The sequence below is a fragment of the Klebsiella sp. X1-16S-Nf21 genome (genome assembly GCF_002837615.1).
Taxonomy (GTDB): domain Bacteria; phylum Pseudomonadota; class Gammaproteobacteria; order Enterobacterales; family Enterobacteriaceae; genus Klebsiella; species Klebsiella variicola.
The window spans coordinates 1-56126 of sequence record NZ_PJDK01000008.1 but is presented as its reverse complement, the minus strand read 5'-3'; the positions used below and the strand labels follow the sequence as shown (position 1 = coordinate 56126).

The 56126-nt window shown below is 59.2% G+C and carries 57 protein-coding genes, 3 tRNA genes and 1 pseudogene (1 of these 61 running past the window's edge); 34 read left to right on the top strand and 27 right to left on the bottom strand.

Annotation, left to right across the window (positions count from 1 at the left end; genetic code table 11):
• From CW267_RS06025 to CW267_RS06005, 5 genes are all read right to left on the bottom strand, one after another.
• A protein-coding gene (locus CW267_RS06025; RefSeq protein WP_032731116.1) for a fumarylacetoacetate hydrolase family protein crosses the window boundary here: on the bottom strand, positions 1–157 show its 5' end (the start). The gene continues 827 nt to the left of window position 1, outside the view; 157 of the gene's 984 nt are visible here — the first part of the coding sequence; its start codon is at positions 155–157; its stop codon lies off the left edge, out of view.
• Entirely contained in the window at positions 135–494 is a 360-nt protein-coding gene (locus CW267_RS06020; protein ID WP_012967397.1) for a Rieske (2Fe-2S) protein, read from the bottom strand. The genes CW267_RS06025 and CW267_RS06020 overlap by 23 nt, the downstream gene beginning before the upstream one ends.
• Positions 494–1414, bottom strand: a complete 921-nt coding sequence (locus CW267_RS06015; protein WP_012967396.1) for a VOC family protein — start codon at positions 1412–1414, stop codon at positions 494–496. The genes CW267_RS06020 and CW267_RS06015 overlap by 1 nt, the downstream gene beginning before the upstream one ends.
• Positions 1415–1436: 22 nt before the next feature.
• Positions 1437–2594, bottom strand: a complete 1158-nt coding sequence (locus tag CW267_RS06010) for an alpha/beta hydrolase family protein (protein WP_012967395.1) — start codon at positions 2592–2594, stop codon at positions 1437–1439.
• Positions 2595–2714: 120 nt separating this feature from the next.
• Positions 2715–3614 (bottom strand): LysR family transcriptional regulator, encoded by a 900-nt coding sequence (locus tag CW267_RS06005; protein WP_023298096.1) that lies wholly within the window; start codon positions 3612–3614, stop codon positions 2715–2717.
• A gap of 185 nt (positions 3615–3799) precedes the next feature.
• Here CW267_RS06005 and CW267_RS06000 point away from each other — a divergent pair, with 185 nt between their 5' ends.
• Both CW267_RS06000 and CW267_RS05995 read left to right on the top strand, forming a co-directional pair.
• Positions 3800–4921: an FAD-dependent oxidoreductase gene (locus CW267_RS06000; protein WP_023298097.1), complete on the top strand. Its 1122-nt coding sequence runs from the start codon at positions 3800–3802 to the stop codon at positions 4919–4921.
• 177 nt (positions 4922–5098) lie between these two features.
• Positions 5099–5722 (top strand): hypothetical protein, encoded by a 624-nt coding sequence (locus CW267_RS05995; RefSeq protein ID WP_012967392.1) that lies wholly within the window; start codon positions 5099–5101, stop codon positions 5720–5722.
• Between the two features lie 195 nt (positions 5723–5917).
• Here CW267_RS05995 and CW267_RS05990 read toward each other — a convergent pair whose 3' ends face one another.
• Positions 5918–6829 (bottom strand): LysR family transcriptional regulator, encoded by a 912-nt coding sequence (locus CW267_RS05990; protein ID WP_002914199.1) that lies wholly within the window; start codon positions 6827–6829, stop codon positions 5918–5920.
• A 115-nt stretch (positions 6830–6944) separates the two neighbouring features.
• Between CW267_RS05990 and speB the strand changes: the two genes are divergently transcribed.
• From speB to CW267_RS05945, 9 genes are all read left to right on the top strand, one after another.
• Positions 6945–7895, top strand: coding sequence for an agmatinase (speB, locus tag CW267_RS05985; protein WP_004145693.1), 951 nt, complete (start codon positions 6945–6947; stop codon positions 7893–7895).
• A gap of 10 nt (positions 7896–7905) precedes the next feature.
• On the top strand, positions 7906–8769 hold the full coding sequence (locus CW267_RS05980) for a sugar phosphate isomerase/epimerase family protein (RefSeq protein ID WP_012540818.1): 864 nt from the start codon (positions 7906–7908) through the stop codon (positions 8767–8769).
• Positions 8766–9833 carry an isopenicillin N synthase family dioxygenase gene (locus CW267_RS05975; RefSeq protein WP_004145695.1) on the top strand — a complete coding sequence of 356 codons (1068 nt, stop codon included), beginning with the start codon at positions 8766–8768 and terminating at the stop codon, positions 9831–9833. The genes CW267_RS05980 and CW267_RS05975 overlap by 4 nt, the downstream gene beginning before the upstream one ends.
• A gap of 19 nt (positions 9834–9852) precedes the next feature.
• Positions 9853–10656 (top strand): ABC transporter substrate-binding protein, encoded by an 804-nt coding sequence (locus CW267_RS05970; RefSeq protein WP_004899993.1) that lies wholly within the window; start codon positions 9853–9855, stop codon positions 10654–10656.
• Positions 10657–10686: 30 nt separating this feature from the next.
• The gene (locus CW267_RS05965; protein WP_100781488.1) at positions 10687–12207 is read left to right on the top strand and encodes an amino acid ABC transporter permease/ATP-binding protein; all 1521 of its coding nucleotides are present in this window, start codon (positions 10687–10689) and stop codon (positions 12205–12207) included.
• Positions 12208–12936, top strand: a complete 729-nt coding sequence (locus tag CW267_RS05960; protein ID WP_004899997.1) for a class II aldolase/adducin family protein — start codon at positions 12208–12210, stop codon at positions 12934–12936.
• 5 nt (positions 12937–12941) lie between these two features.
• The gene (locus CW267_RS05955; RefSeq protein ID WP_008806113.1) at positions 12942–13874 is read left to right on the top strand and encodes a 2-hydroxyacid dehydrogenase; all 933 of its coding nucleotides are present in this window, start codon (positions 12942–12944) and stop codon (positions 13872–13874) included.
• Positions 13875–13934: 60 nt separating this feature from the next.
• Positions 13935–14729: an SDR family NAD(P)-dependent oxidoreductase gene (locus tag CW267_RS05950; RefSeq protein WP_100781489.1), complete on the top strand. Its 795-nt coding sequence runs from the start codon at positions 13935–13937 to the stop codon at positions 14727–14729.
• Positions 14730–14886: 157 nt separating this feature from the next.
• The gene (locus CW267_RS05945; protein WP_032740862.1) at positions 14887–15507 is read left to right on the top strand and encodes a hypothetical protein; all 621 of its coding nucleotides are present in this window, start codon (positions 14887–14889) and stop codon (positions 15505–15507) included.
• 54 nt (positions 15508–15561) lie between these two features.
• On the opposite strand, the gene CW267_RS05940 is transcribed toward CW267_RS05945, so the two are convergent.
• Complete coding sequence (locus CW267_RS05940; protein WP_016161665.1) at positions 15562–16398, bottom strand: transporter substrate-binding domain-containing protein; 837 nt, start codon at positions 16396–16398, stop codon at positions 15562–15564.
• 467 nt (positions 16399–16865) lie between these two features.
• Between CW267_RS05940 and CW267_RS05930 the strand changes: the two genes are divergently transcribed.
• Positions 16866–17417, top strand: coding sequence for a fimbrial protein (locus CW267_RS05930; protein WP_012540815.1), 552 nt, complete (start codon positions 16866–16868; stop codon positions 17415–17417).
• A 36-nt stretch (positions 17418–17453) separates the two neighbouring features.
• A complete protein-coding gene (locus CW267_RS05925; protein ID WP_100781490.1) occupies positions 17454–18143 on the top strand; it encodes a molecular chaperone in 690 nt (229 codons plus the stop codon).
• Here the strand turns inward: CW267_RS05925 and CW267_RS05920 are convergent.
• The 5 genes from CW267_RS05920 to CW267_RS05900 form a co-directional block, all read right to left on the bottom strand.
• Positions 18140–19234, bottom strand: a complete 1095-nt coding sequence (locus CW267_RS05920) for a fimbrial protein (protein ID WP_008806119.1) — start codon at positions 19232–19234, stop codon at positions 18140–18142. The two genes, CW267_RS05925 and CW267_RS05920, sit on opposite strands and share 4 nt — an antisense overlap.
• A gap of 7 nt (positions 19235–19241) precedes the next feature.
• Positions 19242–21755, bottom strand: coding sequence for a fimbria/pilus outer membrane usher protein (locus CW267_RS05915; RefSeq protein ID WP_100781491.1), 2514 nt, complete (start codon positions 21753–21755; stop codon positions 19242–19244).
• Positions 21756–21833: 78 nt separating this feature from the next.
• Positions 21834–22496, bottom strand: a complete 663-nt coding sequence (locus CW267_RS05910) for a molecular chaperone (protein WP_008806121.1) — start codon at positions 22494–22496, stop codon at positions 21834–21836.
• Positions 22497–22690: 194 nt separating this feature from the next.
• Positions 22691–23284 (bottom strand): fimbrial protein, encoded by a 594-nt coding sequence (locus CW267_RS05905; protein WP_008806122.1) that lies wholly within the window; start codon positions 23282–23284, stop codon positions 22691–22693.
• Between the two features lie 701 nt (positions 23285–23985).
• A complete protein-coding gene (locus tag CW267_RS05900; protein ID WP_008806123.1) occupies positions 23986–25506 on the bottom strand; it encodes an aldehyde dehydrogenase family protein in 1521 nt (506 codons plus the stop codon).
• A 263-nt stretch (positions 25507–25769) separates the two neighbouring features.
• Between CW267_RS05900 and CW267_RS05890 the strand changes: the two genes are divergently transcribed.
• Entirely contained in the window at positions 25770–27557 is a 1788-nt protein-coding gene (locus CW267_RS05890) for a sigma-54-dependent Fis family transcriptional regulator (RefSeq protein ID WP_016161670.1), read from the top strand.
• Positions 27558–27559: 2 nt separating this feature from the next.
• Here CW267_RS05890 and CW267_RS05885 read toward each other — a convergent pair whose 3' ends face one another.
• The gene (locus tag CW267_RS05885) at positions 27560–28156 is read right to left on the bottom strand and encodes an undecaprenyl-diphosphatase (protein ID WP_008806125.1); all 597 of its coding nucleotides are present in this window, start codon (positions 28154–28156) and stop codon (positions 27560–27562) included.
• Between the two features lie 59 nt (positions 28157–28215).
• Entirely contained in the window at positions 28216–29133 is a 918-nt protein-coding gene (locus CW267_RS05880) for a LysR family transcriptional regulator (protein ID WP_100781492.1), read from the bottom strand.
• Between the two features lie 103 nt (positions 29134–29236).
• Here CW267_RS05880 and CW267_RS05875 point away from each other — a divergent pair, with 103 nt between their 5' ends.
• From CW267_RS05875 to CW267_RS05865, 3 genes and pseudogenes are all read left to right on the top strand, one after another.
• Positions 29237–29842: an FMN-dependent NADH-azoreductase gene (locus tag CW267_RS05875; protein ID WP_100781493.1), complete on the top strand. Its 606-nt coding sequence runs from the start codon at positions 29237–29239 to the stop codon at positions 29840–29842.
• 75 nt (positions 29843–29917) lie between these two features.
• Complete coding sequence (locus CW267_RS05870) at positions 29918–30217, top strand: ArsR/SmtB family transcription factor (protein ID WP_012540804.1); 300 nt, start codon at positions 29918–29920, stop codon at positions 30215–30217.
• 7 nt (positions 30218–30224) lie between these two features.
• Positions 30225–30771, top strand: a pseudogene (locus CW267_RS05865) (rhodanese family protein).
• Here CW267_RS05865 and lpxO read toward each other — a convergent pair.
• Positions 30752–31654 (bottom strand): lipid A hydroxylase LpxO, encoded by a 903-nt coding sequence (gene lpxO, locus CW267_RS05860; RefSeq protein ID WP_012540802.1) that lies wholly within the window; start codon positions 31652–31654, stop codon positions 30752–30754. The pseudogene CW267_RS05865 and the gene lpxO sit on opposite strands and share 20 nt — an antisense overlap.
• A 205-nt stretch (positions 31655–31859) precedes the next feature.
• Between lpxO and CW267_RS05855 the strand changes: the two genes are divergently transcribed.
• Positions 31860–32039: a hypothetical protein gene (locus CW267_RS05855; protein WP_012540801.1), complete on the top strand. Its 180-nt coding sequence runs from the start codon at positions 31860–31862 to the stop codon at positions 32037–32039.
• A 78-nt stretch (positions 32040–32117) separates the two neighbouring features.
• On the opposite strand, the gene stpA is transcribed toward CW267_RS05855, so the two are convergent.
• Positions 32118–32519: a DNA-binding protein StpA gene (gene stpA, locus CW267_RS05850; protein ID WP_012967380.1), complete on the bottom strand. Its 402-nt coding sequence runs from the start codon at positions 32517–32519 to the stop codon at positions 32118–32120.
• Positions 32520–33247: 728 nt separating this feature from the next.
• Here stpA and alaE point away from each other — a divergent pair.
• A complete protein-coding gene (gene alaE / locus CW267_RS05840) occupies positions 33248–33697 on the top strand; it encodes an L-alanine exporter AlaE (protein WP_008806131.1) in 450 nt (149 codons plus the stop codon).
• A gap of 75 nt (positions 33698–33772) precedes the next feature.
• On the opposite strand, the gene CW267_RS05835 is transcribed toward alaE, so the two are convergent.
• On the bottom strand, positions 33773–34135 hold the full coding sequence (locus CW267_RS05835; protein ID WP_008806132.1) for a DUF2002 family protein: 363 nt from the start codon (positions 34133–34135) through the stop codon (positions 33773–33775).
• Between the two features lie 149 nt (positions 34136–34284).
• Between CW267_RS05835 and CW267_RS05830 the strand changes: the two genes are divergently transcribed.
• On the top strand, positions 34285–34632 hold the full coding sequence (locus tag CW267_RS05830; RefSeq protein WP_002914293.1) for a DUF883 domain-containing protein: 348 nt from the start codon (positions 34285–34287) through the stop codon (positions 34630–34632).
• A 118-nt stretch (positions 34633–34750) separates the two neighbouring features.
• Here the strand turns inward: CW267_RS05830 and CW267_RS05825 are convergent, their stop codons facing one another.
• Positions 34751–36112: a PLP-dependent aminotransferase family protein gene (locus CW267_RS05825; RefSeq protein WP_012967379.1), complete on the bottom strand. Its 1362-nt coding sequence runs from the start codon at positions 36110–36112 to the stop codon at positions 34751–34753.
• An 88-nt stretch (positions 36113–36200) separates the two neighbouring features.
• Between CW267_RS05825 and CW267_RS05820 the strand changes: the two genes are divergently transcribed.
• The 14 genes from CW267_RS05820 (at position 36201) to leuA (ending at position 50793) form a co-directional block, all read left to right on the top strand.
• Positions 36201–36632, top strand: coding sequence for a carboxymuconolactone decarboxylase family protein (locus CW267_RS05820; RefSeq protein ID WP_012540797.1), 432 nt, complete (start codon positions 36201–36203; stop codon positions 36630–36632).
• 183 nt (positions 36633–36815) lie between these two features.
• Positions 36816–37061: a glutaredoxin-like protein NrdH gene (nrdH, locus tag CW267_RS05815; protein WP_012540796.1), complete on the top strand. Its 246-nt coding sequence runs from the start codon at positions 36816–36818 to the stop codon at positions 37059–37061.
• Positions 37058–37468, top strand: coding sequence for a class Ib ribonucleoside-diphosphate reductase assembly flavoprotein NrdI (nrdI, locus tag CW267_RS05810; RefSeq protein WP_008806136.1), 411 nt, complete (start codon positions 37058–37060; stop codon positions 37466–37468). The genes nrdH and nrdI overlap by 4 nt, the downstream gene beginning before the upstream one ends.
• On the top strand, positions 37441–39582 hold the full coding sequence (gene nrdE / locus CW267_RS05805) for a class 1b ribonucleoside-diphosphate reductase subunit alpha (RefSeq protein ID WP_008806137.1): 2142 nt from the start codon (positions 37441–37443) through the stop codon (positions 39580–39582). Before nrdI ends, nrdE begins: the two co-directional genes overlap by 28 nt.
• Before the next feature lie 10 nt (positions 39583–39592).
• Complete coding sequence (nrdF, locus tag CW267_RS05800; RefSeq protein WP_008806138.1) at positions 39593–40555, top strand: class 1b ribonucleoside-diphosphate reductase subunit beta; 963 nt, start codon at positions 39593–39595, stop codon at positions 40553–40555.
• Between the two features lie 357 nt (positions 40556–40912).
• Positions 40913–42115, top strand: coding sequence for a glycine betaine/L-proline ABC transporter ATP-binding protein ProV (gene proV, locus CW267_RS05795; protein ID WP_008806139.1), 1203 nt, complete (start codon positions 40913–40915; stop codon positions 42113–42115).
• Positions 42108–43175 (top strand): glycine betaine/L-proline ABC transporter permease ProW, encoded by a 1068-nt coding sequence (gene proW, locus CW267_RS05790; RefSeq protein WP_008806140.1) that lies wholly within the window; start codon positions 42108–42110, stop codon positions 43173–43175. Before proV ends, proW begins: the two co-directional genes overlap by 8 nt.
• A gap of 78 nt (positions 43176–43253) precedes the next feature.
• Positions 43254–44252 carry a glycine betaine/L-proline ABC transporter substrate-binding protein ProX gene (gene proX / locus CW267_RS05785; RefSeq protein ID WP_008806141.1) on the top strand — a complete coding sequence of 333 codons (999 nt, stop codon included), beginning with the start codon at positions 43254–43256 and terminating at the stop codon, positions 44250–44252.
• 183 nt (positions 44253–44435) lie between these two features.
• The gene (locus CW267_RS05780) at positions 44436–45182 is read left to right on the top strand and encodes an AzlC family ABC transporter permease (RefSeq protein WP_022065776.1); all 747 of its coding nucleotides are present in this window, start codon (positions 44436–44438) and stop codon (positions 45180–45182) included.
• Positions 45172–45507 carry an L-valine transporter subunit YgaH gene (ygaH, locus tag CW267_RS05775; protein ID WP_008806143.1) on the top strand — a complete coding sequence of 112 codons (336 nt, stop codon included), beginning with the start codon at positions 45172–45174 and terminating at the stop codon, positions 45505–45507. The genes CW267_RS05780 and ygaH overlap by 11 nt, the downstream gene beginning before the upstream one ends.
• Before the next feature lie 90 nt (positions 45508–45597).
• Entirely contained in the window at positions 45598–46128 is a 531-nt protein-coding gene (mprA, locus tag CW267_RS05770; RefSeq protein ID WP_002914337.1) for a transcriptional repressor MprA, read from the top strand.
• A gap of 125 nt (positions 46129–46253) precedes the next feature.
• Positions 46254–47426: a multidrug efflux MFS transporter periplasmic adaptor subunit EmrA gene (gene emrA, locus CW267_RS05765; RefSeq protein ID WP_008806144.1), complete on the top strand. Its 1173-nt coding sequence runs from the start codon at positions 46254–46256 to the stop codon at positions 47424–47426.
• A 15-nt stretch (positions 47427–47441) separates the two neighbouring features.
• Positions 47442–48980, top strand: coding sequence for a multidrug efflux MFS transporter permease subunit EmrB (emrB, locus tag CW267_RS05760; RefSeq protein WP_008806145.1), 1539 nt, complete (start codon positions 47442–47444; stop codon positions 48978–48980).
• Positions 48981–49116: 136 nt separating this feature from the next.
• Positions 49117–50793 carry a 2-isopropylmalate synthase gene (gene leuA / locus CW267_RS05755; RefSeq protein WP_008806146.1) on the top strand — a complete coding sequence of 559 codons (1677 nt, stop codon included), beginning with the start codon at positions 49117–49119 and terminating at the stop codon, positions 50791–50793.
• On the opposite strand, the gene CW267_RS05750 is transcribed toward leuA, so the two are convergent.
• The 9 genes from CW267_RS05750 to CW267_RS05710 form a co-directional block, all read right to left on the bottom strand.
• Positions 50772–51539: an AraC family transcriptional regulator gene (locus CW267_RS05750; protein WP_032740865.1), complete on the bottom strand. Its 768-nt coding sequence runs from the start codon at positions 51537–51539 to the stop codon at positions 50772–50774. The two genes, leuA and CW267_RS05750, sit on opposite strands and share 22 nt — an antisense overlap.
• Before the next feature lie 52 nt (positions 51540–51591).
• Positions 51592–52107: an S-ribosylhomocysteine lyase gene (luxS, locus tag CW267_RS05745; protein WP_002914351.1), complete on the bottom strand. Its 516-nt coding sequence runs from the start codon at positions 52105–52107 to the stop codon at positions 51592–51594.
• 163 nt (positions 52108–52270) lie between these two features.
• Entirely contained in the window at positions 52271–53827 is a 1557-nt protein-coding gene (gshA, locus tag CW267_RS05740; protein ID WP_008806148.1) for a glutamate--cysteine ligase, read from the bottom strand.
• A 66-nt stretch (positions 53828–53893) separates the two neighbouring features.
• Positions 53894–54322: a YqaA family protein gene (locus tag CW267_RS05735; protein ID WP_008806149.1), complete on the bottom strand. Its 429-nt coding sequence runs from the start codon at positions 54320–54322 to the stop codon at positions 53894–53896.
• Positions 54319–54885 carry a fructose-1-phosphate/6-phosphogluconate phosphatase gene (yqaB, locus tag CW267_RS05730; protein ID WP_004174701.1) on the bottom strand — a complete coding sequence of 189 codons (567 nt, stop codon included), beginning with the start codon at positions 54883–54885 and terminating at the stop codon, positions 54319–54321. The genes CW267_RS05735 and yqaB overlap by 4 nt, the downstream gene beginning before the upstream one ends.
• Positions 54886–55010: 125 nt before the next feature.
• Positions 55011–55325: a BON domain-containing protein gene (locus tag CW267_RS05725; RefSeq protein ID WP_008806150.1), complete on the bottom strand. Its 315-nt coding sequence runs from the start codon at positions 55323–55325 to the stop codon at positions 55011–55013.
• Between the two features lie 288 nt (positions 55326–55613).
• Positions 55614–55690, bottom strand: a tRNA-Arg gene (locus tag CW267_RS05720).
• Positions 55691–55786: 96 nt separating this feature from the next.
• A tRNA-Arg gene (locus CW267_RS05715) sits at positions 55787–55863 on the bottom strand.
• Between the two features lie 56 nt (positions 55864–55919).
• Positions 55920–55996: transfer RNA gene (locus CW267_RS05710), tRNA-Arg, on the bottom strand.
• Positions 55997–56126: the final 130 nt, after the last annotated feature.

Genomic DNA, 56126 nt, shown 5'->3' with positions numbered 1-56126 from the left:
AGCGCGCCTGCAGCGCAGGCCAGACGCGCGGGGCCAGCTCCAGCGCCTGCTGGAGCGTCGGAGCGATATCCGCCGCATCGGCCATCAGCGTCAAATCACGCGAGACCACCACCAGGCAGCCGTCGCGTTCACCGTTATCTCGTGTTGCCAGTTTCATGATCTGCCTCCTCCTGCAGACAGAGCCAGCCGTCGGCGTCCACGTCGCCAGCCAGCGGACTCAGACGTTGGCCGGCGCAGGCGCCCTGCACGCAAAGGCCGCTGTCCGGCATAAAAATCGCCCCGTGGGCGAAGCAGACCAGCCGGTCGCCCCGGGCGTTGAGAAAAGCGTCCTGCCGCCAGTTCATCGGGGTATCCAGATGCGGACAGCGGTTGCGCCACAGATAGAGTGTCCCCTGATAGCGGCAGGCAATCACCGTCGCCTGCCCGCTGCCCGTAGGGTCAAATCCCCGCGCCTGGCCCTCGGCCAGGCTGTCGGCACGGCACAGACGAACCATCAGCGGGCGTTATCCGGACCGGGGGCCCACTTCTCACGATACCCCAGCAGGAAATATTGCGAGTTATCGGCCCCCGGCAGCGCTTCGCGCGGCTGCCAGTGGTCGTCGTGCTGATCCATATCGGCGTCATATTCGATATGACACCCGAGCGGGCTGTTGAAGTACCAGAACCAGTTCGATCCCAGCTGATGGCGCCCCGGCCCCCAGAAGGTCTGATACCCCTTCTGCTGAAAGCGGCTACCGGCCATCATCAGCTCGGTTGGGCCGCCGAGATGGAAGGTAAAGTGTTCAATACCGGTCATAAACGGCGGAGCCTGGATCAGAAACAGGGTATGGTGATCCTGGGTGCCGGCGGGCCGCAGGAAGGGGCCGACGTGGGTGAAGCGATCGGTACAGACAAAGCCCAGCCGTTGATAGAAGGCTTCAGCGCGCGCGGCGTCCGGCACAAAATAGACCACATGGGAAAGCGAACGCGGCTCTGCCGCCATGTCTGCGCTGGCCCCGGTCTGGTTGACCGGCCGCCCGGCGTGATCCCCCGGGGCATTGATTTTCTCCCCTTCCCGCTGCAGCGGCTGGCGCTGGCTGACGCGAAAACCAAGGGCAAAGCCGGCATCATCGACGCAGCGCAGTACGCCGTCGGCGCCAAGCTTCACCTCACGATCGCGGCGCAGCGTCTCGGCAATCGCCTCCAGCGTGGCGCTATCCGCCACGCCATAGACGGTTTCCCGCAACTGACTGCCGCTGGGCAGCGCCGCGGGCAGCGACGGATCGTCACGCTCCCGCAGCAGCACCCCGGTACCATCCAGCGCGCTAAAAAAACCGTTCTCCTGCTCGCGTAAACCGTAGTCGAGAAGAAATTGCCGGCAACCCGCCAGGTCATCGACGCCAAATACCAGATAATCCGGACCAAGAATATTCATCGCGGTTGTTCCTTATGCGTGTTCAGGCCACCCGGCCGCCGAGGGTTTCCGCCACCCAGTCAGCGATGTAGTGCCCGGCGTTAATCGAGTTGTCGAAGCTGGAGTGCTGCACACCGCCCTCGCGGTCAGTGAAAATTTTCAGCTCGCGGCGCGGGCTGTTCACCAGTTGGTCGTAGGTGCGCTGCGCCCATTTCACCGGGATCTGCGAGTCCTTTTCACCATGGGTGACGAGGAAAGGCACCCGTATGCGGTCGAGTACGCCGTCGAGATGGACGTTCTCCGCAAGGCGCATAAAAGCGTCGATATCCTCGCCGCCCCAGACCCAGCGCACGTGCTGCCAGTAGTGCGGTACCGGAAAATCCCCTTCGCGTTCGCGGCGGCGCTGCTGCACCTCACGCCAGTCGTGATTCGCCCCCCACACCACGCCGCAGGCGAAGCGCGGCTCAAACGCCACCGCCCGCGGGCAGTAATAGCCGCCCAGCGAGACGCCTTCCATGCCGATGCGCCCGGCATCCACCTCCGGGTGCTGCTCCAGCCAGTCAACGATCCGGCTGGCCCAGTGCTCGCTGTCATAGCGGGCCTTCATGTCGTGAAGACGCAGCGCTTCGCCGGTTCCCGGCTGGTCGACCACCAGCGAGGAGACCCCGCGCTGCGCCAGCCACTGCGGTAATCCCACCAGATATTTCATCTCTTTGGTGGAGTCGAGACCGTTGACCTGCACCAGCAGCGGCGCGCGGCCGGTCACCCCTTCGGCGCGGACGTAGAGTGCCGACAGGGTTTTGCCCTCGTAGGGGATGGTTACCCGCTGACAGTTGGCATGGGTATGGTGCAGCCCGGCGGCAAAGACATCGAGAAAGCGGCGGTACAGCGCATCGCGGTCCGGTGCGCCATGCGCCTGCAGACGTTCGCAGGTCAGGTAATAGTTGGCCGCCCGGAGATACTTCTCTCCCGCCGACAGCCGCCGTCCTCGCGCTTCATCTTCGCCCGCCAGCGCGCATAATTTATCGGCCATGCGGGACCAGGTTTCCCGGAACGCGCGGGTGCCTTCGGCGTCGGGATGCTCGGACGCAGCCAGCAGCGGCGCGCACATCTCTTCGATCTCACCGATGCGGGCGCCCATCTCGATGGAGAGATCCACCGACAGGTTCCAGACATAGTTTTTAGGGAAATAGCGAAACATAGGGTCATCCTTCAACATTCAGTCGCAGTCGCTTTAGCGCAGGCACTGTCACATAAAGCACCTGCGGGCGACCAATCATGTCTCAGGATGTCAGGTATCGACGGGAGCAATACCCGTGGGTTAGCGTGCGCTGGCGACGATTTTTGCCTTCAGCCAGCCGAAGATAGGATCGTTATCCAGCGAGCGGTGCCAGCCGATAAATTCGCGCATCATCGGCAGGGTCACCGGGACCGGGAAAAGACGCAGCGGCAGCATCGCCGCGTACTGCTCCGCCAACCGCCGGTGCAGCGTGGCGATCCGCGAAGTGCCGATCAGCAGCTGCGGAACGCAATGGTAGCTGTGAGTCACCACCTCGATACGACGACTTAGCCCCGACTCGGCAAACAGATTGCCCTCCAGCCCCGGCTGCCGCTCACGGCCAAAGACCACCGACACATGCCCCAGCTGTTGCCAGGCGTCGAGGGTCAGCATCTCGCCGGTGTGGGGATTGTCCGCCCAGGCCAGGCAGACAAACTCTTCGTCAAACAGCGCTTCGGCAGGATGGTCGGCGGCCATAAAACGTTCCGGCGCCACGATGATATCCAGCTCGCCGCGGTTGAGCATGCCGGTGGACTGGGCGTCAGGCGAGAAAAACTCAAAGGTCATACTCGGCGCTTCCTGATGTACCGCCTGCAGCGCATCCTTCAACATCACGTTGATCACGTAATCCGAGGCCATAATGCGAAAATGGCGCTTGCTGGTTGCCGGCTCATCCACCGGCCGGCGGGCAATAGAGGTCTGAATTTTCATCAGCACGTCGCGAACCGGCTCCCGCAGCTCTTCCGCCAGCGGCGTGGGCCGCATCTTTCTGCCCACCTGGGTGAGCAGGTCGTCCTCAAAGTAGGTGCGCAGCCGGTTGAGTACCCCGCTGGTGGCAGACTGGGTCATATGCAACCGGCCCGCCGCGCGCGTAATGTTCTGTTCATCCAGTAACACATCCAGTGCCACCAGTAAGTTCAGGTCAAGATGTTGATAACGCATGGGTCCCCCGGCGAGAAATGGCGTGCTTATCCTGTGGCTTAATTTAACTTTTCTGCAACTTTTTGTTTTCAATTTCCACGGCGATATTGTTTTTTGCGATAGCGATCATTCTTTATCGCGATTAGTCAGCGTGCCGCTCCGTTGGTTAACGTCCTGCTCTCTGTCCCCTTGAGAAAACACCTACGATGAATATCCATAACGCATTAATCGTTGGCGGCGGCATCGGCGGATTATGCACCGCCATCGCTCTCCGCCAGGCCGGTGTCGCCGTCGATGTGGTGGAGATCCAGCCGCAGTGGCGGGTCTACGGCGTCGGTATCATTCAGCAGAACAATGTTGTGCGCGAAATGCAGCGGCTTGGCGTGCTGGAACGCTATCTGGACGCCGCCTGGCCGTTTGACAGCGTCTCGGTGCATACCCTGAGCGGCCAGCAGTTAGCCAGCTTTCCCGGCGAGCGGCTGGCGGGCGAACAGTTCCCGGCCAACGTCGGTATCTCCCGCCTGGCCCTGCACCACGTACTCTGCTCCACCGCGCAGGAGCTGGGGGCCAGGCTGACCACTGGCGAGAGCATTGACGCCTTCCGTCAGCATGATGATGCCGTGGAGGTGAGCTTCAGCCGCGGCGGCGAGGGGCGCTACGATCTGCTGGTCGGCGCCGACGGGATCTACTCCCGGGTGCGCGGCATGCTCTACGGCGAGCGCTATCAACCTCGCTTTACCGGCCAGGGCGTGTGGCGCTACAACTTTCCGCGGCCGCCGGAGGTGGATCATCTGATGTGCTTTATGGGCGAGGGCTGCAATTGTGGGCTGGTGCCGCTGGGGGAAGATCTGATGTATCTGTTTATCACCTCCCATGAAGCGGATAACCCCCGCTACACCCGCGACCAGCTGGCGGCGGAGATGCGCCGCCGTCTGCCGCCCGGCGCGGGGTTACCGGGCAGCCTGCGCGAGCATATCGTTAACAACGACGAGGTCGTCTATAAGCCGCTGGAGGAGCTGTTCGTCGACGATCCCTGGTATCAGGGGCGGGTCGTGCTGGTGGGCGACGCGGTTCACGCTACCACTCCGCATCTCGGTCAGGGGGCGGGCATGGCGATTGAGGATGCCATCGTGCTGCGCGAAGCGCTGCAGCAGACCGACAGCGTAGCAGCCGCGCTGGCGCACTTTGACGCCCGCCGCCGGCCGCGCTGTCAGCAGATCTGGGCCGCCTCGCTGCAGGTGGGCGAGAGTGAGATCCACCGCGATCGCCATTTTAACCGCCAGCAGGCGATCAGCGATATGATGGCCCTGACGGCGAGGCCGATATAAGCCCTGCCCGGCCCCCTCCGCCGGCCACGCTGGCGGATTTTTCCCCCTTTCCCCAGACGCTAATCTCTTATCACCGAAGATATTCTTCCCGCGCAGCGTGATATTTGACACCTCTCCGCTCACATGGCTAAGGTATATTTCAGTTTTCCCCTTCATCATGGAAAGGAATATACGGATATGAATATTCTCTCGGCAGAGTTTTTCAAATATGCGATAGCGATTATCACGTTGATTATTCAGATTGTCGCCGTGCGTTCAGGTTGGGTATTTCCCAAAGATAAAATATTCACCTCGCGCAAAAATATCAGTGAATTCGCCGCCGCACTGCACAAAAATAGTGACGACCCCGATCTGCAACGGATCGCATACGAATATGGTATCGCCGCGCTGACCAAAGATAAAAACCTGACCATGGCGCAAAGAAAGATATTGTTGAAATGCAAAAATCCGGTCAGCGATATTGATAACTACAGTAAATGCCAGCATCTGATTTCGGTCAATGATGAGAAACGCATATTCAAATGGAAAAAATGGGGTTACCGCTTCTGGTTATACCGTAAGGCTGTCGAAGTCATCAGTCTGGTGCTCTATTTTATTGGCGGCTTCTTAACGGCGCTGCCTTTCCTGTATGAAGGCCTCGCCAGCCCGGCGGTGATTGACAGAATTAATCATTTATCGCGTCTGCAAAAATTGAGTATGGCGAGTTATCTGTTTGCCTGCGGGATTTGTCTGGCGCTGATCTGCCTGCACAAACTCTCCACCATCGCGATTGCGGAAAAAACCATTAAAGCGAATCGCTAACGACTGCGCTGCCCGGCGACCTGTCCACACCAGCGGCGCCTAACCCTGTGGATAACCTGGAGGCAGTTGCCTGGCAGCCGCAGCCCGGGCGGGCTACCGGCTACTGTTCGTTTTTTAAACAGGAGAAATGCCACCGCCGGGCTGCGCGCTGAGCGCCAGAGCCACCACCGCGACGGAGGGAAGCCCCTACCCCACTCAGTAATTCCACTTCGGCCGCGCCACCGTGTTTTTCTTCAACAGGTCGCGGAACGCTTTCAGGTAGGGCTCATTGCTGCGCCCGCGCTTACAGATAGCCGAGAACGGCGACTGAAAGCCAAACTCGTTGGGCAGCAGCACCCGCAGGCGGTTCTCTTTGATCCACGGCCAGGCGTAATGCTCCGGCAGATAGCCAATATATTTCCCCGAGAGGATCAGCAGCAGCTGGGCGTCGACGGTCTCGACGGTGGCGCTGCCTTTGCTGAAGCCCCGGCGGCGCAAATCGCTGGTGTTCCAGTAGCTGCGGGTCACCAGCGGGCACTGGCTGATCTGCTCTTTATCCAGCTGACGGCTGAAGAACATCGGGTGCAGATCGCTGCAGTAGAGCCAGTGCTGTTCGCGGTACAGCGGCTCGCTGATGATGTTATGCACCTGCGAGTTGTAGCTGCCGATGGCCAGGTCGATATGGTTGTTCAGCACGCCGTTCAGTTGCTCCGCCGGGGTGCGAATAATCAGTTTGATATGCACATGGGGAAATTTGTCGCTGAAGCTGCGCAGAACCACCGGCAGCGAGAGCGCCGTTTCGGTCTCGATGGAGTCGAGCGTCGAGATGCACAAGGTGCCGCTGTGCTCCCCTTTGAGCAGCGCCGACTGCCGCTCCAGCTCATTGAGTTCGCTCAGCACGCGGATCGCCTGCTGTAAAAACTGCTGGCCTTTCTCGGTCAGGGAAAAGCCGCCGCGCCCGCGCTGGCAGAGGGTGAAGCCAAGCTGTCCCTCCAGCTGCGACATGGCATTGCTGATGGCGGAGACCGAAATGCCCAGCTCCTGCTGGGCCCGGCTATAGCTCTCCAGGCGGGCCACCGCCTCGAAAACCTGCAGCTGTCGAATATTAAGGCTGGCGTCGTGATGCATCGTATTTAGTTCACCAATAAATGAACTGAGTATTTACGTCAGACGATGTAAAGTCCAGCGCGGGTTGCGCACTATCTCTCCTGTTACGTTTCATCCGTCAGATTCAGGAGCAGACATGGATAACCTCTTTCACCAACCGCAGGGTGGCAATGAGATGCCACGCTTCGCCGGTCGCGCCACGATGATGCGCCTGCCGTTTATTGAAGATTTACAGGGACTTGATGCGGCATTTGTCGGCATTCCGCTGGATATCGGCACCTCGCAGCGCTCAGGTACGCGCTACGGACCGCGCTATATTCGCGCCGAATCGGTGATGATCCGTCCGTACAATATGGCAACCGGCGCCGCGCCGTTCGACTCGCTGTCGGTGGCCGACATCGGCGATGTGCCGATCAATACCTACAGCCTGCTCAAATCGGTGCAAATTATCGAAGATTACTACACCGGTTTGAATAGTTATCCGCTGATCCCGCTAACCCTCGGCGGGGACCACACCATTACCCTGCCGATCCTGCGGGCGCTGACCAAAAAACATGGTCCGGTGGGGCTCATCCACGTCGACGCCCATACCGATACCAATGATGAGATGTTCGGAGAGAAAATCGCCCACGGCACCACCTTCCGCCGCGCCGTTGAGGAGGGACTGCTCGACCTCAAACGGGTGGTGCAGATTGGCCAGCGCGCCCAGGGCTACGCCGCCGGCGACTTCCAGTGGGGCGTTGACCAGGGCTTTCGCCTGGTGCAGGCGGAGCAGTGCTGGCATACCTCGCTGGCGCCGCTGATGGCCGAAGTCCGTCAGCAGATGGGCGACGGGCCGGTGTATCTCAGCTTTGATATCGACAGCCTCGATCCCATCTGGGCTCCGGGAACCGGGACGCCGGAAGTCGGCGGCCTGACCTCCATTCAAGCGCTGGAGATCGTCCGCGGCTGCCGCGGCCTGAACCTGATTGGCGCCGATCTGGTCGAGGTCTCGCCCCCCTATGACGTGAGCGGCAATACCTCCCAGCTGGCGGCCAACCTGCTGTACGAGATGCTCTGCGTCCTGCCCGGCGTGAAGTACGCCTGAGGAAGCCGCCATGGAGCTGAAATGCTTTCGCACCCTCTGGGGAGTCACCACCCCCTGGTCGCAAACGCTGGATGAGCTGCAGCGCGTCGGCTGCTGCGGTATCGAAGCCCGCGTGCCGTTAACGGTGGCCGAACGGCGGGAGCTCGCCGACCGCCTGCAGGCGTCGGGGCTGGAGTATATCGCCATTCTTTTCAGCGGCGGCGGAGTGCTTCCCGCCCAGCATGAAACGCCGGAGCAGCATCTGGCGCGCCTGCAGACCCGCTTCGCCGAGGCCAGCAGCCTCAACCCGCGCTTTGTCAATCTGCTGGCGGGCAACGATCGCTGGCCGCTGGCGCAGCAGGTCGATTTTCTCGGCAAGGCGCACGAGCTGGCCGCCGGGTTTGGTTTGACCTGCAGCTTTGAAACCCATCGCGCCACCTCGCTGTACAGCCCGTGGCTCACGCTGGAGATTATTCAGCAGCTCCCCCAGTTGCGCTTTACCGCCGACATCAGCCACTGGGTGGTGGTCAGCGAGCGCCTGCTGGATGACCCCTGCGATGACTTCAGCGCCTTTATCGACCGCGTGCATCACGTGCAGGCCCGGGTGGGCTACGACCAGGGGCCGCAGGTGCCGCACCCGGCGGCGCCGGAGTATCAGCCGGCGCTGGCTTTTGCCGAGCGCTTCTGGCAGCAGGTCTGGCATTCACAGCGCCAGCGCGGCTACCCGCAGACCACGCTGACCCCGGAGTTTGGCGCCGACGGCTATCTGCACCATCTGCCGTTCACCAACGTTCCGGTGGCCGACCTCTGGTCGCTCAACGCCTGGATGGCCGCGCGCCAGCAGGCCCACTTTCAGCAGTTTTTAACGCTCACTGAACAGGAACCGCAGCCATGACCGCCGTGAAGCACGCTTTTACTGAACTCCCGACCATCGATATCCGCGATCTGGCCGGCGACGATCTCGCCAGGCGCCAGGCGGTGGCCGACGCCATCGGCCGCGCGGCGCGCGAGGTGGGCTTTTTCTACATCACTGGCCACGGCATCGACCCGGCGCTGATCGCCGGCGTCCGCGAGGCGGCGAAGCAGATCTTCGCCCTGCCGATGGAGGAGAAGATGAACTATTACATCGGCCACTCCAAAAGCCATAAGGGCTACGTTCCGGAAGGAGAAGAGATCTACGGCTCCGGCAAGCCGGACCATAAAGAGGCTTTCGATATCGGCTTCCAGGCAGCGGATGACCATCCGCTGGTGCTCGCCGGCACGCCGCTGATCGGCGCCAATGAGTGGCCCGATCTGCCGGATTTCCGCGCGCGGGTGCTGGCCTACTACGACGCAGTCTTCGCCCTCGGCCACCGTCTGTTCGACGCTTTCGCCCTCGCGCTCGGCCTGCCGGAAGGGTATTTCAAACCGATGGTGACCTGCCCGCCGGCCAAGCTGCGGCTGATCCATTACCCGTTCGACGCCAGCGTCGAAGATGTTCCCGGAATTGGTGCACACACCGACTATGAGTGCTTCACCCTGCTGCTCGCCGACCAGCCCGGCCTTGAAGTCCTCAATGAAGAAAGCGTGTGGATCGATGCACCTCCCGTCAAGAACGCCGCCGGAGAAGAGGCGTTCGTGATCAATATCGGCGACATGCTGGAAGTGCTCAGCGCTGGCACATTTGTTGCTACAGCCCACCGGGTGCGCAAAGTGCCGCAGGAGCGGTACTCCTTCCCGCTGTTTTTCGCCTGCGATTACCACACGCTGATCCGCCCGCTGCCGACCTTCCTCGCCGCCGGCGAAGCCGGTGAATATCAGGAGCTCAGCATCGGGGAGCATATGTGGAGCCAGGCGCTGCAAACCTATCGCTACCTGCGCGAGAAGGTCAATCGCGGTGAACTTCAGCTACCGGAGCGCGCGCGCGGCACCAATACCTTTGGCCATTTGAAAAAACAGGCACAGCAAAAAAACCCCTAACCACCCGTGAGGAACCATGATGACTAGCACCCTGAAAAAAATCTCGCGCCGTGTCGCGCTTACCCTCGCCGTCAGCGCCTGTTTTTCCCCTGTCACCCAGGCGGCGGAACTGCTGACCGAGGGCGTCTTTAAGGTGGGGATGGAGGTCACCTACCCGCCGTTTGAGTCCTATGACAGCAATAACAACATCGTCGGTCTCGACCCGGATTTCGCCGCGCTGATCGCCCAACATCTGCAGGCCAAACCGCAGCTGATCGACACCAAGTTCACCAGCCTGATCCTCGGCATCGGCAAGAAATATGATGCGGTGATCTCCGGGATGTACGTGACGCCGGAACGCCAGAAACAGGCCGACGCCATCCCTTACGCCCTCTCCGGCGCGTCGATCATCGCCCTGAAGGGCGGCGCGGTGCAGCCGAAAACCGAAGATGAGCTGTGCGGCGTGAAGGTCGGCCTGCAGGCAGGCACCACCTGGGTGACCAGCCTGAAAAAACACTCCGATGAGTGGTGCCTGAAAAACGGCAAACCGGCCATCACCATTCAGGAGTTCCCGACGGCGCCGGAAGCCTCGCAGGCGCTGCTGTCGAAGAACATCGGCGCCCAGCTTGAGATTGCCCCGGCGGCGCAGATCATCGTCGACAAGAGCCGCGGCCGCCTGGGGATAAGCTCTACGCGCCTGGTCTACCCGCTGCCGTTGGGGATCTACGTCGCCAAAGGCAACACCGAGCTGGCGGAGGCGATTAAGGCTACCCTGGCCGCGCTGAAAGCCAACGGCCAATATGCCGCGCTGATCAAAAAATACAACTTAGAAAGCATCGATTAAGACAATAAGCACTGCGCAACAGGAGTCGGTATGGCGTTCGATTGGGGATACTTTTTTTCACTGTTTAGCATTGGAGCATTCTGGCAGGCGTGCGTGACCGTGATCGTGGTCAGCACCTTGTCCTGGGGGATCGGCCTGGTGGTCGGTTTTCTGTTAGCCTGCGCGAAGCTCTCCGCGCCGCGCTGGGTCAAGATCCCCGTCGAACTCTATATCTGGTTTTTTCGCAGCGTGCCGCTGATGGTGCTGCTGGTGTTTGTCTACAACCTGCCGCAGCTGTTTCCGGTGACCCAGCCGCTACTCGGGGTGCCGTTTATCGCCGGGCTGGTGTCGATGACCGTCACCGAAGCGGCCTATATGGCGGAGATCCACCGCGGCGGCCTGCTGTCGGTGGCCAAGGGGCAGAGCGAGGCGGGCCATGCGCTGAGCTTCAGCTTTATCGGCATCCAGCGGCTGATTGTTATTCCTCAGGCGTTTCGCATCTCGCTGCCGACGCTGATCAATGAATACATCACCATCATTAAGCTGAGCTCGATTCTGTCGGTGGTCTCCTTACCCGAGCTGCTGCTCACCGGCCAGCGCTTGTATGCGCAAAATTTCCTCGTGATGGAGACCCTGCTGGCGGTGGCGGTGTACTACGTGATGGTGGTTACCGTCTTCACCTGGCTGTTCCGGGCGCTGGAAAATCGTCTCGATATTCAGCGCAAGCGTCCGCAAACCCTCAGCGAGGCGGAATGCCAGGCGCTGCGCCAGAGCCTGCCGGCGCTGACGGAGGAGATCAAAACGCCGGCCGTCAACGGCGCGCCGCCAGCGCTCGATCTGCGGGGCATCCGCAAATCCTGGGGTCAGCATAAGGTGCTGAAAGGCATCGATCTGCAGGTGGAGAACGGGGAGGTGATCAGCATCATCGGCCCGTCCGGCTCCGGCAAAACCACCCTGATCCGCACCATCAACGCCCTCGAAAGCCTTGATGGCGGGGAGATCATTCTCTACGGCGAGGACTATCTGAAGGGCGGAGCCATCGTCGACAAACGCCAGATGCGCGCCGGGGTGCAGCGCATCGGCATGGTCTTCCAGAGCTTCAACCTGTTCCCCCACCGCACGGTGCTCGACAACGTGATGCTGGCCCCGCGCTATCACCAGCTGCTTGACCAGCCGGTCGCCCGCGAACAGGCCCTGGCGCTGCTCGACCGCGTCGGCCTGCTGGCCCATGCCCACAAATACCCCTGGCAGCTCTCAGGCGGCCAGCAGCAGCGCGTGGCGATCGCCCGGGCGCTGGCGCTGAAACCGGACATTATGCTGTTTGACGAGCCAACCTCGGCGCTGGATCCGGAGCTGGTAGGCGAAGTGTTGAAGGTCATTCAGTCGCTGGCCCGCGAAGGCATGACCATGCTGATTGTCACTCACGAGATGGAGTTCGCCCTGTCGATTTCCGACCGCGTGGTGCTAATGGAGAACGGCGTGGTGCAGGCCGATATCGCCCCGCAGGTGATCCGCAGCCCGCTGGAGGCCCCTTCTCTGCAACGAATCCGTGAATTTATGGGAGTACGCTAAATGGCAACTGAGCAACACCTGCGCCAGCAGTTGGCCGCCGCCTACCGGCTGGCGGCGCTGTTCGGCTGGGAGGATACCCTCTACACCCACTTCTCCGTGCGCCTGCCCGGCGACGGCGAGCCGCGTTTTTTAATTAATCCCTTCGGCATGATGTTTGACGAAGTCACCGCCAGCAACCTGATCGTGGTGGATATGCAGGGCAAGGTCGTAGAGGGCGACGCGCCAGCTAACTCGGCGGGCTTTACCATCCACAGCGCGGTGCATATGGCCCGGGAAGACGCCCACTGCGTGATCCACACCCATACGCTGCCGGGAATGGCGGTGGCCGCCTGCGAGGACGGCCTGCTGCAGCTTAACCAGATCAGCACCGAGTTTTACCAGCGCGTCGGCTACCATCCCTATGAAGGGGTGGCCTTTGACCTCGACGAACGGGCGCGCATCCAGCGCTCGCTGGGGAATAATATCGCCATGATCCTGCAGAGCCACGGCCTGCTGTCGGTGGGCCGCACCGTGGCTGACGCCTTTTATATCATGTACTACCTGAACCGCGCCTGCGAGATCCAGATGGCCACCGCCCAGCTGGCGGCCCTCAGCCCGATCCACACCATCGCTCCGCACCTCAGCCAGCACGCCTGCGAGCAGCTGATGGGCGTGGAGCATGAACGTCAACAGGTCTGGCAGGCGTGGCTGCGCCGTCTTGACCGTCTCGATACCTCTTACAAAGACTAACGCCTATGTCTGATATCACTATCGTTGTGGATTGTAACGACGCGGATTTCGCCCGCGATATTTGCGCCGCCCTGCAGCAGTTTCCCGACGTCACGGCGCTTCTGCCCCATCACCAGGCGGCGCGCGACGCCCAGTACGCCAGCTGCTGGTTCCCGGACCCGCAGCTGCTGAGCCGCTCGCCGGGGCTGAAGCTGATCCAGGCCGCGTCCGCCGGGGTCGATCATCTGCCGCCCGCGCTGTTCGCCAGCGAGATCCCGCTGTGCCGGGTGATCGATGAAGATTTTCGCCACGGCATGTTCGAATATGCTCTGTGGAGCGTCCTGTGGTTTCAGCGCCATTTCGACCGGGCGCTGGCCCACCAGCGAACCCAAACCTGGAAGCTCTATCCCCAGCGCGCCGCCGCCGACTTCCATATCGGCATTATGGGTCTCGGCGAAATTGGCGGCTATATCGCTGACCAGCTGGCCCGCCTCGGCTATCGTGTCTCCGGCTGGTCGCGCAGTGAAAAGCAGCTGGCTGGTGTCACCTGCTATCGCGGCGAGGAGGCGCTCGACCACTTTCTTGGGTCGCTTGACGGGCTGATTAACCTCCTGCCGCTCACCGCGCAGACCCGAGGTATCCTCGCCGCGCCGCTGTTCAACCGGCTACCCGCCGGGGCGGTGTTGATCAATTGCGGCCGCGGGGAGCATATGGTCAATGACGATGTGCTGGCGGCGCTGGAGAGCGGCCAGCTCGCCGGGGCGGTGCTCGACGTCTTCCCGCAGGAGCCATTGCCGGCGGACGATCCGCTGTGGCGCCATCCGCAGGTGGTCATCACCCCGCATATGGCCTCTGCGGCCCCTGCCGAGGTGATCGCCCGCCAGTTGCTGGAGAACATTCAGCGCCAGCGCCGCGGGCTGCCGCTGAAGAACCTGGTCAATAAGCACGCCGGTTACTGATCCCCAGCCATACTGCCGCTGCTACGCTTAATGGGAGATCCACAACCAGAAGGCAGGAACATGAAGATTGATTTATCGGGGAAAGTCGCGCTGGTCACCGCCTCCACGGCGGGTATTGGCTTCGCCATCGCCAAAGGCCTGGCGGAGAGCGGCGCAGAGATCATCATTAACGGGCGCAGCGAGCAGAGCGTGAACGCCGCCATCGCTCGTCTGCAAAATGAGGTGTCGGGCGCGAAGGCGCGACCCGCCATCGCCGACCTCAGCGACGCCGACGGCGCAGCCCAGCTGCTGCGGGCGGTGACCGGCGTCGATATTCTGGTCAATAACGCCGGGATCTATGGCCCGCAGGATTTCTACGCCACCGACGACGCGACATGGGACAACTACTGGCAGACCAACGTCATGTCCGGCGTACGCCTGTCACGGGGGCTGCTCCCGGCGATGGTCAGTAAAGGCTGGGGGCGGGTGGTGTTTATCTCCTCAGAATCGGCGCGCAATATCCCGGCGGACATGATCCATTATGGCGTGACCAAGACCGCGCAGCTGTCGCTGGCCCGCGGCCTGGCGAAATATGTCGCCGGCAGCGGAGTGACCGTTAACAGCGTACTGCCGGGGCCGACGATTTCCGACGGCTTTGCCGAGATGCTGAAATACGACGTGGCGAAAACCGGCAAGTCGCTGGAGGAACTGGCGAAAGCGTTTGTCATGACCCATCGTCCGAGCTCGGTGATCCAGCGGGCGGCCTCGGTGGAAGAGGTCGCCAATATGGTGGTCTACGTCTGCTCGCCGCAGGCATCGGCCACCTCCGGTGCCGCACTGCGCGTCGACGGCGGCGTGGTGGATGATATTCTCTGACGCCCACCTCATTCAGGGGAGTCACCCTCCCCTGTCGCCTTCGCCGGCGCTAAACCGCGCAAAATGTTAAAAAAACGCGGCAAAGTCGCACAAAGTGAACAGGAACATGCATTCCCAAAACTTATGATATTTCTTTTAAGTATAAGTTGTGGTGTTAATGTCTCTGTTACGAAGCTTGCTATTCTTTCTCGGCGCGGCGGTCGCAGCCGCCCTCGCGGTACTCTGTCTGTGGGTGGATATTCGGGTGTTTGGCAACGACATCCCGGAGGTGTCGCTGACCGAAGTGGTGCAGGAGAGCGTGCTGGCCGTCATCGTACTGGTTCACTTCCTGCTGGCGCGAAAATATACCCGCCTGCGCTATAGCAATATCCTCATCGGCGGCTTCTTCCTCGCCATGCTGATCCGTGAACTGGATGGCCTGTTTGATTTGCTCTCCCACGGCAGCTGGGTGTGGTTTGCCCTGCTGGCCACCGTAGGGTCGCTGCTGGCGCCGCTGCGCCATCTGCGTCAGACCCTGTCGCAGCTGGCGGAGTATACCCGCACGCCCTATTACGGGATGATGATCAGCGGCCTGCTGGCGATTCTGGTCTTCTCTCGGCTGTTTGGTATGCACGGCCTGTGGTACGCCGTGCTGGATGAGAACTACGCCCGGGTGGTGAAAAACACGGTCGAGGAAGGCAGCGAGTCGTTTGGCTATATGCTGTGCCTGACCGCCACCCTCGGCTACGCCTGCTACTTCCGCGGCCTCGCGCGACAGACCCTGTCGCCGCAGCGCTAACCGTGGACGATAACCACCGCCGGACGCGTCTGCCGGCGGTGGCGCGCCGCCGCGTTAACCGCGAATTTTCCACTTCCGTTTGAGAACCTCTTTGTCCTGGCTATCCAGCCACTGGTTCACTTTCTCCAGCAGCGCCGGGTTATCCTTATTCATCATATACACCTTGTCGCTGGCGGTGCCGGCGAACGGTGTTTCGTTAGCAACGCAGAACACGCCGGGCTCTTTGCTTTGGTAATAGTCGCCTTCGATCAGGTCTGTCACCATCATATCGGCTGTTTTCTGCCGCAGCGCCTCCAGATTGTCGACGTTGTTCTGTACGCGAATGATCTGCGCCTGCTTGATATGCTCATCGACAAAGCTCTGGTTTGTGCCGCCAGGGTTGACGACCACCTTCACCTCCGGGCGGTCAATCTTCGCCAGCGAGCCGAGCCGCGGGGCGGACTGGCAGTTGGCTAAGGCGATTTTACCGTTCGCCACTACCGGGTGGCTGAGGGCGAAGTCCTTCGCCCGCGCCGGAGTCTGCGTCACGCCGCCCATCGCAATATCAAACTTGTCCGCCCGCAGATCGGCGGCGAGCGCTGGCCAGCTGGTGTAGACGAAGCTCACCTTCAGCCCCAGCGTGCGCCCGAGATCGCGGGCCATGTCCACGTCATAGCCCTGCAGCTCGCCGGCGGCATTGCGAAACGCCAGCGGGGCGTAATCGCCCGGCACGCCCACTTTCAGCTCACCGCTGTGCTCGATGGTTTGCATATCGCGCGCCTGGGCGCCGCAGGTCATTATCGCCAGCGTCAGCGCCAGCCCCACCGTCAGTTTCATCTCGCCATCCTTATCGTTATCGATTTTTCGCGCCGGGGTGATCGGCCGCTTATCAGTCAACACCATCCGCAGCATACGCCAGGGCATTCATCCTATTTTTAATCATCGTGACATACAACCCGGCAGCACGGTTGCCGATCGCAAATCTGGCGATAAAAAACAGCCCCCCTCCGGTGAATGATCCCTCATCTGCCGGGCGTAGCCTTACGTGAACGATCGTATTTTCCACCATGAAGTGGGTTCGAACACCTGGCAAAAAAGAGCAATAAGCTATTTCTAATGCATTGAATTAAAATAGCAATTTATTTTATCGAGCGATATTTGGCATTCAACTCGCGTTAATAACCGTCTTATTTACGTCGCAATTCCCCCACGCTACTATCCCGACAAAAGCAGCCCCTAAATAACAAGCCAGTTTATTTCCTGGTATTAATAAATTTGTCAGTCAGATGAATTAATAAAAAACATACCTGGCGTAAATAAGACTCATCAAAATAACGGCCCTGGCGCCAGCTTTACGGGCAATAGAGAAGGAAAGAAAAATGAAAATAATCACGCTGTGTCTGGCGACGGTCTTTGCCGGGCTGGCCGCTGTCCCTGCACTCGCGGCAGAGGGCAAGCTGAATTTCATCGGCAAGGTCGTGAACGCCTCCTGCAAGCTCGAAGGGGTGAGCGACAGCGGGGTCATCGACGTCAGTATGGGCGCTATTCCGCTGTCGAGACTGAAAAACAGTCAGTCTGGGACCGGGCCGGCGGTCGGCATCGACATTCGCGTTAAAGATTGTGAGAAAGGCACTTACTACATTGTGGTTGACGGCCCCTCGCCTGCCGACACACCTGAAAACCGCGTGCTGGCGCTCGACGGCAGCGGTAAGCCGGCCAGCAAGGTAGGTATTCTGCTCACTGACCGCACGGGCACCCCGCTCAGCCTCGATGAACGCCTTGATCCGCAACACGATCCCCGCATAGAGATCCCGGTGGACGGCGGCTCCGGAACCTTCAGGCTGAACGCCTTCTATTACACCTGGGACAAAACCCACGCCGATCCCGGCGACGGCAATGCGACGGCCCGATTTACCATTATGCAGGAATAACTTCCCGGTCAGGGATGAGACGTCAAGGGAGTCCTCATGAAAACACAGCTGGCGGTTCTGCTCTGCGCAGTGACCTTTCAGGCCTGCGCCGGGATCACCATTAATGCCACGCGGGTGGTCTATTCCGGGAAAGAAAAGGTCGCCAGCCTGAACATTCACAATCGCAGCAGCACGCCTTATAAAGTGCAGATCTGGCTGGACGCCGGACTCAATACCTCGCGCGTCGGCCTGCCGATAGTGGCGACGCCGCCGCAGGTCTATTTATCGCCGCAACAATCCGCCCAGCTGCGCTTTATCTATCTCGGCGGCGGGCTGCCCGGCGATCGGGAAAGCGTGTACTGGGTCAATATCCAGGAGACGCCTCCCGCAGCCGTCGGCACGCATACGCTGCAATTTGTCGTCCGTACCCGCCTGAAGCTCTTGTATCGTCCGCCCGCCATCACCACCACCCTCGCCAGAGAGGTGCAAAAGCTGCAGTGGCAGCAGAGCGGGAATCACCTGCGCTTTACCAACTCAGGCCCACTGCATATCACCCTGGTCAACGGGACGCTGATCGATAATAAAGGCCACCTCTCGCCGATGAGAAACGTGATGCTCCGGCCATACAGCAGCCATACCGTGATGACCACCGACAGCACTCGCCTGTACCAGCTGAACTATATCGACGACTACGGCGCGGTGGTGCCCATCCCCCTGCAGAATGCCCATGCGCCAGCGTCAGGCTAGTTATACTCCAGGGCGAAGGTCACCATGCTGTTGGCCGTGCCCGCCCCCACCGTGGCGTCAGTTTGCACATACTGAGCGTTAAAATTGATCGCCTCGGCGGTACCGGCGTTTGTGCCGGTCACCCTTTTCAGGATCGGCAAGTTGCTGGCCTCATTGATCTTAACGCTGGTGCCATCAGAGACCGCCGCACCGGGGTTATTACCGTAGGTCAGCTTCACGCCGACGCCGCTGGCGCTGTTGCTGGCCTTGCTCAGGGCCAGGGTATCGCTCTCCACGCTGACGCCGAAAAAGCCGATGCGCACGTCGGTCGGCGACGGGCAGAACACCGGGATCGAAAAGCGCTTCGCCTGGCCGCCGGTGCTCCCTTTACCGTGAAACTCCGCCCGGTTTACCGTGCCCAGAGTGACCTGGATCGTCGACGTCGCTACCTGACAGCTGCCGCTGCTGCCGATGTCCACGTTCAGGGCCGCCATATCGATACTGACCGGCGCGCTGGCGACATAGCTGGCGCTCCCGCTGGCCTGCTGCTCAATGGTCATCTCCCCCACCTGCGGCAGCGACGGCGAGTTGGTGTGCGTCCCGTCCGCCAGCTGCACCGTCCCGGTTTTATAGAAGGTCACCGCGATCCTGACCGTGGTTTGCTGCTGCGTCATCAGCGCCGGAAGCATTGCGCTGTCGCACACCACCACCGACTCGCCGCCTGCGGAGTGGCTGCCATCGATAGCGCGCATCGGGCCGCCCGCGCACTGAAAGCTGAGCGAGTAACCGATGCCGTCGATGGCGCTGGGGTAGACGTGCTGTCCGTTAATCACCACCGGCGAGCCGCCGGTTTTCAGTTGCTTATAGACGATGCGTTTGGCGCTCGCCGTCGGCAGCTGCAGGTCGCAGGAAAAGGGGATCCCGCTGCCGTTATCCGCCATCGCGCTGGTCATCTGGGTATTGACCGGTAGCGTGGGTAAATATTTGATATTGGGAATATTGACCGTGGTCTGGCCGATATTCGCGCGGCAGGTTTCAGCCCGCACGCCGGGGAGGTAACCACTCAGCGCCAGCAGAAAGAGAACAGGAAGTAGACGAAAAACAGATTTCATAGCCGCCTCAGCGTGTCTGGCACAGTCCGGAGACGGTTTTCACCGTATTCAGACTCTGCTGTGGGTTATCCGGAAGTTGAAAATGCAGCGTGCAGCTCTGCGACTGGTTGTTAACGACCCAGCTCACCGCCAGGGTCCCCTCCTGCGGCACGCCGCTGAGGTACACCTGCCCACCGTCGGCCACCATGCCGCCCGGCGCATTGCCGCTCTCCTCCGCCGTGACCAGCCGCGCGCTGGCGCCAAACGGCAACGGCCCCTGGGCATTGCGCAGGGTAAACAGCACCCGGTTGCCAATGTGGGTCCGGTAGTTGGCCATCACCACCGCGCCGCCGCCGGGGATCACGGTCTGCCCCTCCTGATCGACGTCGGTATCGTCGGCCATCGACTCTGTGTCGAGGGTAATGACATTTTTTCGATAGGCGGTCAGGGATGGCACCACGGCATAGCCGCGCCAGTCGGTGTGCACATTGTTGCCGTTTTGTACCGCCACCCCAGCGGCCCCCGGCGCGCGGACGATGGCGAAGCTCTCGCCCACCGTCTGGCCGAAGGTGACGCCGTGCGGATGCGCGACCACCGAGCCGGCGCCTCCCCAGGTCAGCTGGTTGCTGGCGGCGTCATGACGATAGCCGAGCTGGGCGTTGCCGAAGCCGCCGTGGTAATCCAGCGCGACGCTGCTGTTGCTGCCTCGCCCCTGGTTGCCATAGCCCTGCTGGACCGAATAGAACAGATTTGGCCGCGTCGGCACCGCGCCATACAGCGAGACCTGCTGCGAGGTATAGCCATTGCTATCCGAGGTGGTGTTATAGCTTACCGCGCTGTCGGACAGCGGGCCGCCCAGCGGGATGTTGATATTAAATGACCAGGAACGGTCATTTTTTTCCTGATTGCTGGCGCGGGTGTAGTAATAGCCCACGCCCCAGGAGATCCCCTTCCAGGCGCTGTAGAACCCGAGGTGTACCGTCTCATCCCGGCTCTGCCGGTGCCAGTAATCCTGCGACCAGGCGGAGATCGCCAGACTGCCGAGGCCGCCAAGGCTTTGTGTCACCGACAGCTCTTCCCGGCGACGCCGGTTGTCCACCTGCCCCTGCGCGCTTTCCAGCGCGCTGGCTTCGGCAAAATCGTAATAGCCGCTGGAGGAGTAGCGGTAGCTGGCGAGGCTGAATGAAGTCCCCGAGCTGACAAAATCTTTCTGATACTGGGCGCGCAGCGAATGGCCCGCGTAGCGCTTGCCCGACGGCGTGCGGGTGATGGCCTGGGTCACGTCGCCTCCCAGCGATCCGAACTCGCCGAAACCGCGCCCCAGGCCCAGCGCCCAGGACTGATAGTCCTGGGCCAGTTGCGTACCGCCGTAGAGAGTAAATCCCGCCGACAGACCGTAGAACAGGGTTCCCTGCAGGAATTCCGGCGAGCGGACGGTATCCGCCCCCGAATGGTAGCGCCCGGCGCTAAGGCTGAATTTGCCGCGCCCTTCGCGCAGCATAAAAGGAACTGCGGAATAGGGCTGAGTAAAAGTGCGCACCGAACCATTGCTCTCGGTCACCTTCACCTCCAGATCGCCGCTCTGCGAGGTGGGGTAAAGATCGCTGATGGCAAATGCCCCCGGCGACACGAAGGTTTCGTAGATCACATACCCGTGCTGAGAGACGGTCACTTTGGCATTGCTGTGCGCCACGCCGCGGATGGTGGGGGCAAAGCCGCGCTGGCTGTCCGGAAGCATCTCATCGTCAGACATCAGCTGGACGCCGCGAAAGGGGATGCTGTCAAACACATCGCCGGTGGTGTAGGTATCGCCGATCCGCAGCAAGCTCTTCAGCGAGCGGACGTCGCGCTGCAGCCAGGTGCTCTGGGTATCCCAGTGCCGGCGCTGCTGGTCGTACTGCATTGAGGAGACGTTGCGCAGCCGCCAGGCGCCCAGGTTCACGCCGCTGCGTAAATTGAGGTAGTTTGAGCGGCTGCTCTCCCCGTCATCGGCGTTCTTTATTTGCGCGCCGGAAAAATAGTAATCGACAAACGCGGCCGGCACGCCATCGTCCCAGCGCGAGGGATCGACATAGCCGCGGCTTTGCACGTTCATCGCCGCCTGGGGAATACTCAGCGTCAGGCGCTGGTTAGCAAAGGTGAACCGACTGCTGGCGTCGGGAATAAACTTCTCGATCCGGGTGAAGGTTTCTCCTTCATGCAGCGTTTGAAAGGCGGGAAAGGCGCTGACGTTGACCCCATAATCCGCCAGCTGACCGGGCGTCAGCACCGGCTGCAGCTTCCCGCCATCGTCAACAAACGTAATATCAGCCTGACCCAGCTCCTGATCGTTAACCACCACGGTGACAGAGTAAGTGCCCGGCTGCTGCCCGCCGGGTTTGGCGAAGTAGTGCAGGTCGGAGGTTTGCTGCTGCGGGTCGGCAAACTCCAGCGCCGCCGGGTCAAAATAGTCGTCGGCCAGCGCCCGGTTCAGCGGGCTGAGACAAAACATCATCGTCGGCACTGTCGCCAGCGCCAGCGCCCGTCCTGCTGTCACTGGCATTGCGGCATACTCCCGCACCTTCGCTGTTGTTGTTCTTTTCATGCTGGCGCCGTCCGGTCATGTCATCACAAAAGGGAATTACTGCTGGGCGAAATCGCTGACGCCACCGTAGTCGTTAATCGCCCGCCATTTGACGGCGCCGTGCCCGCTCACCGGCCACGTTTTCTGGCCGAACGGAGCCACCATGCCTGGCTCATCGATGCTCTGCCCGCCCACCGCGACGGAGTAAAAAGAGACAAAATAGGGAGTGGGGTTTGCCACCGTCAGATGACCGCCGGACTGGGTAAACTTCAGTTGCTGCCAGGCTTTTGCCGGGTCGCCTGCCAGACCGTTGGGGCGATAGAAAATTTTGAATTTCGACTTAATATTGACCTGCAGCTTATTCACCTCGCCCTGCGGCGTCGGAGAAATACTTTTGACGTTCAGCCAAAACACCGACTCACGATCGCCGGGCAGCGAGGCGCCAATAAAGTTAATACGCAGAACGTTATTCTGCTCCGGATCGAGACGGAACAGCGGTGGGGTCACAATAAAGGGCACCTTGCTCTTGTCATTTTCCGCGTAATTTTCCACCCACGACTGCACCAGATAGGGTGTGTGAGTATCGGCATTGGTGACTGAAATAGCGGCTTCACGCTTCCCTTCCTGATAAATCACACGGGTTCCCCCCATGACAATACCGGCCTGCGCTGCCGTGGAGCACAGCAGAAAAGCCGCAACGGCAATTATTTTCTTCATCATTAATAACCATCAGGTAAAGGTTGAACAGACAATAAAATAAAGCTGTGAATAACAGAGCCAGTAACCATTGAGATAATTAGCAGGAACAACAATACCGTCACGAATATATATCGCGACTGCTTCGCCATTAATATTTCAACAGACTGCTATGGATCCAGACGCAATGGACTGGCTCTGAATAACGCGCAATATGCTTAGTTATAAATCATATTGAAATTAGCCGTACCGTTGGCATCGCCCGCCGCCACGGCCCCGGTAGAGACATAGTCGGCGTAAAACTCGAGGTCAGCAGAGCCGGTGCCGGCAGTGGCGCCCGCGACGACCGGGTGATCTTTGGACACTTTGCCGAGGCTGACCGCCGTGTTCTGGTCGTCTTCATACAGCTTGATCGCCACGCCGGTGGCGCCGCCATTGGTGGCCAGCAGAGTGGTATCAGACTGATCGCGCGCGCCGTCAAACAGCACCGCAACCTTGGCCACGCTGGCCGGGCAATCTTTGACTTTGATATGGAAGGGAGTTTTGGTGGTTTCGGAGCCGGTGCCGGTAAAATAGCTGCTGGCCCATTTGCCCAGATCCACGGTCTGGCCGGTTGAACCGCTGTCGACGTTGCAGGAGCTGTCGGTAATAGAGCCGTTAAAAATTACCTGCCCACCGGTACCCTGAGTGCCTGCGCTGGCGCCTGGGTTAACGGTCATTGTCGATCTTGCCGGTTGCGTATTGCCTGAAATTGCCGCGCCCGAAACCAGCGCGCCCATGAGAATTGCCATAATACGAAGTTGGGTTTTCATTATTTATCTCATCGTTAACGAATATATCACACAGTCATCGGCAATAGCGCTTGGCTATCGCGAAGCTGCTCATCAGTTCCTCCTTGTAAATGTTCATTGCGTTCCTTCCGCAGGATAGTAGGCACACGCCCTCTCGCTCTGCTTTATTCTGTCAAAAGGTGAACATTAATAAAAAACAGAAGCTAAAAAAGTTATTTTGGTGTGCGAAATAAATATATTACCGCACCTACCAAAAGGCAACCCGGCACAATGTTACGAATAAGTTAATGATTATCAGAGGCATAAAATTTATTTTTGAAATGCCTTTTCAATGTTAATTTACATATCTATACAAACGGTAATAAAACACTTTCAAACAACAACAGATCAAAACCATTAACAAATTTAAAGTTAATTACTCAAAAAGTTGTCTTGTTTTATTGTGCTTCCGATCGGCAGCACAGGAAAATTAGGAATTTTCCTGGTATTAATATTCATCATTTCTACATAAATGAAGCACAAGTGTCCGCCTCACTGCGCATAATTTCTTGTTGTGGAACCCTTTTTATTTTCAAGTGAAAGATATTACATCAGCCGTGTGAATGTGTTGGTCATGCCGCTCAATAAAGCCGGCTAAATAGCAGGGTTATTTTGCAGTTAAAAAAAATCCGCAACCCGGACGGATTGCGGACAGAGGTTGGAACAGAAGCGCGGGGTTGTATTTAGAACAGACCCAGCGGCGCGGTGCCGTAGCTCACCAGCAGATTTTTGGTTTGCTGATAGGCATCCAGCGCCATCTTGTGCGTTTCCCGGCCAACGCCAGACTGTTTATAGCCACCGAACGCCGCATGCGCCGGGTAGACATGATAGCAGTTGGTCCATACGCGGCCGGCTTTAATCCCGCGGCCCATGCGATAGGCGAGGTTGGTATCCCGCGTCCAGACCCCGGCGCCAAGGCCAAACTGGGTCTCATTGGCGATGGTCAGCGCTTCCGCTTCGTCCTTAAAGGTGGTCACCCCGATCACGGGCCCAAAGATCTCCTCCTGGAAGCTGCGCATATCGTTGCGGCCTTTAATCAGCGTGGGCTGAATATAAAAACCGTTATCCAGCGCCGGCGCGATAGCCGCCCGCTCGCCGCCGGTCAGAATTTGCCCGCCCTCTTCCCGCGCAATCTGAATGTAGGAGAGGATCTTATCGAACTGCTGGCGGGAAGCCTGCGCGCCGATCATGGTGTCGGTATCTAACGGGTCACCACGGCGGATCTGCGCCACCTTCTCCATGACCCGCGCCATAAAGGGCTCATAGATGGATTCATGGATCAGCGCCCGTGACGGGCAGGTACATACCTCCCCCTGGTTGAAGAAGCCAAGCACCAGTCCCTCCACCGCCTTCTCAATAAACTCCTCTTCTCCCTCCATTACGTCGGCGAAGTAGATGTTGGGCGATTTGCCCCCCAGCTCGACAGTGCAGGGGATAATATTTTCCGCCGCGCAGGCGAGAATATGCCGCCCGACCGGCGTGGAGCCAGTGAACGCCAGCTTGGCGATACGCTTGCTGGTGGCCAGCGCCTCGCCCGCCTCTTTGCCGAATCCCTGTACCACGTTAAGCACCCCGGCCGGGAACAGATCGCCAATCAGCTCCAGCAGCAGGGTAATGCTCAGCGGCGTCTGTTCAGCCGGCTTGAGCACCACGCAGTTACCCGCCGCCAGGGCCGGGGCCAGCTTCCACGCGGCCATCAGCAGCGGAAAGTTCCACGGGATAATCTGCCCGACCACCCCCAGCGGTTCATGGAAATGATAGGCCACCGTCGTTTCGTCAATCTCGGCGGTGCTTCCCTCCTGGGCGCGCAGGCAGCCGGCGAAGTAGCGGAAATGGTCCACCGCCAGCGGCAGGTCGGCATTCAGGGTTTCGCGGATCGGTTTCCCGTTGTCCCAGCTCTCCGCGACGGCCAGATACTCCAGGTGCTGTTCAATACGATCGGCGACCTGTAGCAGCAGCCTGGAGCGCTGCTGCACTGACGTTTTACCCCACGCCGGCGCCGCACGGTGAGCGGCATCCAGGGCGAACTCAATGTCTTTGGCGTCCGAGCGGGGAAACTGCGCAATGTTGCTGCCGTCGACCGGGGAGGTATTCATAAAGAATTCACCGCTCAGCGGCTCGACAAATTTACCGTCAATGAAGTTGCCGTAAGCGGATTTAAATGAAACCAGGGCGCCGGGCTGGCCAGGATGTGCATAACGCATCGCAAATCTCCTTCTGTAGGGTTGAGACGCAGCGGCATATTGATTTTTTAAACTTGCCGCCGAACGCTTCTCACTTTGCAGGGGTTATGCCAGTTTTTTATTGCCAACAATTTATATTATTTATTAATGAGTTAGGATTATTTATTTACCAGGCTGGCAGGCGCTGTCGCACAGATGTCCACTTCTGTGTTGCAAATCGCAACACCAAATAAACCAAATGGCTACAATATTGCAACACAGCAACATCGACCCTGAGGTGCCCTGTGCCAGGTAATCCCTATCTTCTCGCACCAGAGGTTAACGCTAACCCCCTGCTCAGCGACTCGTGGTCTCGCTGCCAGCGCTATGGTCTGGATCCCGCTACCGAGGATTTTCCCCGTCTGCGCGCCGGGGAGCTGGCAGACCGGCTCGCCAGCCACCGCAGCCTGCAGCAGCTGGCGCAGCCGGTGGTGGATGCCCTGTCGCGCCAGGTGGCGGACCTGCAGTCGGTGGTGGTCCTCTCCGACCCCAGTGGCCTGGTGCTGCACACCGTCGGCGATACCCAGGCGATGCAGAAGGCTCAGCGCGTGGCGCTGGCCCCCGGCAATCTGTGGAGCGAAAGCGGGCGCGGGACCAACGCCATTGGCACCGCGCTGGTCATTGATGACGGCTGCGAAATCGATGGCCGCCAGCATTTTCTTACCCGCAATCAGAATCTGTACTGTGCGGCGATGCCGCTCCAGCGGCCGGACGGAAGTATTGCCGGGGTGCTGGATATCTCCGGCCCGGCGGATTTTCCCCACCAGCATACCTTCGGCTGGGTGAAGGCGGCGGCAAAGCAGATTGAGTATCTGTGGGTGAAACAGAGCCTGCATCCGGAGCAGTGGCTGATGAGCCTGCACCGGCAGGTGGACAAGCTCGACAGCGTCGAGGAGCTGCTGCTGGTCTTTTCTGACAACGTCCTCACCGCCGGCAACCGACTGGCGATGCGCGAGTTCGGCCTGAGCGCGGCGCAGTTTGGCCAGCTAACCTTTGCGTCGCTTTTTCCGACGCTGGCGCAAAGGGCGGTCAGCGTCCCGCTGCCGCTGACCACCCCGCAGGGCCGCTATCACTATCGCCTGCGGGAGCCCACCCGCCGCCGGGTGGCGGTAAGCGCCCCGCCGGTCATGCATCTCCCTTTCACCAGCCCGCGCGAAGGCGAAAAGCTGCTGCGGCTGCTCAACGCCGGCATTGCGCTATGCATTGAGGGAGAAACCGGCAGCGGCAAGGAGTATGTCAGCCGTACGCTGCATCAGCACAGCCGCTGGCGCAGTGGCAAATTTGTCGCCATCAACTGCGCGGCCATCCCGGAATCGCTGATCGAATCCGAGCTATTCGGCTACCAGCCGGGGGCATTTACCGGCGCCAGCAAAAACGGCTATATCGGTAAAATCCGCGAGGCTGAGGGCGGGGTACTGTTTCTCGATGAGATCGGCGATATGCCGCTGGCGCTGCAGACGCGGCTCCTGCGGGTGTTGCAGGAAAAAGAGGTGGCCCCGCTGGGCGCCAGCCGCAGCGTGCCGGTGAATTTCGCCTTGATCTGCGCCACCCACCGCAATCTGACGCAACGGGTCAGCGCCGGCGAATTCCGTGAAGATCTGCTGTGGCGCCTGCGGGAGTATGCCCTGGCGCTGCCCCCGCTGCGCGAGTGGCCGGCGCTGGAAACCTTTATCGCCACGCTGTGGCGCGACCTGGGCGGTGTTTCACGCCGGGTGACGCTTTCAAATGCACTGCTGGTCCACCTCAGCCAGCTGCCGTGGCCGGGAAACGTGCGCCAGCTGCAGAGCGTCCTGAAGGTGATGCTGGCTCTGGCCGATGAGGGCGACACGCTGACGCCCGACGCGCTGCCGGAGGCGTATCGCACCGCGCCTGCGCCGCTGCCGCGCGGAGGATTGCAGGCCCATGACGAGCAGTTGATTGTCGATACCCTGGCCAGCGTTAACGGCAACGTCAGCCGGGCGGCACAGATACTGGGTATCGCCCGCAGCACGCTATACCGCCGCGCCGCCCGTACCGGACGGCCTCGTCGCTGAGGCTATGGCGTAAAGCGCGCCGGCAGCCAGGAGAACATCCGCCGGCTGACGGCCTCGCACAGCAGCACCAGCCGTGGGCCGACCGCCTGCCAGACCCGCTTCGCCACGATGACCCCGCCAATGGAGACCAGGGCTGCGCCCACCATATCCAGCGGAAAATGCACCCCAAGATAGATCCGCGACCAGGCCACCGGCAGCGCAGCCAGCAGCATCAGCAGACCAGGCGCCCGCAGGCGCAGCGACAGCAGCGCAAACGCGGCGCTGAACATCACCGTAGCGTGATCGCTGGGGAAGCTGTTATCCGCCGGATGACTTATCCAGGTATGGCCGAGGGGGATCATAAACGGCCGCGGATGAAACCAGAGCGTCCCGCACACCATCCCCAGCCCGAGGGAAATCATCACAGCCAGGGTCATAAACAGCGCCTGGCGGTGTCCCTCACGACCACCGAGAAACCACAGGCCGAGCGCGATCGCCGGCATCATAAACACGATGCCGCTGGCGCAAAAACGGGCCAGCGACAGCAGGCCCTCCGCGGCGCCAGGCTGCGCGTTAAGCGCGAAAAAAACAGATTGATTCAGGGTTTCCAGGGCGTTCATGGCGATAGCTCTCAGTCGTCATCTTTCTGTCATTATCGCCCGGTCGCCTTAAGATACCCTTAACCGCTGGGCGGTGTGCTTTTAGCAAGGCGCAGTCCTTCCCGCAGGGCATCGATCGTCACCCGCGTTTTTTGCGGCAGCCACGGCCCCTCCGGCCACACCGCGTGGATAGCGAAACGCACCTGAGCGCTGGGCGCCAGCACCTGCTGCAGCGTCCCGTCGGCGAGCGCCTGCGCCACCAGCCAGTCCGGCAACCAGGCGATGCCCATCCCCTGCTGCACCGCCGCCGCGATGGCGGCAAAATCATCCTGTACCAGCCCCGTCTGCGGACTGAAGCGCACTTCGCCCTGCTGCGGGTCGTACAGTTGCCATTTTTGCAGTTGGCCGTTGTGCAGATAGCCGAGGGTGCGGTGCTCGCTCAGCCCGGCGATGGTCTGCGGCGCCGGCTGGCGGCGCAGGTACTCTACCGCCGCGCACAGCACCATGCCATGCTCCCCCAGCGCCCGCGCCCGTAGCGACCCGGTATCGGCCAGGTTTCCGATACGCACCGCAAGATCAAACCCCTCCTCCAGCAGATTGACCTGCCGGTCGCTGTAGTGGAGCTCGAGCTTCAGTAACGGATAGCGCTGGCTCAGGCGGAATAGCACCGGCGCCACGCAGCGCTGACCAAAGAGCACTGGTAGCGAGATCCGCAGCCGCCCCTGCACCTCGCCCTTCCCGCGCTGGAGCGCCTCTTCGGCCTCGCGGATGCGCGCCAGCGCTTCCCGGCACTGGTGGTAAAATTGCTCCCCCTCTTCCGTCAGCAGTTGCCGACGGGTAGTGCGCTGGAATAACGCCACGCCGAGGCGCGCTTCCAGCCGGGCAATGGTTTTACCCACCGCCGAACGCGTCACGTGGAGGATCGCCGCCGCGCTGGCAAAGTTACCGCTCTCGACCACGGTAACAAACACCGGGATCGCGTTCAGATCGTCACGCACAAATTGGTTCCTTACGGGATACAATAGAGGAAAATAATGTCACTCCAGAGAGAAAAAAGACAGTGTTAGTCTCTGCCTCTCCCCTTCACTTGAGGCACTCATCATGGCTAACGTTCTGGTATTAAAATCCAGCATTAATGGCGAAACATCCCTGACCAATAAGCTGATTAACGAATTTCTCGCGGCGCGCCGGGCGGCGGGCCACCGCGATCGGCTCACGGAACACGATCTCAGCGCCATGGCGCTGCCAACACTGGATCGCCCCCTGTTCGCCGCCCTGCGCGGGGCAGTGGATCCGCAGCCGGCCATCCGCGCGGCGGTTGCGCTCTCCGACCAGCTTATCGCCGAATTAAAAGCCAGCGATCTGCTGGTGATCGGGGCGCCGATGTATAACCTCAACGTCCCGACCGACCTGAAGAAATGGTTCGACCTCGTGGCGCGGGCGCGGGAAACCTTTCGCTACACCGACAGCTGGCCGCAGGGGCTGGTCGAGGGCGTTCGGGCGGTGGTTGTCAGCAGCCGCGGCGGTATTCACCAGGGAGAGACCACCGACGCCATCACCCCCTATCTGCGCGCGGTACTGGGGCTGATGGGGATCCATGAGGTGGAATTTATCTATGCCGAAGGGCTGGACAATCGTCCGCATGGTCGCGACGCAGGGATCGCCAGCGCGCGAGCGCAGATTGCCCAGCTCGCCGTTCCGGCCTGAGTCACAGATAAAAAGTGCTGGCGCAGGGGATGTTTTTATTTTAGAGTTATCTAAATTTAGAAAAAGCTAAAATATATGACCACACCTGAAGACCTGCAGGCCCGCGCCGGAGAAGCCGCCGCGCTGATGAAAGCCATGAGCAATCCTCACCGATTGCTGATCCTGTGCATACTGTGCGATGCGCCGCGGGCCAGCGCCGGTGAACTATCGCGCGCTACCGGCCTGAGCCCTTCCGCCACCTCGCAGCACCTTGCGCGGATGCGTGACGAGGGGCTGATCGACAGCGAGCGCGATGCCCAGCGTATCCACTATTTCATCACCCACCCTGCGGTACAGCAGGTGATCAACACGCTGAAAACGCTCTATTGCCCGTGAGGATCCTATGACCATCGCTACCTTAACCCCGGCCGAAGCCCGGGCGCTGATTGCCCAGGGCGCCAGACTGATTGATATCCGTGATGCGGATGAATACGCGCGCGAACATATTCCCGATGCCGAACTGGTGCCGCTGGCCAGCCTGACCAACGGTGCGACCCTCAATGCCCGGGCCGGAGAGACAGTCATCTTTCACTGCCAGGCGGGTTCCCGGACGCAGAATAACGCGATTCGCCTGGCCGCCGCCGCCGCACCGGCGCAGGCAAGCCTGCTGGCCGGGGGGATTCAGGGCTGGAGGGCCGCGGGGTTCCCGGTTGAGGAGGATAAATCCCAGCCGCTGCCGCTGATGCGCCAGGTACAAATTGCCGCTGGCGTCCTGATTTTACTCGGTGTACTGCTGGGCTATACCGTGAGCAGCGGCTTCTTCCTGCTCAGCGGCGCGGTCGGCGCCGGGCTCACCTTCGCCGGGGTGACCGGCTTTTGCGGCATGGCGCGTCTGCTGGCGATCATGCCCTGGAACCGGCGTCATGAGGGTTAAAACGCACTCCAGATAAGCCAGGCAATGCCGCCGAACAGCAGCCATTTAACGATGTAATAGACCGTCTTATTCCATTTTTTCAGCCGCTTGCCGACAATGCGGATCTGGTAGATATAGCGAAACGCCCGGTTAATCCCGCCAATGCGATCGCCGGTATCATTGGGCGCCGAGGCGGCGCTCATCAGATGACGTCCCAGCCAGTGGTTCACCTGCTGCGCCCAGCGGTAGCGCATGGGCCGTTCAATATCACAGAACAGAATCAGCCGATTCTCACCGCTGGTATTTTCCGCATAGTGAATATAGGTCTCATCAAACAGCACCCCTTCCCCATCGCGCCAGCTGTAGCGCTGGCCATCCACCTCGATAAAGCAGCGGTCATCGTTCGGCGTCGCCAGGCCGAGATGAAAGCGCAGCGAACCGGCGTAGGGATCGCGGTGGCGCGGCAGACGGCTGCCGTCTGGCAGGGTGGCGAACATGGCCGCTTTCACCGACGGGATATCGCGCAGTAGCGCGGTGGTGTGTGGGCAGAGCTGGCTGGCGGAGGGATGGGCCTCCTCATACCATTTCAGATAAAAACGTTTCCAGCCGGTTTTAAAAAATGAGTTAAATCCGGCATCGTTATATTTATCGGCCGCTTTAATCTGCTCCAGCTGCTGAAGGTGGAGACCTTCATCGCGAATTACCTGCCAGTTCTGCTGCAATATCGCCAGCTCGGGAAACATCTCCGGGCGCAGATATGGCGTATTCGGCACGCGGGAAAATAAATACATAAATCCATTCAGCGGAGCAGTAAATGTTGAATGATCGGAGAGCTGTCGCCAGAAACGATAGCGCACCCGCCCGCGATAATGGACATACAGAACAGCAATAACAATGATCAATAGAACGATATACTTCATGGTGTCTTTCCTGACCTGATTGATGGTAACCCTACCCTCGCCGTCCCCCCTTCTCAGCAGCGGTATGGCGCCAGCAAAACATTAACAACATTAATACATATACCCCCAAATTGTTTTAACAAAAAACAGCACAGCCAGTGTTCACTGGCCAGTCGTTGAGCTATGGTTGAGGTTCATCCAGGATGTTAACCGTGAGGAGTGAATGATGTTTTCTGTCGGCGATCTGGTACAACCGCGTGCGGGTGGACCAAAACTGAAAGTGGTTGAAGTACAGGGAGAACAGCTGGTGGTGGTTCAGGCCGCGCAAGAGCAGGGCGAGCGCTATACGCTGAACTCAGAAGAGGTGACGCCATACCAGGAAGAGGGCGACTTTGGCGTCTGCTAAAGCCCCTCTCCCGGAGAGTGATAAGGCCGGACGGAACGGCGGGTCTCCCCCACTGTCCTGATACCGGCCGGATCGGCTTTAAATGAGGAAACTGTCCAGCGATTTGCCCTGAGCAACCGCCTGAGCAATCGGCTTCGGCATTCTTCCCTGACCGGTCCAGGTTTTTTCTGCGCCAGTATGATCGGTATAACGATATTTCGCCGGGCGCGGTTGCCGCTTTTTCCCTGCCGCCATCGACGGCTGAATATCGGCCACGAGGTCGTCAGGAGAAATACCGTCGGCGCGCATCAGCTCAAGCCAGGTATTCACTTTTTCCTGATATTCCGCCTGCTGCTGCGCCGCCAGCTGCTGTTGCGTACGTTTTTCTTCAGTGACGATCCTGAGCTTTTCCAGCATCTCTTCAAGCACGTCAATGGAGAATTCACGGGACAGGGTACGCAGTGAACGGATATTATTCAGTTTGTGTAACATTAAAGACATAAAATTAAGAAATCCCAGATAACCAATTAAAAGATACAACGCGGCAAGTGTAATGGAAACACTTATTTATTTCCAGCCTTCGGTTGTCCAGATAAATATATTATGCAAAGAGTAAACCTTTTCCGCCTGCCCTATATCGGCAAATCCCCGGTTCTTTTTCGCCAGCGCAGGCCAACAAGACCATGAATAAATAAAAGCGGCGGATGGTAAGATATGAAAATATATTCAGCAGGCGATATTACCTTTATGGTCAGCGGTTTATCCTCTTATCGTCGGCGGATGCGCAGGCCCTCTCCACACGGCCTAATGAATAGTTACCCAGCCAATCAGAATAAAACGCCACACGTCATTTTAGAATTTTTCACCACAAAAACCGGCATAATGGCATAAAAACATCTTAACGAGACCTTCATCACAGGCTCACGCGATTTTGCGCCACAGCGGGCGGTCAGACGCCGCCTCCCTGGTTAGATATCATGCAAAAACGTCAAGTAACCAACTGAAATTAAACACATTTAACAAAACCAGCAATAAAAGTAGCGTAACGGGCAGAAAACCAACTGTCGCAGAGTATTTTATCGACAAAAAGACAATAAATAAAAATTTATAGCTAGTTGCCACTTTTAATGCAGAGATATACTCTACGCACATCAAAACAGGCAGCCCAAAAACGCTATACCAACGCGCATTTTTCGGCGTTATTGACTTCTTTTTCGAGGAGCACTCCGATGTTCTCTGCGCACTCCCGCTTGCGGCATGCGGTTGCAGACACCTTTGCGATGGTGGTTTACTGCACCGTCGTCAACATGATGATCGAAATTTTTCTCTCTGGTATGACGTTTGAGCAGTCGTTATCGTCGCGCCTGGTGGCGATCCCGGTCAACATTATTATTGCCGTGCCCTATGGTTTTTATCGCGACTTTGCGATGCGTCAGGCCCGGCGCATTAGCCCGGCAGGCTGGATGAAAAATATGGCCGACGTGCTGGCCTACGTCACTTTCCAGTCGCCAGTGTATGTCGCGATATTGTGGAGCGTAGGTGCAGACTGGCACCAGATTGTCGCTGCAGTGAGCTCAAACCTGGCGGTATCGATGATGATGGGCGCTGCTTACGGCTACTTCCTCGACTATTGCCGCCGCCTGTTCCGCGTGGCCCCCTACCAGCAGGCGAAAGCCTGACCGACGCTATTCCAGCGACTGGCCCTGCCAGTCGCTCTCTCGTCAGCCTGCTCCGCCCCGGTCTTAACCGTCGTATTAATTTGTCGACATCGCCGGCTGGGCTTCGCCAAATAGTCCATTCAGAAAACGCTCAAGCGCCATCCGTGAGCTAAATCCGTGCGGAATACCATAATGCTGCTGCGCATCTCCGGCTAAATACAGCGGAAATTGTTCATAATGGTCGCAGGTTTTGATATCTGAGGCCGGTTCGGCCAACATATTGCTACGCTCTTTGAGCGCTGGATGAATAATTAACGCTGTCCGCCCCATGCGCGCTTCGCGGTTCACATAAACATAATTATCGCCTCGGCGATAGCCGTACGCTTTTTGCGTCACAACATCCATGGTGAAGCCGGCTTTTTCAAGAACACGCGCCACCTCATCGGGTCTTAAATACATACTGATTCCTCGTTATCTTTTACCGCACATTGACCTTACCTTATTCGTTAAGCGCAGTGCTTTCGGAATATTCCAGAAACCACAGCAGTAAGCATAATTCAAAATCTTGTCCTACACTTACTCACTCGATGGAATTAAGGGAGATAACGATGGCTAACCATGTGAACCGCAACAATTTTGACGAGAATGCTGAGGATATCCATAACGATGTCAGTCAATTAGCGGATACGCTGGAAGAGGTGCTGAAATCGTGGGGCAGTGACGCGAAAGAGGAAGCCGAAGCGGCGCGCGTTAAAGCTCAGTCGCTGCTAAAAGAGACCCGTGCCCGCCTCAATGGTCACAACCGGGTGCAGCAGGCGGCGCTGGATGCCCGTCAGGCAGCCTGTGATGCGCTGGGCTGCGCCGATACCTACGTGCGCAATAAACCCTGGCACAGCGTCGGCGCCGCAGCCGCCGTCGGGGTATTTATTGGCGTATTGCTCAATTTACGTCGATAATAGAGACAGCGTCAGCTTCCGCGCGCGCCTGGCGAGCGGAAGCCCGCGAGCTTCACGGAATCTAATGAAGATAACAAATACGCGTCAGCCCCTGCGCGCCTCTGGCCGCAGGGGTTTTTTATGCGCCATCGTTCGCGATCGCCTCTCTGAGCCGCCGGGCCAGCGCATCGGCCATCGCCGCTGAGCGAATATTGGTAAAACTCATCAGTAATCCCCCCTCGCCTGCATGACGAAGACGCCAGTCGCTCAGCGCCTGCACCGCCAGCCCGGCCTCAACCGCCTGCCGGGCCAGCAGGCGATCGTTGCCGCTGACCGGCATGACCAGCTGAATGCCCCCCTGTTGGGGCGTGACCTGAAAGCCCTGCGCCTGCAGGGCCGACTCCAGCCACTGTCGGCGCTGGCTATAGCTGGCGCGCATTTTTTTCAGATGACGCCAGAAATGGCCCTGCTGAATAAAATCCGCCAGCGTCTGCTGCCACAGGGTAGGAACAGTGCAGGGCTGGCGCTCCGCCGTCTGATGAAAACGCGCCGCCAGCGGGGTCGGCACCACCAGCCAGGCGGTGCGCAGCGCCGGAAACATCGACTTACTGAAAGTGCCGGCGTAGATAACCCGCTGCGGCGCATCAAGGCTTTTCACTGGCGGCAGCGGTTTGCCGTGATAGCGAAACTCACTGTCGTAATCGTCCTCAATAATCCACGCGTCGCGCGCTGCCGCCCACGCCAGCAGCTGGCGACGCCGGGGCAGCGACAGCGCGACCCCCAGCGGGCTCTGGTGTGCCGGGGTGAGCAGGGCAAACCGCGCTTGAGGGTGATGGCGCAAGCCCCAGCCAACATCCATTCCTTCGTCGTCCACCGGGATCGCATCCACCACCAGCTGCCTGGCCTCAACGACCGGGCGGATCAAGGGATACCCCGGATCCTCCATCCACATATGCTGCCCCGGCTGCGCCAGCGTACGCAGGATAAGATCCATGGAGGTAGCATAGTTGCCGGTAATCAGCACCTGCTCCGGCTGGCAGTCAATACTGCGCGACAGGCGCAGATACTCCACGATCGCCTGGCGCAGAAGCGGGTCGCCGCCGGGATCGCCGGGAGCAAGGTCGAACCGCGACTGCGTCCGCAGCCGACGCCCCATCACTCGCGCCCACAGCCCACGCGGAAAGAGATCCAGCGCCGGCAGCCCCATCTGAAAGGGCAACGGGTCCGTCGAGGCGGCTGATTGCGCTGGCGTTACCGGCGCCAGCTGGCGCGGACTGAGCCGCTCGCTGACAAAGGTCCCCGCCTGCCCACGCCGCTCAAGCCACCCCTGGGCGACCAGTTCACCCCAGGCGTTTTCGATAGTCGCCCGGGAGACACCCTGCTCCTGGGCAAACACCCGGCTGGCGGGCAGACGGCTGCCCGGGGTCAGTTCGCCCCGTTCAATTGCCGATTTCAGCTGGCGGGCAATACGCTGATAAAGAGGGAGGTGGATCGCTTCCATTATGGTCTGCTTTTTTCATCACAATATGGCTATCTTTTGCAGTCCATTATAGTGCTATTTTGGCTGCCGTCTTAGAGAGGAGAACACCATGAGCCAATTACGTCAGCCATTCAGTGAACTGAGCCCGGAAGTCTATAAAGGGCTGGTACAGGCCAGCATCGCGCTGGAGAAAAGCGAGCTGGGCAGCGCCCTGGTAGAGCTGGTTTATTTACGCGTCTCGCAGATCAACGGCTGCGCCTTCTGCCTTGAGAAGCACAGCCAGGCGCTGCGCAAGGGCGGTATGGCGCAAAGCAAACTGGATGCCCTGGCGGGCTGGCGGGTAAGCGCCCACTTCACACCTGGCGAACGCGCAGCGCTGGCGTGGGCCGAGTCGGTCACCGACATTGCCGCCAGCCATGCGGAAGATGACGTTTACCTGCCGCTGCGCGAACATTTTACCCCGCGTCAGATAAGCGATCTGACCTTAGCCATCAGCCTGATGAACGCTTTCAACCGACTCGCCGTCGCCATGCGTCTGTAGTTCCGCACAGCCTTCCCCCTCCTCCGCCGAATTGTCCCGGCGGGGGATTTCCTTGCTAAAAACGCTATATATTGAGTGGTTGAACTTTCAAACAACTACATCTAGTATTTCCTTATCGAATGACCCACAACGTTCGACGCTGCGTTTAGCGCCGTGCTGTTATCTTAAATGGAAATACGAATCATGCGCATTATTATTTACACTCGAAATGACTGCGTGCAGTGCCATGCCACACGGCGAGCCATGGAGAGCCGGGGACTGGCCTTTGAAATGGTGAACGTCGACCAGCAGCCGGATGCAGCTGACACCCTGCGCGAGCAGGGATTTCGCCAGCTGCCGGTGGTGATCGCCGGTGAGCTACGCTGGAGCGGCTTCCGCCCGGATATGATTAACCGCCTGCGCCCCTCCGTCACGGCGGCCAGCGCATGAGCCTCATCGTCTACTTCTCCAGCCGTTCGGAGAATACCCATCGCTTTGTGCAGCGCCTGGGGCTGCCGGCGGTGCGCATTCCGCTGAACGAGCGCGAACATCTCCAGGTAGACGAACCCTATATTCTCATCGTTCCCAGCTATGGCGGCGGCGGTACGGCCGGCGCGGTACCGCGTCAGGCGATCCGCTTTTTAAACGACGTGCATAACCGCCAGCTGATCCGCGGGGTGATTGCCGCTGGCAATCGCAACTTTGGCGACGCCTGGGGGCGTGCCGGGGAGGTCATCGCGCAAAAATGCGCCGTGCCCTATCTCTACCGCTTCGAGCTGATGGGAACCCCCGACGATATCGACAACGTGCGTAAAGGAGTCAGCGAATTTTGGCAACGACAACCGCAGAACGTATAACCGCCGCGGCGGATTTTCACGCCCTCAACGCGATGCTGAATTTGTACGACAGCGAGGGTCGCATCCCGTTTGAGAAAGATCGCCAGGCGGTGGAGGTCTTTATGACCGCCCAGATACAGCCCAACACCCTCAGTTTTGTCAGCCAGGAGGATAAACTCACCTGGCTCGTTCGTGAGGGCTATTACGATCCGCAGGTGCTGGCCGGCTATGACCGCGCGTTTGTGCTGGCATTGTTCGCCCATGCCCGGCGCGCCGCGTTTCGCTTTCAGACCTTCCTCGGCGCCTGGAAGTTCTATACCAGCTACGCGCTGAAGACCTTTGACGGCAAGCACTACCTCGAGGATTTTGCCGATCGCTGCGTAATGGTGGCGCTGACGCTGGCCCAGGGGGATGACCAGCAGGCGCGGCAGCTAATGGAAGAGATGCTCAGCGGCCGCTTCCAGCCCGCGACCCCCACCTTCCTCAACGCCGGCAAGCAGCAGCGCGGGGAGCTGATCTCCTGCTTCCTGTTGCGCATTGAAGATAATATGGAGTCCATCGGCCGAGCGGTTAACTCGGCGCTGCAGCTGTCGAAGCGCGGCGGCGGCGTGGCCTTTTTACTCTCCAACCTGCGCGAGGCCGGGGCGCCGATCAAGCGTATCGAAAACCAGTCCTCCGGGGTGGTGCCGGTGATGAAGATGCTGGAGGACGCCTTCTCCTATGCCAACCAGCTTGGCGCCCGCCAGGGGGCGGGAGCGGTCTGGCTGCATGCGCACCATCCCGATATTTTGCGCTTCCTCGATACCCGGCGTGAGAATGCCGATGAGAAAATCCGCATCAAAACCTTGTCGCTGGGAGTGGTGATCCCCGATATCACCTTCCAGCTGGCAAAAGAAGACGCGCAGATGGCCCTGTTCTCGCCGTATGACGTCGAGCGGCTGTACGGTAAACCCTTCGCCGACTGCGCCATCGGCGATCTCTATCCGCAGCTGGTGGCCGACGAACGGGTCCGCAAGCGCTGGATCCGCGCCCGCGACCTTTTCCAGCGCCTGGCGGAGATCCAGTTTGAGTCCGGCTATCCGTACATCATGTTTGAAGATACCGTCAATCGCGCCAATCCGGTGGCCGGACGGATCACCATGAGCAATCTGTGTTCGGAAATTCTGCAGGTCAGTACGCCATCCACCTATGATGAGAACCTCAGTTACGCCCATATCGGCGAGGATATCTCCTGCAACCTCGGCTCGCTGAACATCGCCCATACCATGGACTCGCCGGATTTTGCCCGCACTATCGCCACCGCGGTGCGCGCCCTGACCGCGGTATCCGATATGAGCGACATACAGTCGGTTCCCTCGGTGGCGGCCGGCAATGCGGCCTCCCACGCCATCGGCCTGGGGCAGATGAATCTGCACGGCTACCTGGCGCGAGAAGGGATTGCCTACGGCAGTCCGGAGGGGCTGGACTTCACCAATATCTATTTTTACACCGTGACCTGGCATGCCCTGCACACCTCGATGCTGCTGGCCCGCGAGCGCGGCCAGCGCTTCGCTGGCTTCGAACAGTCACGCTACGCCAGCGGGGCGTACTTCGACAAATATCTGCAGGAGGAGTGGCAGCCGAAAACCGAACGGGTGCGCGCACTGTTCGCCCGCGCCGGTATCCCCCTGCCCGACCGGGAAAGCTGGCGCCAGCTGCGCGACGATGTCATGCGCTATGGCATCTATAACCGTTATCTGCAGGCGGTGCCGCCCACCGGGTCGATCTCGTACATCAACCATGCCACCTCCAGCATTCATCCGATCGTCTCGAAGATTGAGATCCGCAAAGAGGGGAAGACCGGGCGGGTGTACTACCCCGCGCCGTTTATGAATAACGACAATCTGGCCCTTTATCAGGATGCGTACGAGATAGGGCCCCAGAAGATCATTGACACCTACGCCGAGGCGACGCGCCACGTCGATCAGGGGCTGTCGTTGACGCTGTTCTTCCCGGATACCGCCACCACCCGCGATATCAACAAGGCGCAAATCTACGCCTGGAAGAAAGGCATTAAGACCCTCTACTACATCCGTCTGCGCCAGCTGGCGCTGGAAGGCACTGAAATTGAAGGCTGCGTGTCCTGCGCACTGTAAGGAGAACAGGATGACCCATTTAACGCGCATCAGCGCTATCAACTGGAACCGCATTGATGACGACAAAGATCTTGAGGTCTGGAATCGTCTCACCAGCAACTTCTGGCTACCGGAGAAAGTGCCGCTGTCAAACGACATTCCCGCCTGGCAAACCCTCAGCGCGGCGGAGCAGCAGTTGACCATTCGCGTCTTCACCGGGCTGACGCTGCTCGACACCATTCAGAACACGGTCGGCGCGCCGGCGCTGATGGCGGACGCGCTGACCCCGCATGAGGAGGCGGTGCTGTCGAACATCAGCTTTATGGAAGCGGTTCATGCCCGCTCTTACAGCTCCATTTTTTCCACGCTGTGCCACAGCAAAGAGGTGGATGCCGCCTTCGCCTGGAGTGAAAGCTGCGAACCCCTGCAGCGCAAGGCGCAACTGATGCTGGGCTACTATCAGGCCGACGAGCCGCTGAAGAAAAAAATCGCCAGCGTGTTCCTCGAATCCTTTCTCTTCTACTCCGGCTTCTGGCTGCCAATGCACTTCTCCAGCCGGGGAAAACTGACCAATACCGCGGATCTGATCCGTCTGATCATTCGCGATGAAGCGGTACATGGCTATTACATTGGCTACAAGTATCAGAAAGGACTGGAGATCGTCAGCCCCGGAAAGCGCGAAGAACTGAAAAATTTCGCCCTCGATCTGCTGATGGATCTTTACGACAACGAGCTGGCCTACAGTCGGGAACTGTACGGCGAGAGCGGCTGGTTTGACGACGTCAGCGCTTTCCTGTGCTACAACGCCAACAAAGCGCTGATGAACCTCGGTTATGAAGCGCTGTTTCCGGCGGAGATGGCAGCGGTTAACCCGGCGATCCTCGCCGCGCTGTCGCCTAACGCCGATGAAAACCACGACTTTTTCTCCGGCTCCGGCTCCTCGTACGTGATAGGCAAAACGGAAGAAACCGCCGACGACGATTGGGACTTTTAACCGTACTTTCACCAGGAATATGGCGGGCTGGTTCCTGGTGATCTATTTCGCAGAAAAGTGGGTTCATCTGCCAAATATTCTCTCCATCGCATAACCGTCATCACTCCGTCATATTTAACAGAAAACTGGTCCATTTCAGTCGAATTATCCAGAGATAATCAAAAAATATTACCCACAACAAATTGACGCTCAGCCCTTATATCACGGGGGCTGCGCCACCCTATCCCTCACGCCATTTTGCCGAGAGTTTGCCATTGAGGGTTGTCACAGAATCTGAGTATGTTAGGGTGTAAAAAGATCATAATCACCATCGGGTATCGTATCGCAATAAACAAATAACAGGAACTTCTCTATTGCATGGCAATTAAATTAGAAATCAAAAATCTTTATAAGATATTTGGCGAGCACCCAAACCGGGCTTTCAAATATATTGAGAAAGGACTCAACAAAGCGCAAATACTGGAAAAAACGGGGCTGTCGCTTGGCGTCAAAGACGCCAGTCTGGCCATTGAAGAAGGCGAGATATTCGTCATCATGGGGCTCTCCGGCTCGGGGAAATCCACCATGGTTCGCCTTCTCAATCGCCTGATTGAACCCACCCGCGGCCAGGTGCTGATTGACGGGGTCGACATCGCCAAAATGTCGGATGCCGAGCTGCGCGAGGTGCGTCGCAAGAAAATTGCGATGGTATTTCAGTCCTTTGCGCTGATGCCACACATGAGCGTGCTCGACAACACGGCGTTTGGTATGGCGCTTGCCGGCGTCCCGACCGCCGAACGAGAGCAAAAAGCGCGGGAGGCGCTGCGTCAGGTGGGGCTGGAGAATTATGCCCATGCCTGGCCGGATGAACTCTCCGGCGGGATGCGTCAGCGCGTCGGTTTAGCTCGCGCGCTGGCGATTAATCCCGATATTCTGTTAATGGATGAAGCCTTCTCCGCGCTCGACCCGCTCATTCGCACCGAAATGCAGGATGAGCTCATCAAATTACAGGCGAAGCATCAACGCACTATCGTCTTTATTTCTCATGACCTTGATGAAGCCATGCGAATTGGCGATCGCATTGCCATTATGCAAAATGGCGAAGTGGTCCAGGTCGGTACGCCGGATGAAATACTGAATAATCCGGCCAATGATTATGTGCGCACCTTCTTCCGCGGCGTGGATATTAGCCAGGTCTTCAGCGCCAAAGATATTGCCCGCCGCAGCCCGGTTGGATTGATTCGTAAAACCCCAGGTTTTGGCCCCCGCTCCGCGCTGAAATTATTACAGGATGAAGACCGGGAATATGGCTATGTCATCGAACGCGGAAATCGCTTTGTCGGGATTGTCTCGATCGATTCTCTGAAAACCGCGCTCAGCGTCGGCCAGGGGATCGAGGCGGCGCTGATTGACGCCCCGCTGGCGGTGGAGGCGCAAACGCCGCTCAGCGATCTGCTCTCCCACGTCGGCCACGCCCCGTGCGCCGTCCCGGTGGTGGATGAAGAACAACAATACATTGGCATCATTTCCAAACGAATGCTGCTCCAGGCTTTAGATCGCGAGGGGGTGAATCATGGCTGATCAAACTAATCCGTGGGACAGCGCCCCGGCAACCGACAGCGCTGCGCAGGCCGCCGACGCCTGGGGTGGCGCCTCTACTGCCGCGCCGGCCAACGGCGGCGGCGCCGACTGGCTGCACAGCGCGCCCGCGCCGCAGCCGGAATCGTTCAACATCATGGACCCGTTCCATAAAACGCTGATCCCGCTCGACAGCTGGGTCACCCACGCTATCGACTGGATCGTGCTGCACTTCCGTCCGCTATTCCAGGGGATCCGCGTGCCGATCGACTACATCCTCAGCGCCTTCCAGCAGCTGTTGTTGGGGATGCCAGCGCCGGTGGCGATTATCGTCTTCGCGCTGATCGCCTGGCAGATCTCCAGCCTCGGCATGGGGGTCGCCACCCTGGTTTCGCTGATTGCCATCGGCGCCATCGGCGCCTGGTCGCAGGCGATGGTCACCCTGGCGCTGGTCCTCACCGCCCTGCTGTTCTGCATGGTTATCGGCCTGCCGCTGGGTATTTGGCTGGCGCGCAGCCCGCGGGCGGCGAAAATTATCCGCCCGCTGCTGGATGCCATGCAGACCACGCCGGCCTTCGTCTACCTGGTGCCGATCGTGATGCTGTTCGGCATCGGCAACGTGCCGGGCGTGGTGGTGACGATTATCTTCGCCTTGCCGCCGATCGTCCGTCTGACCATCCTCGGGATAAACCAGGTGCCAGCGGATCTGATCGAAGCGTCGCGCTCGTTTGGCGCCAGCCCGCGCCAGCTGTTGTTTAAGGTTCAGCTGCCGCTGGCGATGCCCACCATTATGGCTGGGGTAAACCAGACGCTGATGCTGGCCCTGTCGATGGTGGTGATCGCCTCGATGATTGCCGTCGGCGGTCTTGGCCAGATGGTGCTGCGCGGCATTGGCCGCCTGGATATGGGTCTCGCCACCGTCGGCGGAGTGGGGATCGTGATCCTCGCGATTATTCTTGACCGCCTCACCCAGGCCGTCGGTCGCGACGCCCGCAGTCGCGGCAACCGCCGCTGGTACACCACCGGCCCACTGGGGCTTATCACTCGCCCTTTCTGTCGATAAGTCGATAACAGCGCCGCTCCCCGGCACCAGCCGAGGCCGGGGGGTCGCTCTTCCCGTTAAACAATAAGAGGAACCACCATGCGACATCGTACGATGATGGCCACCGCCGCCTTTGCCACCCTGATCGCCACCAGCACCTTCGCCGCCGACCTGCCGGGCAAAGGGATTACCGTGAAGCCTGCCCAGAGCACTATTTCGGAAGAGACCTTCCAGACCCTGCTGGTCAGTCGCGCGCTGGAGAAGCTTGGCTACACCGTCGAGAAACCGAGCGAAGTGGACTATAACGTTGCCTATACCTCGATTGCCGCCGGGGATACCACCTTTATCGCCACCAACTGGCAGCCGCTGCACGATGACATGTACGCCGCGGCGGGCGGTGATAACAAATTCTATCGTAAAGGGGTGTATGTCTCAGGTGCCGCCCAGGGCTATCTGATCGATAAAAAAACCGCCGAGCAGTACCACATCACCTCCATCGATCAGCTTAAAGATCCGCAGATCGCCAAACTGTTTGATACCAATAACGACGGTAAAGCGGATCTCACCGGCTGTACGCCAGGCTGGGGCTGCGAAGCGGTGATTAACCACCAGATTGACGCCTATGGCCTGAGCAAAACCGTCACCCATAACCAGGGCAACTACGCGGCGATGATGGCTGACACCATCGCCCGCTATAAAGAGGGTAAACCGGTGCTCTACTACACCTGGACGCCGTACTGGGTCAGCGACGTGCTGAAACCTGGCAAAGACGTCGTCTGGCTGCAGGTGCCGTTCTCCTCCCTGCCGGGCGAGCAGAAAAACATCGACACCAAACTGGCCAACGGCGCCAACTATGGCTTCCCGGTGAACACGATGCACATCGTCGCCAACAAAGCCTGGGCCGAGAAAAATCCGGCCGCCGCCACCCTGTTTAGCGTCATGAAGCTGCCGATCGCCGACATCAACGCCGAGAATGCGATGATGCACGAAGGCCATGCTTCCGAAGCCGACATTAACGGTCATGTCGATGGCTGGATCAAAGCCCACCAGCCGCTGTTCGACAGCTGGGTGAAAGCGGCGCTCGCCGCGCAGCAGTAACCCTGCCTCCCGGATAAGGCGCTCCGTCTTATCCGGGCTCCCTTTCCCTCCTTGCTCGCAGTACAGAGTATGGAAAAGCGGATTCCAGGAATTTCCATAGTGTTAAGGCGCGTCGCGCTCTGTTAAGGTGGACCCATCGGTCAATTTGTCACCTTCACATGGATCCAGCGATAAGTTATTCATATGGAAAACCCCGCGCCCTTAACCTGTGCCTTACCTGAACGTGTCGCCACCGTCGGCGAAGGCATCAAAGACAGTCTCCCCATCGTTATCAGCTACCTGCCGGTGGCTTTCGCCTTCGGACTGAACGCCACCCGGCTGGGATTCACCCCGCTGGAAAGCGTGTTTTTCTCCTGCATTATTTACGCCGGCGCCAGCCAGTTTGTGATCACCGCCATGCTGGCCGCCGGCAGTTCGCTGTGGGTCGCCGCCCTGACGGTGATGGCGATGGATGTCCGCCACGTGCTGTATGGTCCCTCATTGCGCAGCCGCATTCGCTCAGCGCTGGATAAAAAGAAAACCGCCCTCTGGGCCTTCGGCCTGACCGATGAGGTTTTCGCCGCGGCCACCGCCAGGCTGGTTCGCGATAACCGCCGCTGGAGCGAAAACTGGATGCTCGGTCTCGCTTTTACTTCCTGGGCATCGTGGGTATGCGGCACGCTGGCCGGCGCCTGGTCCGGCAACGGCCTGCTGGTGGATTATCCCGCGGTGGAGGCCGCGCTCGGCTTTATGCTGCCGGCGCTGTTTATGAGCTTCCTGCTGGCCTCATTCCAGCGCCAGCAGTCACTCTGCGTCACGGCAGCCCTGGCAGGCGCGCTGGGTGGCATTTTGTTATTTTCCATTCCGGCGGCCATCCTCGCCGGGATTGTCTGCGGGTGTCTGACGGCGCTGGTCCAGGCCATGCTTAAGGGGATGCCGGATGAACAGTGAAGTCCTTCTGCTCGGGGTGATAGTCGGCAGCGTGAATTATCTGTTTCGCTATCTTCCCCTGCGCCTGCGCGCCGGCCATGCCCGGCCTGCCCGCCGTGGCCCGGTCAGCGTGCTGCTGGATACCATCGGCATCGCCTCGATTTGCGCGCTGCTGGTGGTCTCCAGCGTGCCGGAGATCCTCGCCGATGCCCATCGCCTGGCGCCGACGCTGATCGGCTTCCTGGTGCTAGGGGCCGCCTTCTGGAAAACCCGCAGCATTATTGTCCCGACGCTGCTGTCGGCGTTGGCCTACGGTCTGGCATGGAAAATCACCAGCGGACTCTAAGCTTTACGTATCAATTTTAGTCAATAATTCATTTGATTTATTTGTCACAATAGTTATTATATCGGCTGTAATTAATGAGGTCATACCCAAATGGATAGTTCGTTTACTCCCATTGAGCAAATGCTCAAATTCCGCGCCAGCCGCCATGAAGATTTCCCGTTCCAGGAGATCCTGTTAACTCGTCTTTGCATGCATATGCAAGGTAAGCTGCTGGAAAATCGCAATAAAATGCTCAAAGCGCAGGGAATTAACGAGACATTATTTATGGCGCTGATTACGCTGGAGTCACAGGAAAACCACAGCATCCAGCCGTCCGAGCTGAGTTGCGCGCTGGGCTCGTCGCGTACCAACGCCACCCGTATCGCTGATGAACTGGAAAAACGCGGCTGGATTGAACGTCGCGAGAGCGATAACGATCGCCGCTGTCTGCATCTGCAACTGACCGAAAAGGGCCATCAGTTTTTGCGTGAAGTCCTGCCACCGCAGCATAACTGCCTGCATCAGCTGTGGTCTTCACTCAGCACCAGCGAAAAAGATCAGCTCGAACATATCACCCGCAAACTCCTGAGCCGCCTTGACCAGATGGAAGAAGAAGGCGTGCTGGCGGACTCTCTACGCTAAGGGCGGCGTCGCTCAGCCCATTTTTACGTTGCAAGGAAAACAGCCAGGCCAGCAGATCTCTGCTGGCCTTTCTGATAAACAGGTCGGCTCAGCCGATGTGAAATAATAAGATCGTGGAGAATAACATGAGCGCAAATGCGGAGAGCCAAACCCCGCAGCAACCAGGCAGCAAAAAAGGAAAGCGCAAAGGCGCACTCCTGTTGCTGACATTGCTCTTTATTATTATTGCCGTGGCATATGGGATTTACTGGTTTCTGGTACTGCGTCATTACGAAGAGACCGACGATGCCTACGTGGCAGGGAACCAGGTACAAATTATGGCCCAGGTCTCAGGCAGCGTGACCAAAGTCTGGGCTGACAACACGGACTACGTGCAGAAAGGCGATCCGCTGGTGACGCTCGATCAGACCGATGCCCAGCAGGCGTTTGAGAAAGCCAAAACGCAGCTGGCCGCCAGCGTGCGTCAAACCCGTCAGCAGATGATCAACAGCAAGCAGTTGCAGGCGAATATTGACGTCAAAAAGACCGCCCTCGCCCAGGCGCAGGCTGACCTGAATCGCCGCATCCCGCTGGGCGCCGCGAACCTGATCGGCCGCGAAGAGTTGCAGCACGCCCGCGATACCGTCGCCAGCGCGCAGGCCGAACTCGACGTGGCAATCCAGCAATACAACGCCAACCAGGCGATCGTGCTGGGCACCAAACTGGAACAGCAGCCGGCGGTGCTGCAGGCGGCCACCGAAGTACGTAACGCCTGGCTGGCCCTGCAGCGTACGCAAATCGTCAGCCCGATTAGCGGCTACGTTTCCCGTCGCTCGGTACAGCCTGGGGCGCAGATCGGCACCACCACGCCGCTGATGGCGGTGGTCCCGGCGACCAACCTGTGGATCGACGCCAACTTTAAAGAGACCCAGCTGGCGCACATGCGCATCGGCCAGCCGGCCACCGTGATCAGCGACATCTATGGCGATGACGTGAAATACACCGGCAAAGTGGTCGGCCTCGATATGGGCACCGGCAGCGCCTTCTCCCTGCTGCCGGCGCAGAACGCCACCGGTAACTGGATCAAAGTGGTACAGCGCCTGCCGGTCCGTATTGAGCTGGATGAAAAACAGCTGGCGGAACACCCGCTGCGCATCGGCCTCTCCACGCTGGTGGAGGTCAACACCACCGATCGCGATGGCGAAATGCTGGCCAGCCAGGTGCGAAGCTCCCCGGTTTACGAGAGCAATGCCCGCGAAATCGCGCTTGAGCCGGTTAATAAACTGATCGACGAGATCATTCAGGCCAACGCCGGATAATTCGGGGTGAGCGTAATGCAACAGCAAAAACCGCTCGAAGGCGCGCAACTGGTTATTATGACCATTGCGCTGTCGCTGGCGACGTTCATGCAGGTGCTGGACTCCACGATCGCCAACGTGGCGATCCCAACCATTGCCGGTAACCTTGGCTCGTCGCTGAGCCAGGGGACGTGGGTCATCACCTCGTTCGGGGTGGCCAACGCCATCTCCATCCCCATTACCGGCTGGCTGGCGAAGCGCGTCGGCGAGGTGAAGCTTTTCGTCTGGTCGACGGTGGCATTCGCTATCGCCTCCTGGGCCTGTGGGGTGTCGAACAGCCTGACGATGCTGATTTTCTTCCGCGTCATTCAGGGGATCGTCGCCGGTCCGCTGATCCCGCTGTCGCAGAGCCTGTTGCTCAGCAACTACCCACCGGCGAAGCGGTCGATTGCGCTGGCCCTGTGGTCAATGACCGTGATCGTCGCGCCGATCTGTGGCCCGATTCTCGGCGGCTATATCAGCGATAACTACCACTGGGGCTGGATCTTCTTCATCAACGTGCCGATTGGTATCGCAGTGGTGATCATGACGCTGCAAACCCTGCGCGGGCGCGAAACCCGTACCGAACAGCGACGTATCGACGGCGTCGGGCTGGCGTTGCTGATTATCGGTATCGGTAGCCTGCAGGTGATGCTCGACCGCGGTAAAGAGCTCGACTGGTTCGCTTCCAACGAGATTATCATCCTGACCATCGTGGCGGTGGTGGCGATAAGCTTCCTGATTGTCTGGGAGCTGACTGACGATAACCCGATAGTCGACCTGTCGCTGTTTAAGTCGCGCAACTTCACCATCGGCTGTTTGTGTATCAGCCTGGCCTATATGCTCTACTTCGGCGCCATCGTGCTGCTGCCGCAGCTGTTGCAGGAGGTCTACGGCTACACCGCTACCTGGGCCGGTTTGGCGTCGGCGCCGGTGGGGGTGATCCCGGTCATTCTGTCGCCGATTATTGGCCGCTTTGCCCATAAGCTCGATATGCGTCGGCTGGTCACCTTCAGCTTTATTATGTATGCCGTCTGCTTCTACTGGCGTGCGTGGACCTTTGAACCGGGTATGGACTTTGGTGCATCGGCGTGGCCGCAGTTTATCCAGGGCTTCGCGGTGGCTTGTTTCTTCATGCCATTGACCACCATCACCCTCTCCGGCCTGCCGCCGGAGCGGCTGGCGGCGGCGTCGAGCTTGTCAAACTTTACCCGAACTCTGGCCGGCTCCATCGGGACCTCGATCACCACCACCATGTGGACCAACCGTGAGGCGCTGCACCATGCGCAGCTCACCGAGTCGGTGACGCCGTTCAACCCCAACGCCCAGCAGATGTACGATCAGCTGCAGGGCATGGGAATGACCCAGCAGCAGGCTTCCGGCTGGATAGCGCAGCAGATAACCAACCAGGGGTTGATTATCTCCGCCAACGAAATCTTCTGGGTTTCGGCGGGGATCTTTATTCTTCTGCTCAGCCTGGTGTGGTTCGCCAGGCCGCCATTCAGTGCCGGCGGCGGCGGCGGGGGCGCACACTAAGCATCAGACTAAGGGACCTGCGGGTCCCTTTTTTATGGCGTCAGATTGTCCAATTCTCGCTAGTTTCTGTCTCGTTTGCGAAAGCTCGCCACCCGGTGCTCGGGCAGGATAAAGGCTGACCATTAAGGAGAACACTATGCTGAGCCATCCTGCTGAAAAGTACCGTCCCTATCCGCCGATTGCCCTGCCCGACCGCCGCTGGCCCGACCGGCAAATCAGCCACGCCCCGCGCTGGCTGTCGACCGACCTGCGCGACGGCAACCAGGCGCTGGCGGAGCCCATGGACAGCGCCCGCAAACTGCAGTTCTGGGATCTGCTGCTGGAGTGCGGTTTTAAAGAGATTGAGGTCGCCTTCCCTTCCGCTTCGCAAACCGATTTCAACTTCGTCCGCCAGCTGATCGACGAGCAGCGCATCCCGGAAGATGTCACCATCCAGGTGCTGACCCAGGCGCGGGATCCGCTGATCCTGCGCACCTTTGAGGCACTGCGCGGCGCCCGCCAGGCCACCGTCCACCTCTACAATGCCACCGCGCCGCTGTTTCGCGAGCTGGTCTTCGGGATGGATAAAGCCGAAGTGATCGCCCTGGCGACCCGCGCCACCCGACTTATCCGCCAGCAGTGCGAACAACAGCCGGAGACCCGCTGGCAATACGAATACTCACCAGAGACCTTCTGCTTTACCGAACCCGAGTTTGCCCTTGAGATTTGCGAGGCGGTGGCGGACGTCTGGCAGCCCTGCGCCGAACGGCCGATGATCGTCAATCTGCCGGCGACGGTGGAAGTGAACACCCCCAACGTCTATGCCGATCAGATCGAGTATTTTTGCCGCCACTTCTCCCGCCGCGGCGAGGTCTGCATCAGCGTGCACCCGCACAACGACCGCGGGACCGGTGTCGCCAGCGCCGAGCTGGCGGTGATGGCCGGCGCCGATCGGGTGGAAGGCTGCCTGTTTGGCAATGGCGAACGCACCGGCAACGTCTGCCTGGTGACGCTGGCCATGAATCTCTACAGCCAGGGCATCGACCCTGAGCTTCGCTTCGAGCAGATGAACCGGGTGGTGGAGGTGGTGGAAAACTGCAACCAGATCCCCGTTCACCCACGCCACCCGTGGGCGGGAAGTCTGGCTTATACCGCCTTCTCCGGCTCCCATCAGGATGCCATCAAAAAAGGGTTTGATGCCCGTCAGCCAGGCGATCCGTGGCAGATGCCCTACCTGCCCATTGATCCACAGGATATTGGCTGTAGCTATGAGGCGGTGATCCGCGTCAACAGCCAGTCGGGAAAAAGCGGCAGCGCCTGGCTTATCGAACAAAACCATGGTCTCAAGCTGCCCCGCGGGCTGCAGCAGGACTTCAGTCAGCATGTACAGCAGGTGACCGATAGCGACGGCAAAGAGATGACCCACCACGCGCTGTGGCAGCTGTTCCGCACGCGCTACGGCCTGCTGGCGCAGCCTGCGCTGACGCTGCTTGATTATCAGAGCGCCAGCCAACAGGATGGCCAGCTTTCGCTGCAGGCGACGCTGCGACACCACGGCGAAACCCGACGCCTGCAGGGCCAGGGCAACGGCCTGCTGTCGGCCGCCGCCAGCGGCCTCAGCGCGCTGCTCAGACAACCGTTTATGATCAAGGACTACCATGAGCATACCCTTGGCGCGCGCAGCGACAGTCGGTCGGTCGCCTATATCCGCTGCGTTTTTCCACAAGGTGAAAGCTACTGGGGAGTGGGTATTGATAATGACGTGGCGCGCGCTTCGCTGCAGGCATTGTGCAATGCGATCAGCGTCGCCGATCAGGTCGAAGGGCGAAAATAGTCGCTGGGGGCGACGCCCATCACCCGACGAAACATGGCGCTGAAGGCGCTGTGGCTGTCGTAGCCCAGCTCCAGCGCCACCCGCAGCACGGAGTGACCCTGCGCCAGGCGAATCAGCGCTTCCATTAGCTTCGCCCGGCGCACCCACTCGCTCCACGTCAGGCTAGTCTGCTGCTGAAAATGGCGGTTAAGGGTTCGCTCACTCATGCTGCACACCTTTGCCGCCTGGCCGCTGCTCCAGGCTTCGCCCGGCGCCTCGCGTACCTGCTGGCACAGCCGACGCAGCGTGTCACTTTGCGGTTCCGGCAGGCCAAACGGCAGGATCGCCATCCCGCGGATCTCATCGAGGATCAGCTCATAAATCCGTTCGTCACGGCTGGCGGGGGCATAGCACTCGGCCAGTCCCAGGGATGAGACGATCAGTTCCCGCAGCAGCGGCGTGATCTGTACGATCTGGCAACCCGCCGGGAGATCGGCGCGCGCCAGCGGATCGATAAACAGGGTGCGCGCCGCCACGTTGCCGGTCATACGCAGCGCGTGCGGCGTTCCCGCCGGCAGCCAGACGCCGCGCCCGGGAGGCACCACCCAGTAACCTGCCGGTGTCGCGACCCGCACCACGCCGCTTAAAATATGCAGCAGCTGGGCGCAGTCATGCTGATGCCAGTCTTCCTGGTCACCGTGGGCATAATCATGGGCAAAAGGCACCAGCGGGCGGTGCTGAAAGGAGAAAGTCGTGGTGGTCGTCATGGCGGCGTCAGGAGAGCGGCCCGGCGACAGGCGTCGGGCCGTGGCGGAAGCACTAGATGTGCAGTTCCTGCAGTTTTTCTTTCGGCAGCGCCAGTTCGTCGTTGCTGTTGATGCGTACATCGCGCTCAATGATATGACGAGCGATGTCCTGGGCCTCTTCCAGAGAGTGCATGGTATAGGTTCCGCACTGGTAGACGTTGAGCTCCGGGATCTGGTTCTGGTCTTTCACCTTCAGCACATCGGCCATCGCCGCTTTCCAGGCGTCAGCGACGCGCTGCTCGTCCGGCGTACCAATCAGGCTCATGTAGAACCCGGTGCGGCAGCCCATTGGCGAAATGTCGATAATTTCCACGCCATTCCCGTTCAGGTGATCGCGCATAAAGCCCGCGAACAGGTGCTCCAGGGTGTGGATACCGCGTTCCGGCATCACTTCCTGGTTCGGCACGCAGAAGCGCAGATCGAAAACGGTGATTTCATCGCCATGCGGCGTGTTCATTTTCTTCGCGACACGCACCGCTGGGGCTTCCATTCGGGTATGGTCGACTGTGAAACTATCTAACAACGGCATTCGTCACCTCCGGGAGTGATTTTTTTTAAAATAAAATGAACTCTTTGTTCAGCCGCGAGTCTCAATATATGAAAGACGCGCATTTATTATCATCATCATCCCTGAATCAGAGATGAAAGTTTGGCCACATTGATGTGGCCTTTTTCTTTTGTATCGTCAGCGGCTACGCGTGTCGTGCCAGCAGCGCTTCGAACGGCTCACTGTCTTCCGCTTCCACTTTCTTCTGCCGCGCCACCGATGCCTCGCGCTCGGCGATGAAATCGGCTTCGCTCAGGATCTCCAGCGGCTCTTCCCGCAGCTGCGTCCGATAGCGATCCGCCAATGCACGGCCAGTGCCGCCAATCCCTTCTTCAATCATAGAACGCAGAATGCGGGCTGAGAAGGTTAATTCCGGATCGTCAAAGCAGGCCAGCAGCTCGTCGCAGACCTGCTGATATGCCTGGCCACCGTGGATACTGTCAAGGGTCTGCGCCACGCGGCGTAAATCGCGGAACAGATCTTTGCCCACCTGAGCCAGCGGGAACTGCGCGCTTTCGCAGCCAATCCCCAGCGTTAAGCCCGGCTTACGCCCTTCCAGAATCACCCGATTCCAGTTGGTGCGAGTGCACAGCAGCTCATCGCTGCTCATCTCCGGCGCGTCGGCCAGCGCGCACCAGACCATAAACAGATCGAGGAAACGCACCTGCTGGGCGTCAACGCCGATCGGCGAGAACGGGTTGATATCCAGCGAACGCACTTCAATGTACTCAATGCCACCGCGGAGCAGCGCATCGGACGGGGTTTCGCCCCGACGGGTCACGCGTTTCGGACGGATCGGCGCATAGAGTTCGTTTTCAATCTGCAGGATATTGCTGTTGATCTGCAGATACTTGCCGTCTTTCTGCAGCCCGATTTTAGCGTACTCTTCCGACGGCGTTTTAATCGCCCGCTTCAATCCTGCCACATACTCATGCAGATCGTTAAACGTAATTCCGAGATTGCTTTGCGACTTATTGGTATAACCGAGGTCGCTGAGGCGCAGCGAGGTGGCGTACGGCAGGTAGTACATACCGTTACCCGCTTCCTCAAAAGGCAGCGTCGTCGGTTTCCCTTGCAGGAACGAGGAGCAAATCGCCGGCGAAGCGCCGAACAGATAAGGGATCACCCAGCCAAAACGATAGTAGTTACGAATCGAGCGGAAATAGCCCGCCGAGATAGCTTCTTTACCGCTTTCGACGTCTTCCACGCCACACTTCGCCTGCCAGAACGCCATCGGCAGCGAGAAATTATAGTGCACGCCGGAGATAGTCTGCATCAACGCGCCATAGCGGTTCTTCAGCCCCTCGCGATACAGCGTTTTCAGACGCCCCACGTTTGAGGTGCCGTACTGCGCCAGCTCAATATCCTGACCGGGAGCGATATAGCATGGCATACTCAGCGGCCACATTCGCTCGTCGCCCAGCTGACGCGCGGTATAGCGATGGACATCGCGCATAAAGGTCAGCATATGCTCAATATCGCCATCCACCGGCGTAATGAACTCGAGTAAAGCTTCGGCAAAATCGGTGGTAATCCATTTATGCGTCAGCGCTGAGCCTAACGCCAGAGGGTGACCGGTCGTTGCAAGGGTGCCGTCTGCGTTCACGCGCAGCGTTTCCCGCTCCAGACCACGTTGAATACCCTGCAGAGCCTGCGGATGTTTTTCCAGCCAGGCCAGCGCCTGTGATACGTCCGGGATCAATTTGACCTCCCGCCTGTCGAAATCGTTTGAATAAGCATAATTGTAATGGATGAACTATCAGTCCAATTAGTGCCACCACGTCATGCCCTGAAGCGTCGCTGCTGCAATAACGATATAGCGCAGCGCCTTACCAAGGCATAAGAAAAAGAGTACCGGTCCCCAGGAAATGCGCATCCATCCCGCCAGCAAACACAGTAAATCGCCGACAACCGGCGCCCAGCTCAGTAAGAGCGTGACCGCGCCGTAGCGCTTAAGCCAGCCGGCCGCCCGCTCCTGCCAGCGCGAGGTTTTGCGCAGCGGAAACAAGCGCCCCAGAATAACGTTAGTTACCCCTCCAAGGCTATTGCCGATTGTTGCTATTAATACTAACCACCATGGATGACTGACCCCTGCAAGTAGCATAGCCACCAGCACAACCTCCGAATTACCGGGAAGCAGCGTGGCGCTTAAAAAGCTACTGGCAAACAGCGAGGTGAGTGACAGCGCGTCGCTCACAGCAAACGCACGTCAACAGCGTCCATGCCTGCACGCTTCGCCGCCTGCAGACCAAAGTCGGCATCTTCGAAGACCACGCATTTTTCGGGCGCAACGCCCATGCGCTCGGCGCACAGCAGGAAGGTATCGGGCGCGGGTTTATGGTTGACTACATGATCGGCCGCCACCACCGCAGAGAAGTAATGACGCAGGCCCAGGTGCGCCAGTAGCGCCTCGGCGACGGCGCTTTCGCTGCCGGTACCTACCGACATCGGGCGACGACCATGCCACGCCTTGACCACCTCAATTAGCGGCAACGGGCGTACGCTGTCCAGCAGCATCGCCTTAACCGCCTGGGTTTTTTCCTGCGCCAGGCGATGTGGATCGAGATCCGCCTGGTTGAGTTCAATAATCGCCTGGGCAATCCGCCAGGTTGGTGAGCCATTGAGCGCGACCATCGCCTGTTCGTCGAAACGCATACCGTAGCGGCCCAACACCTCGTTCCATGCCTGCCGATGGGTCGGCTCGGTATCGAGAATGGTGCCATCCATATCAAAGATCAGTCCTGCGTAACCTTCGTACATTGTCTTCTCACCAACCGGTTAATGAATAGTTACTCTATCGCAAAAGCCGGTCGTTGTCGCGGCCAGCGGCTTAAACGACAAAGGCGCCCTCAGGCGCCTTCAGGCATAAAACCAGATAGCCGGTCTTATTTAATACGCAGATCGTTCTCGACCATACGCACGCCCTGCACCCGACGGGTGACTTCCACCGCACGTTTAGCGCTTTCCGCAGAGGAGACAAACCCGCTCAACTGCACGCGGCCTTTAAAGGTCTGGACGCTGATTTCTGAGGACTTGATATCTTTATCGTTAAAGAGCGCCGTTTTCACCTTAGTGGTCACCACGGTATCGTCAATGTAACCGCCGGTGCTTTCTTTGGTGGACGAACCGGCACAGCCAGTAAGGGCCGTCGCCACCAGCAGCGTCGCGCAAAAAGCAGGTATTGCTTTGAACCATTTCATGGATTTCTCTCCTTGCATTTAACTCAGCCTGATAACGCTGATATACAAGGATAAATTATAGTGGAAAGCGCGGCTTGCCAATAAAAAAAGTCAGTATGAAACCGGTGATGGAAAACGAGGTTATCGGGATGGTGAGGAGAGAGTAAAGAGTGAAGATGGTGCATCCGGGAGGATGACTCGGCTAAGCCTCGCCCTTCGGGCCGTTGCTTACGCAACGTTATCCTCCCTGGTGCTGGCGCTAATTTCGCAGACCATACAACAACGTCGTCGCTGTTACTAAGGAGAATATGGTGCATCCGGGAGGATTCGAACCTCCGACCGCTCGGTTCGTAGCCGAGTACTCTATCCAGCTGAGCTACGGATGCATCGGGAAAGCTATTGTACTGCGGGGTTACTCTCCTGGCACTTACGATGGTTTCGCAAACCAGATAACAACAATGTTGCTGTTACTAAGGAGAATATGGTGCATCCGGGAGGATTCGAACCTCCGACCGCTCGGTTCGTAGCCGAGTACTCTATCCAGCTGAGCTACGGATGCATCGGAATAACTAGTTTACTACAGAATTCATCTGAATAATCAGAATCGGGCAAGAATGGTGCATCCGGGAGGATTCGAACCTCCGACCGCTCGGTTCGTAGCCGAGTACTCTATCCAGCTGAGCTACGGATGCATCGGGAAACTTGCTTTACTACGCGTCAGTGTCACAACTAACACCTGCCACACTGAGTATGATGGCCTAATCGGTAGAGTGACTCGATTATGCCTCGCACTGCGGGCCGCTGCTTTCACAGCGTTCTTCT

Bases quoted from the DNA above. Each gene is read 5' to 3' on its own strand.
- CW267_RS05825 (WP_012967379.1), bottom strand. From the start codon at position 36,112: ATGGAAGCGATCCACCTCCCTCTTTATCAGCGTATTGCCCGCCAGCTG.
- CW267_RS05780 (WP_022065776.1), top strand. From the start codon at position 44,436: ATGGAAAACCCCGCGCCCTTAACCTGTGCCTTACCTGAACGTGTCGCC.
- CW267_RS05910 (WP_008806121.1), bottom strand. From the start codon at position 22,496: ATGATGAAGAAAATAATTGCCGTTGCGGCTTTTCTGCTGTGCTCCACG.
- proX (WP_008806141.1), top strand. From the start codon at position 43,254: ATGCGACATCGTACGATGATGGCCACCGCCGCCTTTGCCACCCTGATC.
- CW267_RS05960 (WP_004899997.1), top strand. From the start codon at position 12,208: ATGGCAACTGAGCAACACCTGCGCCAGCAGTTGGCCGCCGCCTACCGG.
- CW267_RS05920 (WP_008806119.1), bottom strand. From the start codon at position 19,234: ATGAAATCTGTTTTTCGTCTACTTCCTGTTCTCTTTCTGCTGGCGCTG.
- CW267_RS05855 (WP_012540801.1), top strand. From the start codon at position 31,860: ATGTTTTCTGTCGGCGATCTGGTACAACCGCGTGCGGGTGGACCAAAA.
- emrB (WP_008806145.1), top strand. From the start codon at position 47,442: ATGCAACAGCAAAAACCGCTCGAAGGCGCGCAACTGGTTATTATGACC.
- stpA (WP_012967380.1), bottom strand. From the start codon at position 32,519: ATGTCTTTAATGTTACACAAACTGAATAATATCCGTTCACTGCGTACC.
- CW267_RS05870 (WP_012540804.1), top strand. From the start codon at position 29,918: ATGACCACACCTGAAGACCTGCAGGCCCGCGCCGGAGAAGCCGCCGCG.
- CW267_RS06020 (WP_012967397.1), bottom strand. From the start codon at position 494: ATGGTTCGTCTGTGCCGTGCCGACAGCCTGGCCGAGGGCCAGGCGCGG.
- ygaH (WP_008806143.1), top strand. From the start codon at position 45,172: ATGAACAGTGAAGTCCTTCTGCTCGGGGTGATAGTCGGCAGCGTGAAT.
- CW267_RS05990 (WP_002914199.1), bottom strand. From the start codon at position 6,829: ATGCATCACGACGCCAGCCTTAATATTCGACAGCTGCAGGTTTTCGAG.
- luxS (WP_002914351.1), bottom strand. From the start codon at position 52,107: ATGCCGTTGTTAGATAGTTTCACAGTCGACCATACCCGAATGGAAGCC.
- lpxO (WP_012540802.1), bottom strand. From the start codon at position 31,654: ATGAAGTATATCGTTCTATTGATCATTGTTATTGCTGTTCTGTATGTC.
- CW267_RS05970 (WP_004899993.1), top strand. From the start codon at position 9,853: ATGACTAGCACCCTGAAAAAAATCTCGCGCCGTGTCGCGCTTACCCTC.
- CW267_RS05975 (WP_004145695.1), top strand. From the start codon at position 8,766: ATGACCGCCGTGAAGCACGCTTTTACTGAACTCCCGACCATCGATATC.
- CW267_RS05980 (WP_012540818.1), top strand. From the start codon at position 7,906: ATGGAGCTGAAATGCTTTCGCACCCTCTGGGGAGTCACCACCCCCTGG.
- CW267_RS05725 (WP_008806150.1), bottom strand. From the start codon at position 55,325: ATGAAATGGTTCAAAGCAATACCTGCTTTTTGCGCGACGCTGCTGGTG.
- CW267_RS05995 (WP_012967392.1), top strand. From the start codon at position 5,099: ATGAATATTCTCTCGGCAGAGTTTTTCAAATATGCGATAGCGATTATC.
- emrA (WP_008806144.1), top strand. From the start codon at position 46,254: ATGAGCGCAAATGCGGAGAGCCAAACCCCGCAGCAACCAGGCAGCAAA.
- nrdI (WP_008806136.1), top strand. From the start codon at position 37,058: ATGAGCCTCATCGTCTACTTCTCCAGCCGTTCGGAGAATACCCATCGC.
- alaE (WP_008806131.1), top strand. From the start codon at position 33,248: ATGTTCTCTGCGCACTCCCGCTTGCGGCATGCGGTTGCAGACACCTTT.
- CW267_RS05965 (WP_100781488.1), top strand. From the start codon at position 10,687: ATGGCGTTCGATTGGGGATACTTTTTTTCACTGTTTAGCATTGGAGCA.
- mprA (WP_002914337.1), top strand. From the start codon at position 45,598: ATGGATAGTTCGTTTACTCCCATTGAGCAAATGCTCAAATTCCGCGCC.
- CW267_RS05830 (WP_002914293.1), top strand. From the start codon at position 34,285: ATGGCTAACCATGTGAACCGCAACAATTTTGACGAGAATGCTGAGGAT.
- leuA (WP_008806146.1), top strand. From the start codon at position 49,117: ATGCTGAGCCATCCTGCTGAAAAGTACCGTCCCTATCCGCCGATTGCC.
- CW267_RS05955 (WP_008806113.1), top strand. From the start codon at position 12,942: ATGTCTGATATCACTATCGTTGTGGATTGTAACGACGCGGATTTCGCC.
- proV (WP_008806139.1), top strand. From the start codon at position 40,913: ATGGCAATTAAATTAGAAATCAAAAATCTTTATAAGATATTTGGCGAG.
- nrdF (WP_008806138.1), top strand. From the start codon at position 39,593: ATGACCCATTTAACGCGCATCAGCGCTATCAACTGGAACCGCATTGAT.
- CW267_RS05945 (WP_032740862.1), top strand. From the start codon at position 14,887: ATGTCTCTGTTACGAAGCTTGCTATTCTTTCTCGGCGCGGCGGTCGCA.
- CW267_RS05900 (WP_008806123.1), bottom strand. From the start codon at position 25,506: ATGCGTTATGCACATCCTGGCCAGCCCGGCGCCCTGGTTTCATTTAAA.
- CW267_RS05905 (WP_008806122.1), bottom strand. From the start codon at position 23,284: ATGAAAACCCAACTTCGTATTATGGCAATTCTCATGGGCGCGCTGGTT.
- CW267_RS05750 (WP_032740865.1), bottom strand. From the start codon at position 51,539: ATGACGACCACCACGACTTTCTCCTTTCAGCACCGCCCGCTGGTGCCT.
- CW267_RS05950 (WP_100781489.1), top strand. From the start codon at position 13,935: ATGAAGATTGATTTATCGGGGAAAGTCGCGCTGGTCACCGCCTCCACG.
- proW (WP_008806140.1), top strand. From the start codon at position 42,108: ATGGCTGATCAAACTAATCCGTGGGACAGCGCCCCGGCAACCGACAGC.
- CW267_RS05885 (WP_008806125.1), bottom strand. From the start codon at position 28,156: ATGAACGCCCTGGAAACCCTGAATCAATCTGTTTTTTTCGCGCTTAAC.
- CW267_RS05930 (WP_012540815.1), top strand. From the start codon at position 16,866: ATGAAAATAATCACGCTGTGTCTGGCGACGGTCTTTGCCGGGCTGGCC.
- CW267_RS05925 (WP_100781490.1), top strand. From the start codon at position 17,454: ATGAAAACACAGCTGGCGGTTCTGCTCTGCGCAGTGACCTTTCAGGCC.
- CW267_RS05940 (WP_016161665.1), bottom strand. From the start codon at position 16,398: ATGCTGCGGATGGTGTTGACTGATAAGCGGCCGATCACCCCGGCGCGA.
- speB (WP_004145693.1), top strand. From the start codon at position 6,945: ATGGATAACCTCTTTCACCAACCGCAGGGTGGCAATGAGATGCCACGC.
- CW267_RS05875 (WP_100781493.1), top strand. From the start codon at position 29,237: ATGGCTAACGTTCTGGTATTAAAATCCAGCATTAATGGCGAAACATCC.
- CW267_RS05835 (WP_008806132.1), bottom strand. From the start codon at position 34,135: ATGTATTTAAGACCCGATGAGGTGGCGCGTGTTCTTGAAAAAGCCGGC.
- CW267_RS05915 (WP_100781491.1), bottom strand. From the start codon at position 21,755: ATGCCAGTGACAGCAGGACGGGCGCTGGCGCTGGCGACAGTGCCGACG.
- CW267_RS06005 (WP_023298096.1), bottom strand. From the start codon at position 3,614: ATGCGTTATCAACATCTTGACCTGAACTTACTGGTGGCACTGGATGTG.
- CW267_RS06010 (WP_012967395.1), bottom strand. From the start codon at position 2,594: ATGTTTCGCTATTTCCCTAAAAACTATGTCTGGAACCTGTCGGTGGAT.
- yqaB (WP_004174701.1), bottom strand. From the start codon at position 54,885: ATGTACGAAGGTTACGCAGGACTGATCTTTGATATGGATGGCACCATT.
- nrdH (WP_012540796.1), top strand. From the start codon at position 36,816: ATGCGCATTATTATTTACACTCGAAATGACTGCGTGCAGTGCCATGCC.
- CW267_RS05820 (WP_012540797.1), top strand. From the start codon at position 36,201: ATGAGCCAATTACGTCAGCCATTCAGTGAACTGAGCCCGGAAGTCTAT.
- CW267_RS06015 (WP_012967396.1), bottom strand. From the start codon at position 1,414: ATGAATATTCTTGGTCCGGATTATCTGGTATTTGGCGTCGATGACCTG.
- CW267_RS06000 (WP_023298097.1), top strand. From the start codon at position 3,800: ATGAATATCCATAACGCATTAATCGTTGGCGGCGGCATCGGCGGATTA.